This is a genomic window from Streptomyces sp. NPDC126497, from assembly GCF_040302425.1.
GTDB lineage: Bacteria > Actinomycetota > Actinomycetes > Streptomycetales > Streptomycetaceae > Streptomyces.
This window is the reverse complement of record NZ_JBEORT010000004.1, coordinates 67,468-122,225: the sequence shown is the minus strand read 5'-3', so window position 1 is coordinate 122,225 and position 54,758 is coordinate 67,468. Positions and strand designations below refer to the sequence as shown.

At 70.0% G+C, this 54,758-nt stretch carries 53 protein-coding genes and 8 pseudogenes (1 of these 61 running past the window's edge); 33 read left to right on the top strand and 28 right to left on the bottom strand.

Annotated features, from left to right (window positions below):
* Positions 1-244 carry the 3' portion of a DUF421 domain-containing protein gene (locus ABTY20_RS04165; RefSeq protein ID WP_351995459.1) on the top strand. It extends 38 nt beyond the left edge of the window, so the window shows 244 of its 282 coding nt (coding positions 39-282); the start codon falls outside the window, past its left edge; it ends in the stop codon at positions 242-244.
* A gap of 360 nt (positions 245-604) precedes the next feature.
* Here ABTY20_RS04165 and ABTY20_RS04160 read toward each other — a convergent pair whose 3' ends face one another.
* Together ABTY20_RS04160 and ABTY20_RS04155 are read right to left on the bottom strand one after the other, a co-directional pair.
* Positions 605-874 (bottom strand): hypothetical protein, encoded by a 270-nt coding sequence (locus tag ABTY20_RS04160; RefSeq protein WP_351995458.1) that lies wholly within the window; start codon positions 872-874, stop codon positions 605-607.
* Between the two features lie 598 nt (positions 875-1,472).
* Positions 1,473-2,021, bottom strand: a complete 549-nt coding sequence (locus ABTY20_RS04155) for a rhomboid family intramembrane serine protease (protein ID WP_351995457.1) — start codon at positions 2,019-2,021, stop codon at positions 1,473-1,475.
* A 448-nt stretch (positions 2,022-2,469) separates the two neighbouring features.
* Between ABTY20_RS04155 and ABTY20_RS04150 the strand changes: the two are divergent.
* From ABTY20_RS04150 to ABTY20_RS04125, 6 genes and pseudogenes are all read left to right on the top strand, one after another.
* Positions 2,470-3,169 (top strand): annotated as a pseudogene (locus ABTY20_RS04150) (AI-2E family transporter); the annotation flags it as partial.
* 437 nt (positions 3,170-3,606) lie between these two features.
* Positions 3,607-4,170, top strand: a complete 564-nt coding sequence (locus ABTY20_RS04145; protein WP_351995456.1) for a hemerythrin domain-containing protein — start codon at positions 3,607-3,609, stop codon at positions 4,168-4,170.
* A gap of 1,457 nt (positions 4,171-5,627) precedes the next feature.
* Positions 5,628-6,677: a glucose 1-dehydrogenase gene (locus tag ABTY20_RS04140; RefSeq protein ID WP_351995455.1), complete on the top strand. Its 1,050-nt coding sequence runs from the start codon at positions 5,628-5,630 to the stop codon at positions 6,675-6,677.
* Positions 6,678-6,704: 27 nt separating this feature from the next.
* A complete protein-coding gene (locus ABTY20_RS04135) occupies positions 6,705-7,214 on the top strand; it encodes a gluconokinase (protein WP_351995454.1) in 510 nt (169 codons plus the stop codon).
* 476 nt (positions 7,215-7,690) lie between these two features.
* Entirely contained in the window at positions 7,691-8,143 is a 453-nt protein-coding gene (locus tag ABTY20_RS04130) for a DUF4383 domain-containing protein (RefSeq protein ID WP_351995453.1), read from the top strand.
* Between the two features lie 235 nt (positions 8,144-8,378).
* Positions 8,379-8,504, top strand: coding sequence for a hypothetical protein (locus ABTY20_RS04125; protein ID WP_351995452.1), 126 nt, complete (start codon positions 8,379-8,381; stop codon positions 8,502-8,504).
* A gap of 227 nt (positions 8,505-8,731) precedes the next feature.
* On the opposite strand, the gene ABTY20_RS04120 is transcribed toward ABTY20_RS04125, so the two are convergent.
* Positions 8,732-9,289, bottom strand: coding sequence for a restriction endonuclease (locus tag ABTY20_RS04120; RefSeq protein ID WP_351995451.1), 558 nt, complete (start codon positions 9,287-9,289; stop codon positions 8,732-8,734).
* Positions 9,286-9,426: a hypothetical protein gene (locus tag ABTY20_RS04115; protein WP_351995450.1), complete on the bottom strand. Its 141-nt coding sequence runs from the start codon at positions 9,424-9,426 to the stop codon at positions 9,286-9,288. The genes ABTY20_RS04120 and ABTY20_RS04115 overlap by 4 nt, the downstream gene beginning before the upstream one ends.
* Before the next feature lie 328 nt (positions 9,427-9,754).
* Here ABTY20_RS04115 and ABTY20_RS04110 point away from each other — a divergent pair.
* Together ABTY20_RS04110 and ABTY20_RS35330 are read left to right on the top strand one after the other, a co-directional pair.
* Positions 9,755-9,961 (top strand): annotated as a pseudogene (locus ABTY20_RS04110) (DnaB-like helicase C-terminal domain-containing protein); the annotation flags it as partial.
* 59 nt (positions 9,962-10,020) lie between these two features.
* Positions 10,021-11,098 (top strand): annotated as a pseudogene (locus ABTY20_RS35330) (IS630 family transposase).
* 23 nt (positions 11,099-11,121) lie between these two features.
* On the opposite strand, the gene ABTY20_RS04095 reads toward ABTY20_RS35330, so the two are convergent.
* Positions 11,122-11,499 carry a peptidase inhibitor family I36 protein gene (locus ABTY20_RS04095; protein ID WP_351995448.1) on the bottom strand — a complete coding sequence of 126 codons (378 nt, stop codon included), beginning with the start codon at positions 11,497-11,499 and terminating at the stop codon, positions 11,122-11,124.
* A gap of 142 nt (positions 11,500-11,641) precedes the next feature.
* Here ABTY20_RS04095 and ABTY20_RS04090 point away from each other — a divergent pair.
* Together ABTY20_RS04090 and tpg are read left to right on the top strand one after the other, a co-directional pair.
* Positions 11,642-11,901 (top strand): annotated as a pseudogene (locus tag ABTY20_RS04090) (transposase); the annotation flags it as partial.
* 118 nt (positions 11,902-12,019) lie between these two features.
* The gene (gene tpg, locus ABTY20_RS04085; protein ID WP_351995447.1) at positions 12,020-12,574 is read left to right on the top strand and encodes a telomere-protecting terminal protein Tpg; all 555 of its coding nucleotides are present in this window, start codon (positions 12,020-12,022) and stop codon (positions 12,572-12,574) included.
* A 404-nt stretch (positions 12,575-12,978) separates the two neighbouring features.
* On the opposite strand, the gene ABTY20_RS04080 is transcribed toward tpg, so the two are convergent.
* Entirely contained in the window at positions 12,979-13,431 is a 453-nt protein-coding gene (locus ABTY20_RS04080) for a hypothetical protein (RefSeq protein ID WP_351995446.1), read from the bottom strand.
* A gap of 121 nt (positions 13,432-13,552) precedes the next feature.
* Between ABTY20_RS04080 and ABTY20_RS04075 the strand changes: the two genes are divergently transcribed.
* The 4 genes from ABTY20_RS04075 (at position 13,553) to ABTY20_RS04060 (ending at position 19,180) form a co-directional block, all read left to right on the top strand.
* Positions 13,553-13,885, top strand: a complete 333-nt coding sequence (locus ABTY20_RS04075; protein ID WP_351995445.1) for a hypothetical protein — start codon at positions 13,553-13,555, stop codon at positions 13,883-13,885.
* Between the two features lie 214 nt (positions 13,886-14,099).
* Positions 14,100-14,543 carry a hypothetical protein gene (locus tag ABTY20_RS04070; protein ID WP_351995444.1) on the top strand — a complete coding sequence of 148 codons (444 nt, stop codon included), beginning with the start codon at positions 14,100-14,102 and terminating at the stop codon, positions 14,541-14,543.
* A 90-nt stretch (positions 14,544-14,633) separates the two neighbouring features.
* Entirely contained in the window at positions 14,634-15,128 is a 495-nt protein-coding gene (locus ABTY20_RS04065) for an integrase core domain-containing protein (RefSeq protein ID WP_351995443.1), read from the top strand.
* A 626-nt stretch (positions 15,129-15,754) separates the two neighbouring features.
* The gene (locus tag ABTY20_RS04060) at positions 15,755-19,180 is read left to right on the top strand and encodes a S8 family serine peptidase (RefSeq protein WP_351995442.1); all 3,426 of its coding nucleotides are present in this window, start codon (positions 15,755-15,757) and stop codon (positions 19,178-19,180) included.
* A gap of 211 nt (positions 19,181-19,391) precedes the next feature.
* On the opposite strand, the pseudogene ABTY20_RS35325 reads toward ABTY20_RS04060, so the two are convergent.
* Positions 19,392-19,448, bottom strand: a pseudogene (locus ABTY20_RS35325) (DUF6207 family protein); the annotation flags it as partial.
* Positions 19,449-19,516: 68 nt separating this feature from the next.
* Here ABTY20_RS35325 and ABTY20_RS04050 point away from each other — a divergent pair.
* Entirely contained in the window at positions 19,517-19,729 is a 213-nt protein-coding gene (locus ABTY20_RS04050) for a hypothetical protein (RefSeq protein WP_351995440.1), read from the top strand.
* Positions 19,730-19,749: 20 nt separating this feature from the next.
* Here the strand turns inward: ABTY20_RS04050 and ABTY20_RS04045 are convergent, their stop codons facing one another.
* A complete protein-coding gene (locus ABTY20_RS04045) occupies positions 19,750-20,715 on the bottom strand; it encodes an NAD(P)-dependent alcohol dehydrogenase (RefSeq protein WP_351995439.1) in 966 nt (321 codons plus the stop codon).
* 92 nt (positions 20,716-20,807) lie between these two features.
* Here ABTY20_RS04045 and ABTY20_RS04040 point away from each other — a divergent pair, with 92 nt between their 5' ends.
* From ABTY20_RS04040 to ABTY20_RS04025, 4 genes are all read left to right on the top strand, one after another.
* Complete coding sequence (locus ABTY20_RS04040) at positions 20,808-21,488, top strand: TetR/AcrR family transcriptional regulator (protein WP_351995438.1); 681 nt, start codon at positions 20,808-20,810, stop codon at positions 21,486-21,488.
* Positions 21,489-21,826: 338 nt separating this feature from the next.
* Complete coding sequence (locus tag ABTY20_RS04035) at positions 21,827-22,249, top strand: DUF1622 domain-containing protein (RefSeq protein WP_351995437.1); 423 nt, start codon at positions 21,827-21,829, stop codon at positions 22,247-22,249.
* Positions 22,246-22,491 carry a hypothetical protein gene (locus tag ABTY20_RS04030; RefSeq protein ID WP_351995436.1) on the top strand — a complete coding sequence of 82 codons (246 nt, stop codon included), beginning with the start codon at positions 22,246-22,248 and terminating at the stop codon, positions 22,489-22,491. Before ABTY20_RS04035 ends, ABTY20_RS04030 begins: the two co-directional genes overlap by 4 nt.
* Before the next feature lie 82 nt (positions 22,492-22,573).
* Positions 22,574-22,930, top strand: a complete 357-nt coding sequence (locus tag ABTY20_RS04025) for an oxidoreductase (RefSeq protein ID WP_351995435.1) — start codon at positions 22,574-22,576, stop codon at positions 22,928-22,930.
* Here the strand turns inward: ABTY20_RS04025 and ABTY20_RS04020 are convergent.
* On the bottom strand, positions 22,920-23,294 hold the full coding sequence (locus tag ABTY20_RS04020) for an STAS domain-containing protein (protein WP_351995434.1): 375 nt from the start codon (positions 23,292-23,294) through the stop codon (positions 22,920-22,922). The genes ABTY20_RS04025 and ABTY20_RS04020 overlap by 11 nt on opposite strands.
* 179 nt (positions 23,295-23,473) lie before the next feature.
* On the opposite strand from ABTY20_RS04020, the gene ABTY20_RS04015 reads away from it, so the two are divergent.
* Complete coding sequence (locus ABTY20_RS04015) at positions 23,474-23,953, top strand: ATP-binding protein (RefSeq protein WP_351995433.1); 480 nt, start codon at positions 23,474-23,476, stop codon at positions 23,951-23,953.
* Between the two features lie 187 nt (positions 23,954-24,140).
* On the opposite strand, the gene ABTY20_RS04010 is transcribed toward ABTY20_RS04015, so the two are convergent.
* Positions 24,141-24,290, bottom strand: a complete 150-nt coding sequence (locus tag ABTY20_RS04010; RefSeq protein ID WP_351995520.1) for a DUF6207 family protein — start codon at positions 24,288-24,290, stop codon at positions 24,141-24,143.
* Positions 24,291-24,746: 456 nt separating this feature from the next.
* On the opposite strand from ABTY20_RS04010, the gene ABTY20_RS04005 reads away from it, so the two are divergent.
* The 3 genes from ABTY20_RS04005 (at position 24,747) to ABTY20_RS03995 (ending at position 27,478) form a co-directional block, all read left to right on the top strand.
* Positions 24,747-25,028, top strand: coding sequence for a metal-sensitive transcriptional regulator (locus tag ABTY20_RS04005; protein ID WP_215209530.1), 282 nt, complete (start codon positions 24,747-24,749; stop codon positions 25,026-25,028).
* A 651-nt stretch (positions 25,029-25,679) separates the two neighbouring features.
* Positions 25,680-26,174 carry a hypothetical protein gene (locus ABTY20_RS04000; RefSeq protein WP_351995432.1) on the top strand — a complete coding sequence of 165 codons (495 nt, stop codon included), beginning with the start codon at positions 25,680-25,682 and terminating at the stop codon, positions 26,172-26,174.
* Between the two features lie 158 nt (positions 26,175-26,332).
* Positions 26,333-27,478, top strand: coding sequence for an MFS transporter (locus ABTY20_RS03995; protein WP_351995431.1), 1,146 nt, complete (start codon positions 26,333-26,335; stop codon positions 27,476-27,478).
* A gap of 461 nt (positions 27,479-27,939) precedes the next feature.
* Here the strand turns inward: ABTY20_RS03995 and ABTY20_RS03990 are convergent, their stop codons facing one another.
* From ABTY20_RS03990 to ABTY20_RS03970, 5 genes are all read right to left on the bottom strand, one after another.
* Positions 27,940-28,515: a rhodanese-like domain-containing protein gene (locus ABTY20_RS03990; RefSeq protein ID WP_351995430.1), complete on the bottom strand. Its 576-nt coding sequence runs from the start codon at positions 28,513-28,515 to the stop codon at positions 27,940-27,942.
* 188 nt (positions 28,516-28,703) lie between these two features.
* Positions 28,704-29,447: a sulfite exporter TauE/SafE family protein gene (locus ABTY20_RS03985; protein WP_351995429.1), complete on the bottom strand. Its 744-nt coding sequence runs from the start codon at positions 29,445-29,447 to the stop codon at positions 28,704-28,706.
* A complete protein-coding gene (locus ABTY20_RS03980; RefSeq protein WP_351995428.1) occupies positions 29,444-29,809 on the bottom strand; it encodes a rhodanese-like domain-containing protein in 366 nt (121 codons plus the stop codon). Before ABTY20_RS03980 ends, ABTY20_RS03985 begins: the two co-directional genes overlap by 4 nt.
* Positions 29,810-29,845: 36 nt before the next feature.
* Entirely contained in the window at positions 29,846-31,207 is a 1,362-nt protein-coding gene (locus ABTY20_RS03975) for an MBL fold metallo-hydrolase (RefSeq protein WP_351995427.1), read from the bottom strand.
* A gap of 547 nt (positions 31,208-31,754) precedes the next feature.
* Positions 31,755-32,030 carry a cysteine hydrolase family protein gene (locus ABTY20_RS03970; protein ID WP_351995426.1) on the bottom strand — a complete coding sequence of 92 codons (276 nt, stop codon included), beginning with the start codon at positions 32,028-32,030 and terminating at the stop codon, positions 31,755-31,757.
* Here ABTY20_RS03970 and ABTY20_RS03965 point away from each other — a divergent pair.
* On the top strand, positions 32,029-32,211 hold the full coding sequence (locus tag ABTY20_RS03965; RefSeq protein WP_351995425.1) for an STAS domain-containing protein: 183 nt from the start codon (positions 32,029-32,031) through the stop codon (positions 32,209-32,211). The two genes, ABTY20_RS03970 and ABTY20_RS03965, sit on opposite strands and share 2 nt — an antisense overlap.
* Before the next feature lie 514 nt (positions 32,212-32,725).
* Here ABTY20_RS03965 and ABTY20_RS03960 read toward each other — a convergent pair.
* The 3 genes and pseudogenes from ABTY20_RS03960 to ABTY20_RS03950 all read right to left on the bottom strand — a co-directional run.
* On the bottom strand, positions 32,726-32,992 hold the full coding sequence (locus tag ABTY20_RS03960) for a metal-sensitive transcriptional regulator (RefSeq protein WP_351995424.1): 267 nt from the start codon (positions 32,990-32,992) through the stop codon (positions 32,726-32,728).
* Positions 32,993-33,033: 41 nt separating this feature from the next.
* Positions 33,034-33,402, bottom strand: a complete 369-nt coding sequence (gene trxA / locus ABTY20_RS03955; RefSeq protein ID WP_351995423.1) for a thioredoxin — start codon at positions 33,400-33,402, stop codon at positions 33,034-33,036.
* A gap of 180 nt (positions 33,403-33,582) precedes the next feature.
* Positions 33,583-33,676: pseudogene (locus ABTY20_RS03950) on the bottom strand (IS6 family transposase); the annotation flags it as partial.
* A 72-nt stretch (positions 33,677-33,748) separates the two neighbouring features.
* Between ABTY20_RS03950 and ABTY20_RS03945 the strand changes: the two are divergent.
* Positions 33,749-33,961, top strand: a complete 213-nt coding sequence (locus ABTY20_RS03945; protein WP_351995422.1) for a hypothetical protein — start codon at positions 33,749-33,751, stop codon at positions 33,959-33,961.
* 12 nt (positions 33,962-33,973) lie between these two features.
* On the opposite strand, the gene ABTY20_RS03940 is transcribed toward ABTY20_RS03945, so the two are convergent.
* The gene (locus ABTY20_RS03940) at positions 33,974-34,975 is read right to left on the bottom strand and encodes a sensor histidine kinase (protein WP_351995421.1); all 1,002 of its coding nucleotides are present in this window, start codon (positions 34,973-34,975) and stop codon (positions 33,974-33,976) included.
* Between the two features lie 128 nt (positions 34,976-35,103).
* A complete protein-coding gene (locus ABTY20_RS03935; RefSeq protein WP_351995420.1) occupies positions 35,104-35,835 on the bottom strand; it encodes a response regulator transcription factor in 732 nt (243 codons plus the stop codon).
* 236 nt (positions 35,836-36,071) lie between these two features.
* Between ABTY20_RS03935 and ABTY20_RS03930 the strand changes: the two genes are divergently transcribed.
* Positions 36,072-38,321 (top strand): MMPL family transporter, encoded by a 2,250-nt coding sequence (locus tag ABTY20_RS03930; protein ID WP_351995419.1) that lies wholly within the window; start codon positions 36,072-36,074, stop codon positions 38,319-38,321.
* Between the two features lie 190 nt (positions 38,322-38,511).
* On the opposite strand, the pseudogene ABTY20_RS03925 reads toward ABTY20_RS03930, so the two are convergent.
* Together ABTY20_RS03925 and ABTY20_RS03920 are read right to left on the bottom strand one after the other, a co-directional pair.
* Positions 38,512-38,958, bottom strand: a pseudogene (locus ABTY20_RS03925) (IS6 family transposase); the annotation flags it as partial.
* A 161-nt stretch (positions 38,959-39,119) separates the two neighbouring features.
* Entirely contained in the window at positions 39,120-40,151 is a 1,032-nt protein-coding gene (locus ABTY20_RS03920) for a MerR family transcriptional regulator (protein ID WP_351995418.1), read from the bottom strand.
* Between ABTY20_RS03920 and ABTY20_RS03915 the strand changes: the two genes are divergently transcribed.
* The gene (locus tag ABTY20_RS03915) at positions 40,141-40,599 is read left to right on the top strand and encodes a hypothetical protein (RefSeq protein WP_351995417.1); all 459 of its coding nucleotides are present in this window, start codon (positions 40,141-40,143) and stop codon (positions 40,597-40,599) included. The two genes, ABTY20_RS03920 and ABTY20_RS03915, sit on opposite strands and share 11 nt — an antisense overlap.
* Before the next feature lie 216 nt (positions 40,600-40,815).
* Here the strand turns inward: ABTY20_RS03915 and ABTY20_RS03910 are convergent.
* The 3 genes and pseudogenes from ABTY20_RS03910 to ABTY20_RS03900 form a co-directional block, all read right to left on the bottom strand.
* Positions 40,816-41,102: pseudogene (locus ABTY20_RS03910) on the bottom strand (transposase); the annotation flags it as partial.
* Positions 41,103-41,801, bottom strand: a complete 699-nt coding sequence (locus ABTY20_RS03905) for an IS630 family transposase (protein ID WP_351995416.1) — start codon at positions 41,799-41,801, stop codon at positions 41,103-41,105.
* Between the two features lie 100 nt (positions 41,802-41,901).
* Positions 41,902-42,345: an Rrf2 family transcriptional regulator gene (locus ABTY20_RS03900; RefSeq protein ID WP_351995415.1), complete on the bottom strand. Its 444-nt coding sequence runs from the start codon at positions 42,343-42,345 to the stop codon at positions 41,902-41,904.
* A gap of 161 nt (positions 42,346-42,506) precedes the next feature.
* On the opposite strand from ABTY20_RS03900, the gene ABTY20_RS03895 reads away from it, so the two are divergent.
* From ABTY20_RS03895 to ABTY20_RS03885, 3 genes are all read left to right on the top strand, one after another.
* Entirely contained in the window at positions 42,507-42,977 is a 471-nt protein-coding gene (locus ABTY20_RS03895) for a nuclear transport factor 2 family protein (RefSeq protein WP_351995414.1), read from the top strand.
* 541 nt (positions 42,978-43,518) lie between these two features.
* Entirely contained in the window at positions 43,519-43,674 is a 156-nt protein-coding gene (locus tag ABTY20_RS03890; protein WP_351995413.1) for a hypothetical protein, read from the top strand.
* A gap of 92 nt (positions 43,675-43,766) precedes the next feature.
* The gene (locus ABTY20_RS03885; protein WP_351995412.1) at positions 43,767-45,056 is read left to right on the top strand and encodes a hypothetical protein; all 1,290 of its coding nucleotides are present in this window, start codon (positions 43,767-43,769) and stop codon (positions 45,054-45,056) included.
* A gap of 955 nt (positions 45,057-46,011) precedes the next feature.
* On the opposite strand, the gene ABTY20_RS03875 is transcribed toward ABTY20_RS03885, so the two are convergent.
* Positions 46,012-46,593 carry a sigma-70 family RNA polymerase sigma factor gene (locus ABTY20_RS03875; RefSeq protein ID WP_351995411.1) on the bottom strand — a complete coding sequence of 194 codons (582 nt, stop codon included), beginning with the start codon at positions 46,591-46,593 and terminating at the stop codon, positions 46,012-46,014.
* Positions 46,594-47,925: 1,332 nt separating this feature from the next.
* On the opposite strand from ABTY20_RS03875, the gene ABTY20_RS03870 reads away from it, so the two are divergent.
* Positions 47,926-48,765 carry an alpha/beta fold hydrolase gene (locus tag ABTY20_RS03870; protein WP_351995410.1) on the top strand — a complete coding sequence of 280 codons (840 nt, stop codon included), beginning with the start codon at positions 47,926-47,928 and terminating at the stop codon, positions 48,763-48,765.
* Positions 48,766-48,858: 93 nt separating this feature from the next.
* Positions 48,859-49,692 carry an alpha/beta fold hydrolase gene (locus ABTY20_RS03865; protein ID WP_351995519.1) on the top strand — a complete coding sequence of 278 codons (834 nt, stop codon included), beginning with the start codon at positions 48,859-48,861 and terminating at the stop codon, positions 49,690-49,692.
* A 169-nt stretch (positions 49,693-49,861) separates the two neighbouring features.
* Here the strand turns inward: ABTY20_RS03865 and ABTY20_RS03860 are convergent, their stop codons facing one another.
* Positions 49,862-53,062 (bottom strand): AfsR/SARP family transcriptional regulator, encoded by a 3,201-nt coding sequence (locus tag ABTY20_RS03860; protein ID WP_351995409.1) that lies wholly within the window; start codon positions 53,060-53,062, stop codon positions 49,862-49,864.
* Positions 53,063-53,824: 762 nt separating this feature from the next.
* Positions 53,825-54,274: a DUF5707 domain-containing protein gene (locus ABTY20_RS03855; RefSeq protein WP_351995408.1), complete on the bottom strand. Its 450-nt coding sequence runs from the start codon at positions 54,272-54,274 to the stop codon at positions 53,825-53,827.
* Between the last annotated feature and the right edge of the window lie 484 nt (positions 54,275-54,758).

The window sequence follows — 54,758 nt, the reverse complement described above, 5'->3', positions numbered from 1 at the left end:
CTTCCGAGGCGTTCACCGGCTGGTGAAGGCCGAGCCGACCCTGCTGCTGCACGAGGGCCGTTTACTCCATGAGGCGATGCGACGCCAACGGGTCACACCGGACGAGGTGCGTCAGGCGATCCGTGCCCAGGGAACCGGGGCACTGGAACTGGTACACGCGGTGGTCCTGGAGACAGACGGCAGCTTCAGCGTGGTCTCCCGCTCGCAATACGGCTCGGGAAGCGCCATGGATGGCGTGCCGTAGCGGCAAAAGCGCCACTGCAACGTCGGACGACAGCCCCTCGGTGAGCGCGGTAACCGGCATGGACCTGTCTGAACAGGCTCACTCTGAACGCTGCCACCGTGAGCAGCAGCTCTCCGGAGAGGCCCGCGATGGGCACTCCTGACGAGCGGCTCGCGAACCAGATCCTGTGGGGCGGAGCCCGCCGCGCTCCCGTACGGGCGATCGCCCCGCGAGGGGCGAAACCGTCACCTCAGCTGTTCCCCGACCCGTCGGTGGCTGCAAACGGTGAAGGCTTCAACTGTCTTGCGTTCCCTTCGCCTCCTCGGCTCTTGCCGTCCCGCCTGGCCCGCGAGTGTCCTCGAACCGGGTATCGAGCCCGCTTCATCGGCCGGGGCCACCAGAGCGGGGCGCGTACGTGCGAGGGCGCTCGCGGCGATGGTGGACCGCTGTGTTCGCCACCGCACTCAGGCCCGCGCAGAAGATGAGGGCGAGGGCCAAGCCAGAACAGAAGACGGCCAGCATGTTCATGGTGGCGATGTCCTGACCGAGTACGGACACGGTGTACTCGGGGCCACCGGAGAGGTTGTCGGCGATCACCAGGCCGGTGAAGGCTCCTACGGCCGCGAGGAGAAGCAGTCCGAGTATGAGCATCCTGGGTCATCCCCTCAAATGGATCGTTCCACTGGTATAGGACGCGGTTTCGCCTTGGGTACCCATGGTGCTGCGCGGGGCACGCGACAAGCGCGTAAAAGGGCCCGGGGCGTCGTGCCTTCTCGGCCGGCTCTGAGCCTGCGGACCTACCGGAATGTACGTGTTGCTCGGTGTTCGAGCGGTCGACCGCCCGGCGGTACGGAGGTCAGGGGCAACTTCAGGACCGCCGGAACGATGCCACCCGGGGCGAGGTGCTGGGGACGAGCACCGGCCCCGATCCGACGGACTCCGAGCGCCAGGAACTGGTGCGGCTCCTGGGGAGGCCCGGATCCTGCCGGACGAGGCGGCCCGTGAAGCGGCCGAGGCGACGGAGGGTGATGTCGTCACCGCCGTCGAGCCGCAAGAGCGTGACGGCGATCCGGTCTGGCGGGTCAGTACCGTAGCGGTCCCGCGTCACTTCTTGAGCCGGATGGGGGACCTTAGGGGCAGTCGGACGCACATGAACAGGGCGGGACCGTGCCCAGGTCGGTCACATGGAAGATCCGGAACCTGCCGGGTGCGTCCGCCACCGGGGCTGCCGCCGGTCCCGGACGGCCGGTCACGCCCCTTGCCTCTCGCCCTCCGCTCCGGCGCGTGTCCGTCGCAACGCGAAGGCCGCACCCACCCCGCCCAGCAATCCGAAGAGGTGCCCCTGCCAGCTGACCCCGGCGGCCGTCGGCAGGACGCCCCACAGGAGTGACCCGTAGACCACGGCGACGAGAACGCCTATGACGATGTCGCCGGCACGGCGATCCACGAAACCGCGTACCAGCAGGTAGCCGAAGAGACCGAAGACGACGCCGGACGCGCCTCCGGTCGTGGAGTGCGTGGGCGCCGTCAGCCATACTCCCAGACCGCCGACGAGGACGATCACGAGGACGACGGCGAGGGAACGGCGCACGCCGGACAGCGCGGCGAGGAAGCCGAGGACCAGCAGAGGCACGCTGTTCGCGGCGAGATGGTCGAAGCCGAAGTGCACGAAGGCAGCGGGCACGACGTCCCGCAGTTCGCCCACCTGACGCGGGCTGACGCCGAAGGTGTCCAGGGCATGGCCGCTCGCCGTGTCGACGGCCTCGAGCGCCCACAGCACAGCCACCCAGCCGGTCATCAGGACACAGGAGTTCCGGAACCGCTCACGGCGTGACCGGGGCACGGGGCGAACGGCGCCGTGCGATCCGTACGGGGATCCGGGGCTGTGTCGCGATCCGTACATCATGGGACTCTCCGGTTCTCCTCGTGTAACGCTCAACGCCGGGGCAGAAGGTTCGGTTCCCGCCCACCACGCGGTTTGCCTGACCAGTGGACGAGCAGGCCCGTCGGCAGTGGACGCCCGGGACGACGGAGCGAGGCGGGCTCCGCGGCAGGCCCGCGGACCGCGCCTGCCCGACGTCATCCCTCGCCGCTGACGTGCTCGGATGGATCCGCCTTCCGGATCAACGGATCCGGGAGGCGACAGCGCGGCCGGTGCGTACGGTGGTCGGGTGCAGCTACTCCCGGAACCCGTTCGCCGGCTCGCCGCCTGGTGCGCCGTGATCCTGCCGGCCGCCGGGGTCGTTGGGGCGGACGGCGCATCGCTGGGGGATCTCGCCGACGACGCCCTGGACCTGTTGGCAGGCTCGGGGGGACCGCCGCCTCCAGCGTTGTGACGGGTGTCGGTTACGTCGCCCAGGTCTTCGGTATGGCGGTGCTCGCGCTGCTGCTGGTCTTCTTCTTCCTGCGCGACTCCCACCGGGCCGCCAGCGCGCTGCGCTCGCTCGCTGCGCGCGACACGACCGATGTCGTCGAGGCGATGGCGCGGCGGGCTTTCGAGGGCGTGGAGGGGTTTTGCGGGGCACGACCGTGGTCGCGCTCATCGACGCCGTCTGCATGACCGCCGGTCTGCTCCTGCTGCGGGTCCCCGGTGCCCTCGGGCTCGGGGCGATCGTTCTCATCGGCGCCTACGTGCCCTATGTCGGCGCCTTCGTCTCCGGGGCCGCGGCCGTACTGGTGGCGCTCGCCGACCGCGGGTTCGTCGTCGCACTGTGGGCGTTCGCAGTGGTGCTCGTGGTGCAACTGCTGGAGGGGAGCGTCTTCCAGCCGATGGTCCAGAGCCGGACCGTGCGGATCCACCCGGCGCTGGTCCTCGTGGCGCTCACCGCGGGCACCTCCGTGGCCGGAATCGGCGGAGTGCTCCTCGCGGTGCCGGTCACCGCCGCCGCCCACGAGCTACGTGCGCGTTACGCACCTTCTGCCGCAGGCCCGTCCGCGCGCTCGTAGGCTCCACACCGATGCCGGCCGGATATCCCCTCGCCTGCCGCGGTCGTATCCGATGCCACGGCGGTCATGCTCTTTTCCGACGCGCGAACTGCTCTGTCCGTCATTGGCCCCATCGAACACCTTCGGCAGATCACGCGCCGTCGGGATCCGAGCGGTCGTGACCACGGCAACCTCAGGCTCCGGCCATGGACCGTGGCCTGGATATCGGCCACAGGAGTGAAACGGCGGGTTGTGCGACGTCACCGGTGTGCCACGTGGCATTCATCCTCTGTCGGGCGCCGAAGAAGCGCCTTCCCGCTCGTTCCGGTCGGCGGTGGTGCGTTGTGGGCGTGACGTCGCGGTGACCGGACGTCGTACGAGAGGCGGACGGCTTCGCCGTGAGGAGACGAGGGCAGAAATCCACGCCGCGCCCGGGGACCGAGAAGGAGAGGCCGATCATGGGACATGGCGGAAACATCATTCAGGAACTGACCACGGACCACCGAGAGGTGGACTCGCTCTTCGAACAGATCGAGGCGCTGCCCGCAGGCGAGCAGGGACGGCGCGATCTGGCGGACGAGTTGACGATGGAGCTGGTGCGCCACTCGGTGGCGGAAGAGGAACACCTGTATCCGACGGTGCGCCGTTACGTCGACGGGGGCGACGATCTGGCCGACAAGGAGATCGCCGATCACAGCGAAGTCGAGCGCATGCTCAAGGAACTCGAAGGCTGCGAGCCCGGTGACGGCCGGTTCGACACCTTGATCACGCAGCTGAGGACGTCCGTCACCGAACACATTGCCGACGAGGAGAACCGGCTGTTCCCCCTGCTGGCCGACGCCTGTTCCGCCGAAGCCCTGCAGGAACTGGGCGAGAAGGTGCGGATGGCCAAGGAGACCGCGCCCACCCGCCCGCACCCTGCCGCGCCCGACACCCCGCCCGCCGACAAACTCCTCGCCCCGGGCGCCGGCATGGTCGACCGGCTGCGCGACATGCTCACCGGCCGCGGCCGACAGGGCTGACAGCCCACCGGACCGCCTCCGCCGCACCTGTCGCATGAAGGGAACGCGGCATGCCGGGAACGCGCTCAGCCCCTGGCCGCAGCAGCGCACGGTGCGCCGGAGCGTCGGCTCACACAGGTGGGACGTCCTTGGCCTGTGACTCCTTCGAGCTCGCCCACAGCCGGAGCGGAGCGTCTGTTCCGCATCGAGTCCGCGGCCTCCGGTACCGGTGCCCTCCCGCGCGATGAAGCCGCAGTCCGCCACGTCCACCGGGCGGCCCGCGCCGGAAACCGGAGCCCGTCCGTGTCACGGGAAGGTGGCCGCCGCTGTGTCATCGGCGGCCCGCCCCGGGAACGGCTGCTGCTCAGAGCGCTTCAGCCAGCCCGCCGTCCCTGCGGTGTGTCCCGGGGGGTACCGAATGAGCCTTCACGCCGTGGCCCATCGGCGGTTCGTCTCGAGGTACGGCGATCAGTTCGGCGCCGGTGCTCACTGCTACGCGGATCAGGACGGACCCGGCCGGCCCCTCTCGGATGGAGTTCGCGCCGAAAAGTCACAGCTCCTCTTTCGGCCGGGAGACCCCCGTGGGTCTGCTGATGCTGTGGAAGGTCCTGTGAGGTGCGCGGGACGGTCGACACGTGGTGCTTGCGCCTGGTCGCGCCGCAGTGCGGCCACCGCGGCGGCCATGCCCCCGGGCAGAGGGGAGCCGCGTTCGTTGAGCCCGTGCATACGGCGTGCATCCGGCCCCTCGAGCCGAGGCGTCCGCTCAGTACCTTGTCCACCCCTTCTCCGGCAGGGCCTGCCGGGTCTCGACCGCTGGCCGTCTGCCACCGGTCTCGACGGTGATGTCGCGCTCGCGCAGCGTCCCGGAAAGGCGGTGGACTCCGGTGCTGCGCGCCCACGGGTCCTCCTCACCCGGAGCCAATCAGTCCGGCGCCGCCGCGGTGGAGCCAGGTCTTCCAACCCCGCCGCGACGCCTGCCGTACCCCCCTTGCCGGCCATCCCCCGGGAACCGCTGGTGCAGGAGGGACCGTGGTGCGACGCGGCTGACCGGCCACCGCCCGGCCCGGGACATGACCACCACGTCAAGGACGTCGTCCTGTCGTTCTGGTCGCTCGCCGGGCTTCGGGGTGCCATGGCGCCTCGCACAGCTGGCGTGGGTGGCGCGGACGGTCTCGTCGGAGCCGTCGGGCCGCTGCCCCTCTCGGCAGACGGACCCGGCTCCGCGCCGGCCGGGCCCACAGCCGCCGCTGGACCGTTGAGGACGACGGTTCGGAGCGGGCACCCCGAGGTGGATCTTGGTAGTGGGGAAGACGTCCAGGTGGGACGCGAATTTCCGTATACGGAGGAGTTCAGGAGGAACGCGGCCGCGTGGCTGGCGCTGAAAAGGCCTGGGCGGGACACACGTAAAGCCGGGACGAACGGCAGGCAGCGGCGCGCACGCCATGAGGCGCCGCGTGGCGAGAGGGACGAGGTGGGCGATGCGTGCACTGACCGTGCGGCCCGGCGAGAAGGACTCCCTGGAGGTACGGGAGGTGCCTGACCCCGCCCCCGCCGACGGCGAACTGCTGGTGCGGGGCCTGGCGGTGGGGGTGTGCGGAACGGACAGGGAGATCGCCCGGGGCGAATACGGCTGGGCCCCGCCGGGCGGTGAGCGGCTGGTGCTGGGGCACGAGTCCCTCGGGCGGGTGCGGCAGGCGCCGCCCGGCAGCGGCTTCTCGGCCGGTGACCTGGTCGCGGGGGTGGTGCGCCGGCCGGACCCCGAACCGTGCGGGGCCTGTGCCCGCGGGGAGTTCGACATGTGCCGCAACGGCCGCTACACCGAACGCGGCATCAAGGAGATCGACGGTTACGGCGCACAGGTGTGGTGCGTGGAAGCCGACTACGCGGTGAAGCTGGATCCGCGTCTGGAACGCGTCGGTGTGCTCATGGAACCGGCCACCGTGGTGGCGAAGGCGTGGGAGCAGGTCGAGCGTGTCGGTGACCGCTCGTGGTTCGAGCCGCGTCACGCCCTGGTGACGGGAGCGGGGCCCATCGGGCTGCTCGCCGCCCTGCTGGGGGCACAGCGCGGGCTGGAGGTGCATGTCCTCGACCGGGTGGCCGAAGGACTCAAGCCCGCCTTGGTACAGGAACTGGGCGCCATCTACCACGCGGCGGAGGACGCCGAGCGGGTGGTCTCCGCCGTGCGCCCGGACGTCGTCATCGAAGCCACGGGCGCGAACGAGCCCGTCCTCGCCTCGCTGACGGGCACCGCACCCTACGGGGTGGTGTGCCTGACCGGTGTGTCACCCGCCGGCCGCAGGATGACCGTGGACGCGGGCGCCCTCAACCGGGAGATCGTCCTGCAGAACGACGCGGTGGTGGGCTCGGTCAACGCCAACCTGCGTCACTACCGCCAGGCCGCCGAGGCGCTGGCACGGGCCGACAGATCGTGGCTCGAGCGCCTGATCACCCGGCGGGTGCCGCTGGAGCGCGCGAAGGAGGCGTTCACGCCGCGACCTGACGACGTCAAGGTGGTCATCGAGCTGTAGGCGACACGGTACGAAGGAAGGCTCCGGATGTCTCATCACACTGCTCCACTGGTCGTCGTCATAGGCGTGTCGGATTCGAGGAAGACCACGGTGGGCCGACTGCTGGCACGGCACCTCGGCGTTCCTTGCGCCGGGGGAGACGACTTCCACCCCGCACCCAACGTGGCGAAGATGCGGGCGGGCCACCCGCTCGATGACGAGGACCGTCGCCCCTGGCTGGACGAGATCGCACGATGGCCGGCCGGCCATGCGGACGGCGGAGGCGTGGTGACGTGCTCGGCGCTCAAGCGCCGCTACCGCGCCCGGCTGGCCTCCGCCGCGCCACGCGTCTTCCTCCTCCACCGCGACGGCTCGCCCGAGCTGAGCGCCGCACGGATCACCGCACGACGGGGCCGCTTCATGCCGCCCGAGCTGCTCCGTACACAGTTCGCCGACTTCGAACCACTGGGCGACGACGAAGCGGGCTCGGCCATCCCGATCGACGGTACGCCGCAGGTGACGGCGGCTCTCGCCCGCGCCGCCGTCACCTCGACCTGACCCGCATGCCGCAGCCCGCGGCGATTTCGCCGTCAGGTACGACTACCTCTGGGCTCTAGCGGAAGACGGCTCCACCGCTGTCTTCCCCAGCCAGCGCCGTCGTACCCGGTCGGGTTCAACGCGGTATCCGGCCTGGACCGCCCACTCATGCACGGCTCCCCTGCCATGCCAGGCGAGCCACCCGTCGGCATCGAGAGCTCTGCGGTCGTCCAACAGCCTGGCCGTCCGCCACCCGACTGGCCCGGGCGAGTGCAGCTGTTTTCTGCCGGTCCAGGGACGGGGAGTGATGGCTGCAGGCGCTTCTCCGCTGCCGGAAGACCGGCTTCCCCGCCTCGGGAGGCAGGTGTGGCGCGGGAAGCCGAGAAGCAAGGGCGCGCTGAAAGACGGAAGGTGGGGTAAGCGGGCGGCAAAGAGGCAGCCCGGGATCACGCTGTGTGGCTCCGGCCATCCGCACCGTCGCAAGGAGCATCACCATCATGTCCACCCACCACGTCACCCCCGCAGCCGGCCGGACCAGGGTCCAGCAGGCCGCGCTCGCCGTCGGAGCAGTATTCCTCCTGGTGGGCCTTCTCGGCTTCATCCCCGGTGTCACGACCGACTACGGCACCATGGAATTCGCCGAGCACCACTCCGAAGCCAAGCTCCTGGGAATTTTCCAAGTGTCGATCCTGCACAACATCGTCCACCTGCTGTTCGGCCTCGCCGGAATCGCCATGGCCCGTGCGGCTTCCACTGCCCGCACCTTCCTCATCGGCGGCGGTGTGATCTACCTGGTCCTGTGGATCTACGGCCTGATCATCGACCACGACAGCGCGGCGAACTTCGTGCCGGTCAACACGGCGGACAACTGGCTGCACTTCGTCCTGGGGCTCGGCATGATCGCCCTGGGCGTCCTTCTCACCCGCCGGATCGCGCCGACAGCCCGCTGAAGCACAGCGGCTTGAGCCGGACGGCGAGGGGTGTCCGCAGGTGGTGGCGGAGCCGTTCCACCGTCCTGCCCACACCGCACGAATCTCGACGTTGCAGTTGGCAAATACCTGACCCATGCTGGTCAGGCCGCATGGGTGTACCCGTGGAGGGTGCCGCCGAGTCGTGTGCGTCTGCGCATGTCGAGACGCGCGATCGTTGCCCTTGCCGAAATCCTCGTCCGGGAGGTCAGGCGGCATGCTCGTACTCGTGGAGAAGGCCGCCGAGGCGATCGCGTCGTCGTGCCTCGAGGCAGGCGATCTGGTCCGGATCGGCGATCTGCGGGGCAACGGGTTCAACGGGCGGGCGTTCGCGATGTCCTGAGGGGCCCGGTGCACAGTGTGGAATGCTCGAACCCTGCAGGGCGTGGGACAGATGCCGCTGATCCCGGATCAAGGTCCGGTCCAGCAGCTCGCGCCTACAGGTCTGGACCCGGCATTCCATGACCGCGTTCGTCCGCGGCATCCGGACACCGCCGAGCACGACCTCGGTCCCCGCATCGGCGAGGACTGCGTCGAGCAGGGCGGGGGACTCCCCGTCCCGGTCCCGCATCAGGAGCCGTGAGAGGTGTCCGTGGCTCGGCCTGCTTGCTTGTCGGCTGTTTCCAGCAGGCGGAGGGCGGGCGGGTTGACGGGTTGTGGTGTTCCTTGCAGGTCGTATGGGAACAGTGCGATGTCCTGATGAGATGCCCACGTGATGGCCGGCGGGGTGTAACCGGCCATCGAGAAGAACGGTGCGGCGCGCTGCTTGGCGGTCGCCGCACCGTGCAGTTGCTGGACGGTGGGACGGGTGGTGCGGCTCCCTTCCTTCTTCACCTGGGCCACGGCGCGCTCGGCGAGGACGTCGATGCCTTCGTCCGCACCGACGGGGGTGGCCACGGCATCGGTGAAGCCCAGGGAGCGCATCCAGTCGACGGCAACGAGGTCCGCGTCCCGGGCGTCGCGGATCAGCCGTTGTGCGGGGCGATGGGGTGTGGCAGCGGGCGAACCGGCTGCAGCGGCCTCTTCGCGGGCTGCCAGGGCGACCCGCAGGCGCGAGTACGGGAAGAAATGGAAAGCCAGATCCCCGACCGTCAGATGTCCTGGGCCCCATTCGGTGGCTTCACTCACGTCCTCGGGCTGGGGCCGAACCGGTGGGAGACGCCCTTGTCCGATACGGCCGCTCCGCGGTCGGTGAGGATCAGCAAGGCGGGGCGTGCGTTGCCCTCGGTCACCGACTGCGCGATGTACAGGATGCGTTCGTCCACGGCGATGTGCCGGCGGGCCAGTCGCTCCGCCTCGGCCTGGAGGCGCGGATTGCATGCCCCGAGCGACTTTCCAGGCAGTGGGCGATCGCCTCGTCCTGCGGTGTTCCCCGCGCAGGGAGGTCATCGAGCAGTTTCTGCACCTCGCGTCGCAGCGTTCGCGCCGCTTCACGCGCGCGGCGCTTCTCGTCAGCGGTGGCAGCCGTCTGCCGCTTTTGCTCTTCGCGTGCGGCTTTACGAGCTCTTATTTCGGCCTGCCGGGCCGTCTCACGGTTTTGGTGAGCGGTGATGCGCCGGCCGGCTGGGGGTCTTGCTGAGCAGCCATTGCATCTCCGGCGCGCTGGAGCAGGACGCCGACGCGATCATCCTGCTGCACCGTGAGGACTACTACGAGCCCGAGTCCGAGCGCGCCGGGGAGACCGACCTGATCGTGGCCAAGCACCGCAACGGACCCACCGCCACCGTGACCGTGGCCCACCAGTTCCACTGCAGTCGCCTGCGCGACATGTCCGGCGCGGAAGAACCGACCCTCTACTGAACTTGTCGACGTGATGTCGCGAGGCTGACAAGTGATGGTTGTCGCGGTATGCCGGAACTGTGAGGTATCCGCAAGGTGGCGGCCTGACCGCCGAGCGGCGGGCGTTTCGCGAACGCATCCGCATGGAGGCGGCCGAGATGTTCGCTGAAGGACAGGACAATGCGGCGGTGGCGAAGAAGCTGCGGGTCAGTGTGCGCTCGGTGCAGCGCTGGCGCCGTTCCTGGCAGGAAGGCGGCCGGCAGACGCTGCATTCCAAGGGGTCGGCCGCCCGTCCCAAGTTGAACGAGGCCCTGTTCGCGGTTCTGGAGCAGGAGCTGGCCAAGGGGCCGGTTGCGCACGGCTGGCCGGATCAGACCTGGACCCTGGCCAGGATCAAGACGCTGATCGGACGCCGGTTCCACCGGACCCTCACGCTCTCGGCCATCGCGCGGATGCTCCGGCGTCACGGGTGGAGCCACCAGGTTCCGGCCCGACGGGCGATCGAGCGTGGCGAGGGCGCGGTCGCCGGCTGGGCGAAGGAGACCTGGCCTCAGGTAAAAGGGCCGCGGCGGCGCTCGGCGGCTGGATCGTCTTCGAGGACGAAGCCGGCTTCTCGATGACGCCGCCCACCTCCCGCACCTGGGCAGGGCGCGGGCACACGCCCGTGATCCGAGTACGGGGACGTTCCCAGCGCCGGTTTTCGAGCGCCGCCCTGGCCTGTTGCAAGCAGGGCGAACGCTCACGCCTGGTCTTCCGGCCCAAGCGGCACGTCGACCACAAGCGCGGTGGCCGGCGCAGCTTCACCTGGACCGACTACCGCGACCTGCTGACCGCTGCCCACCAGCAACTCAGCGCCCCCTTCGTGCTCGTCAGGGACAGCCTCAACGTGCACCTGGACGCCCGGCTGCGGGCCTTCATCCACGCCCGCGACTGGATCACCGCCTACCGGCTTACGCACCCGACCTGAACCCGGTCGAAGGCATCTGGTCACTGGTCCGACGCGCGGGCCAGAACAACACCGCCTTCACCGGCCCCGACCACCTGATGCACATCCTGCGCCGCACCCTCCGCGAACTCCAGTACCGTAGCGAAACCATCGACGGATGCCTCGCCGCAACCGGACTCACCCTGACGACATCACGCCGACAAACTCAGTAGCGGGTTCGGGTCGGTCAGCCGGCTCAGGGGGCCCCGCAGCCGCCGTACTCGAGGGAGCTCACTGCGTTGTCGAAGAGGAACAGAAGTTCCTGCTTCTCACCCGGCATTATGGTGTAGTGGTAGCCGCGGTAGTCGGCATCAGTGTAGATGCAGACGGCCCCCCTGCCACGGTTCCACACCGAGCTGGCCCGGTCGTTCCACGCCCAGCCGAGGTTGGGGATGTCCACCCCGTACTGGAGCTGCAGGTTGCTCCCGGTGAGGTTGTGGCCGTCGTAGAGACAGATCTGGCCTTCTTCGCAGCGGGTCACGGGTTCATCAGCCGATGCGGTTCCCGGAGCCGCCAGTACGGCGGTGGAGGCGAGGACTGCTCCTACTACCGAGGTCTTGAATGTCAGTTTCATGAGTACTTCTTCCCGTCGTTGCCCGTGGAAGCGCGGCCATGGTGCAGCCGCCTACGGCCCCTCTTCTTCAAGGGCATGCAGTCATAAACGCTTCTTCAAGGGCATGCAGTCATAAACGGCTTGCGCACGCATACGGTTCAACCATAAAGCTGCCGGCCTGCGCAAGTTCGCCGAAACCCGGGACTGGCTGACCATCTACTAACTGCCGCCCTACGCACCCGGCCTCAACCCCGTCGAGGGGATCTGGTCGCTCCTGCGACGCGGCTGATTCTCGAACGTCGCCTTCAGCACCCCTGAACACCTCGTCCAGACCGTCCGACGCGGACTGCGGCACATCCAGTACCGCAGCCACCTATCGACGGCTGCCTCGCGGAGACCGGTCTGACCATCCGACCCACCTGACACGAGGCGACATCACGAGTTCAACCTCAGTAACCGCCCCGGGCAAATTTTTTTCCCCGGCCCGCCCGTGATTGCCCCACAGCGGCCCACACGCCCGATCATGAACGGAGAGCCCCCGATGTGCGTCATCGGAGACGGCCTCAACCGCGCCGCCCAGCAGGCGTTCACCCGCCCGATTCCCAAGTCGGCCGGCGCGCAGATGCGCTACCTCGTGAAGCAGCTCAAGGACACCCGCGCGGTGGCCGACGCGCTCGGCGTCTCGCAGCGCACCGTGGAGCGGTACGTGAAGGACCAGATCCGCCGACCCCGCGCCGACCTCGCCCAGCGCCTGCAGGACGCGGTGCGCGAGCGCTGGCAGCCCCGGGGCCGCGAGCGCGCCCGCCGTCAGGCCACCACGAGCACGGGCCTGGTCGTCGACACCCGGGCTCGGTTTGGTTTCACTGCCGCGTCCGGTACTACCGACGACGCCCGCATCCGCCACTTCACCCTCGCCCTGCCGCCCCAGTACGCGGCCCGCCTCTTCGACGCGAAGGATGCCGGCGCCAGCGAACAGCGGCTGCGCGGCATCGCCGCCGAAGGGCTGGGGGAGGTGTGTTTCCGCGACGGAGGCCGCCACGCCCACGGCCTGGAGGTGGAGTTCACCGATGTCGAGCACCTTGCGTCCGAGCTATAGCCGGCCGGGGTGAGGGCCGCTGCCCTGGGCTCGGCGGCTGGCCGTGTGGACCTCGGCGTGGTCCTCTGCGCCGGCCAGTCGCGGGGACATCGTCGGCGCCATCGGCTCCGCCGCCGTGGTCATCACTGGCTCGGTCCTGTTGCTTGGAGGGGGCAGCAAGACCATCGCAGAGAGCGAGAGCCCTGCTCCGGCGTTCAGTCCCAGCGCGGTGAGGGAAGTAAGCACACTCACCTCCCGCGTCCGTGCCCCGCCCGAACTCCTCCTGGGCGGGACGCGCCTTGTTCGGCCGCCGGAGCGCCTTACAGCGCCTGGGCTGAAGACGCCACAGCTTTGGTGCCGTGGGGCCGGCGTCCAGGCCTGGCATCTGGCCGGACACGGGGATGAGGGCCCCGGCGAAGGCTGTGTCAGGGCTGGTGGTTCCCGGAGACCACCGCGATTTTCCAGACGGGGGTTCCGCCGGTCACCTGGATGGTGAGGTGCTGGGGCTTTTTGTCTTCGTAGACGACGCCCACGGTGTGGACCCCGTTGCATGTGACCGGGTGGGGGTTGTTGCTGTCCCGGTCCACGATCGAGACCTTGCCCTTGCCCTCGCATGCCGCGTGGAGGGTGTAGGCGCCTTCCTGCGGGGTGAATGCGGGCAGTTCCTGGTCCTTGTTGCCGGTGGTCTCGGGCACCAGGGTCTGCGCGTTCTTGGGCAGGTCCAGGCCGAGCGGCTGTGTGGCAGGGGCCTGGGTGGGCTTGCCGGAGGAAGCGGTCGCAGTGGTGGGGCTCGGACGCTTCGCCTCGGGCTCGTAGGAGCAGCCTGCGGTGAGGAACAGTGCGGCCAGGGCGGCAGCGGTGAGTGTGGAGCGATGCAACGGGGTCTCCCGGGAGCGAGGGCGGGGCGTCCGTCCTGGTGTCAGAGCCGGACGCGAGGGCTGGGATCTGTCTGTCAAATGATCTCTGTCAAGCTTCAACGGCCGTCGTTGAAGGAGGAGCATGGGGATCGAACTGGAACTGCACTCGGGGCGGTCCGTGCGAAAGAGAGCGTCTCGTGAGACCCTCCTGCGAGGGTCCTATCAGCACGGTGCAGCGCTGGCGCGTGCATTGAGCTCTCTCGACCGGCACAGCTCGGGCAAGCTTGGCTGGATCGATCCGTATGGCGACACGCTGTTCAACGAACAGGAAGCTCATGTTGCCCAGCAGGAAGTTACTGCCCTGATCCACGGGTGCACGGATGAAGAGCAGAAGGCAGCCCTACGTGACCTCGCTGACCTTCTGCGAGCGTGTGCGACGACGCCGGGCAGCTATCTGTGGTTCATGGGCGACTGACCGTAGATGACTACGGTCTTGTGGTGGGTCGTGGTGAGCTGACGGATGCGGCGTGGGAGCGGATAGCGCCGCTGCTGCCGGGTGTGGACGTGTGCCGCTTGAAAGGTCATCGGGACAGGTGGGGGAGTGGTGGGGTTCGGTCCTGGGGTCATGTCCGTGTGATCGTGTCTCTGCCGTGCAGGGTGGTCCGGAGGCTGTTGTACCGTTCCCGTCGGTGCTGCTGCGCTGTGACACCGTGAATGGTGCCGAGTTGCTCGTGTTGCGGTATGAGAACGCAGTCCTGCGCCGGCGGATTGCCGGCCCGGTCCGCTATGAGCCGGCCGACCGGTTCTGGTTCGCTGCCCTCTTCGGGCTGGTACCCCGGCGACGTTGGCGCGAGGTCTTCCCGGTCATCCCGGGCACCTTGCTCGCCTGGCACCGCGGGTTCGTCGCCGCCCAGTGGGATCACACCGCACGCCGACGCACCGGACGCCCGCCCACCCCAGGGGCGGTCAAGACGCTTGTTCTGCGGCCGGCCCGGGAGAACCCGCGGTGGGGGCACCGGCGGATCCCAGAAGAGTCGACCCGACTCGGGCATCGGATCGCTGCCTCGACGGTCTGGGGGATCCTCGACGCCGCGGGCGTCGACCCGGCGCCGCGTCGTGCCGGTCCACCCTGACGCGAGTTCCTGGCCGCCCGGGCCGAGGGGATCATCGCGGCAGACTTCTTCCACCTCGACACCGCGCTCGGCACGAGGCCGTACGCACTGGTGCTCCTCGAGCACGGCACGAGGCGCCTGCACATCACCAAAGTCACCGCCCGGCCCACCCGGGAGTGGGCCGGGCAACAGGCGCGGAATCCCGCCGACCTGGGCATGCGCATCGAGTCTCTGCGGTTCCTGCTGCGTGACCGCGATGGCAAGTACGGTGAGGCGTTCGACACGGTCTTCAAGGCCGAGGAGCTGGAGGTGATCCTGAGTGCCCCGCGGGTTCCTCGGATGAGCACCCGCTGCGAGAGGATCACCGGCAGCGTCCGGCGCGAGATGCCCGACCACGTCCTGATCGTGAACGAGGCCCACGCCCGCCAGATCCTGGCCGTCTACCGACGGCACTACAACGCCCACCGACCTCACCAGGCCCGACAGCAACCACCGCCTGATGCCAAGGAACGGCCCGATGCCACCGTGCACGACCTCAACGCTCGCCGAGCGCTGCGGACCCAGATCCTCGGCGGCGTGATCAGCGAGTACCGGTATATCGCTTGACCGGCAACGATGACTTTTCGAGCGGCACAGGCGGCACCGGGCCGCCGCCCATCTGGTTACCCTCGTCGACCAGGACAACCGCGCCCACGGCCAACGGCTTTCGCGTGGAGAACGGCGGTGACTGGGCCGACGTGGCCCGCGCACGTCGCGGGCCGTCGCCAGCCGGGTGCGGCGGTGACGGCAGGACCACACGGCGCGCGCCGGGGGCCTGCTCACGCCGACCACCACCACGGTGTGCAGTGGGTACGACGGACGGGAATGTGCGGTCGGTGAGACCGTCCGTCGGCGCGGCAGGCGCAGCTTTGGCTGACGTGGCCGCGGTCGCCTGCCGTCGGCCACGTGGCGGTCCCCGGGCACATCCTCGGATCGACCGATGCGGTTCCGTTATCGTCCGAGCCAGGTCCGGTCGCACGGCGGACCTAGCCTCAACGACCGTGATCGCTCAGCACGCGAGGTATTCGGCATCCCGGTCCCGCGGCCCGGGCGGTCTGCCTCCGGCGGCGGACCCACTGCCGACCTGTCCTGGCCGACGTGGGACGGCGTGACATTCCGACCTCGGAGTCATCGCGGGGCGGGCCTGTGTGCTCCAGCCCTCCGTTCCTTCATCCCCCGACGAAAGAGAAGGCATGAGCATGTCCTTATCTCCCGGCAGACGAATACGTGCGGCCGCCCCGCTGGGGGCTCTCGCCATGGCCGCCGTAGTCACCGCGACCGGGATGCCGGGGGTGAGCCAGGCCGTCGCCCTGGCCCCTGGCGCTCCGGCAGGCTCAGGGAGGGACCTGTCCGTTCCGGGCGCGAAGAGCGCCAAAACGGTGACGCTGATCACCGGCGACAAGGTGTCGATCGCCGCGGACGGCTCTGTCGCCGCGATCGAGAGGGCCAAGGGGCGCGAAGGCGCGTCGTTCTCGGTCCGGAAGGTCGACGGGCACAGCTTCGTCATACCGGGCGACGCGGCGTCGGCTGTCGCCCAGGGAAAGCTCGACCGGCGGCTGTTCGACGTGACGCAACTCGTCGCGTACGGGTACGACGACGCGAGCCGGTCCGACCTGCCGCTGATCGTCACCTACGCCGGGGACGAGACACCCCCCGCGAGCGCCTTCCGCGACGCACGGGCCAAGGCCGGCCAGGAACTGACCAGCGTCAACGGCGTGGCGCTACGGGCCGACAAGCACGGCCACTCCGCGTTCTGGGACACCTTCACCGACGGCGGGGACGGTGGACAGGGCACGGCGCGGCTGTCCGGCGCACCGGCGGCGAAGAAGGTGGTGAAAGTCTGGCTGGACGGCAAGCGCCAAGCCAGCCTGGACAAGAGCGTGGCCCAGACGGGCGCGCCGACGGCCTGGGGCGCCGGGTTCGACGGCACGGGCGTCAAGGTCGCCGTGCTGGACACCGGCGTCGACCAGACGCACCCCGACCTGGCGGGCCAGGAGATCGCCGAACGGAACTTCTCCGACGCCGAGGACAGCGTCGACCGAGTCGGCCACGGCACCCACGTAGCCTCGACGGTGGCCGGTACGGGTGCCAGGTCGCAGGGCAGGTACAAGGGCGTCGCGCCGGGCGCGCGCATCCTGGACGGCAAGGTCCTGGACGACAGTGGCGGCGGCTGGGATTCCAGCATCATCGCGGGCATGGAGTGGGCGGTCGCCGAGGGCGCCCAGGTCGTCAACCTCAGTCTGGGCGGCACCGACACCCAGGGCATCGACCCGCTGGAGGAGACGGTCAACCGTCTCTCCGCCGAGACGGACACGCTGTTCGTCATCGCCGCGGGCAACGCGGGCGAGGACGGCGAGAGCACCGTCGAATCGCCCGGCAGCGCCGAGTCCGCGCTGACGGTCGGCGCGGTCGACAAGGCCGACAAGCTCGCCGACTTCTCCAGCCGCGGCCCGCGCGTCGGTGACGGAGGAGTCAAGCCGGACCTGACCGCGCCGGGCGTCGACATCACGGCTGCCGCCTCCACCGCGAGCGGCATGGAGCAGGTGTTCCCCTCGGGGACGCCCGGTTACGCCACCCAGAGCGGCACGTCGATGGCCACTCCCCATGTCGCGGGCGCCGCCGCCATCCTGGCGCAGCAGCACCCGGACTGGAGCGGCGAGCGGATCAAGGCGGCGCTCACCGCTTCCGCTGAGCCCGGCCCGTACAGCGCGTACCAGCAGGGCACCGGCCGCACCGATGTGGCCCGGGCGATCGGGCAGACCGTCATCGCCGAGCAGGGGCCGCTCGGCTTCGGCCGCCCGAAGTGGCCTCACAGCGATGACGAGCCGGTGACGAAGGAAATCACGTACCGCAATCTCGGCACCGAGCCGGTCGTCCTGGACCTGGCGATCGAGGCGCTCGGGATGGACGGAGGGCCCGCCCCCGAGGGCATGTTCGAGATGTCGTCGCGGCAGCTCACCATTGCGGCGGGCGGTGCGGCGAGCACCACGGTGACCGCCGATACGCGCGTCGGCGGCGAGGCCTACGGCTCGTACGGCGGCTCGGTGACCGCAGCCTCGGCCAACGGCCGGATTCGGGTGCGCACCGCCTTCGGCGTGGAGCGCGAGATCGAGTCGTACGACCTGACCATCAAGCATCTGGACGACGACGGCAAGCCGACCGGCAAGGGTTTCACGGCGATCGATGGCCGGGACCGCGACTACTACCAGGAGTTCGCCGACGCGACGGACGGCGAGATCACGGTGCGCCTGCCCAAGGGCGGTTATGCGCTCACCGGGGTCCTCAACGCCAGTGGCGAGTCCGCCGCTCCGGACTCCCTCCTCCTGGCCCCGGCCCTGCAGCTGACCAAGGACACCACGGTCGTCATGGACGCCCGGGAGGCCAAGCCCACGCGCATCACCGTCCCCGACGCGGGAGCCGAGAACCACCACGCCCAGCTCATCCCGGGCTACACCCGCTCCGACGGGCAGCCCCTGGGCTTTATGCCGTCCATCTTCGACTTCCCCGATTTCCAGAGCTTCAAGGTCGGTCACATCGGCCCGAAGGCACCGAAGGACGCGGCATACGCCCAGTACAGCGGTTTCTGGACACGCCAGTCGGCCGACGGGCACGCAGTGAACTACCGTCTCGCGTGGAACCGCACGGGTTCGCTCGGCGGCTTCACCGCCGACGTCCGGCGCGAGCAGCTGGCCGAGATCGACTTCACGGCCGGCAGGCCCGGCCCTGAGTCAACCGCTCAGGTCGCGGTGACGCCCCTGACACCCATCGGCGAGTTCGCTGCCGACTTCAGCACCCCCACCCAGCGTCAACTGCCGCTGCGGACCTCTGAATACGTCCTCGGCAACGGCGTCAAGTGGTCCTACTCCGTACACCAGTGGGAGTCGGGGAACGCGCAGCTGGGAAGGTTCACGGCGTACCAGCCGAAGAAGAGCTACACCGCGCGGTTCAACGTCGGTGTCTTCGGTCCGCTCCTGCCCCCGGGCGAGGGCGAACCGCGGTGGGGGCGTCCCGGGATCGCGCGGAGCGGGAACACGATCAAGGCGCATCTGCCCATGTTCGGCGACAGTGACGGGCATGAGAGCAGCAACGGCTACACGGAGCTGGAGAGTTCGCTCCGCGCCGACGGCGAGGAGATCCCCGCCGAGGGCGATCCGCTGAACATCGCCGAGTACACCGTCCCCGCCGGGGACGGCCGGTACGAACTGAGTGTCGACGCCTCCCGGGACCCCGAGCTACTCCTGGTAAGCACCCGCGTGCGGGCGCAGTGGACGTTCAGGTCGGCCGGCGTGTCCGGGGACAGTTGGGCCCGGCTGCCGCTGTCCGTGGTCCGCTTCTCCCCCGAGCTGTCACCGACCAGTACGGCGAAGGCCGGTGAGAGGTTCCAGGTGCCCTTCACCGTGGAGGGCGCGGCCACCGCTCGGACGGCCAAGAAGCTGGAGTTCGAGGTGTCCTATGACGACGGCAGGACCTGGACCACGGCCAGAGCCGTCAACGGCACCCACCTGTCGCTGAACCACCCCGCGCAGCCGGGCACCGTCTCGCTGCGTGCCGAGCTGACCGACCGTGACGGCAACACCCTGGTCCAGACGATCGACCGCGCCTACCTCACGGTCCGGTAGGGCGAGGGCAGCAGAGCGAGGGCCGAAGGGCCCGTTCACCGACAGGGCCCGGGTCGAAGGCGAATTCCAGGGGTCATTGCAACACGTGATCACTGACGTGTGGTGGCGAGCAGTTTGGACGGACGCTCGGCTGGGGTTTCCCAGCCGAGCGCCTTGCGTGGGTGGGCAGCAGCTCCTGGAAGGCGAACGCGGTCTCGTCATCGGCGGCCGCGACCTCCACTACCGCGAGCCCCGGCTCCGCCACATGCGCGTCGTTGAGCGGCCTCATACCCGGCACAACGTTCCGCCGAAATCCTCCAGCCCGAGCAGTGTCACCCGGACCGGGTACGACGGGGCATGCGTGCTGACTTACCGCAGCCTGACCGCCTGACCGTGCAGACGCGCTCGATGGTGCTTCCGGCCTTCCCCGAGGACGTGGTGCCGCCCCTGTACGACGAGGGATGCGGGCGGCGTTCTCAAGAGGCATCGCGCGTCGCCACGCGCTACGGCAAGCCGGCGGTCCACTACGGGACGACCGATCTCATCACTGCCGTTGACGAACGGCTGTGATCAGCGCCTTCGCAGGAGTCCTACGCGACCTTGACCACGTACTTGCCCTGGACGCCGCCCGCCTCCAGCGCCCGGTGTGCCGCTGCTGTCTCCTCCAGGGGGAAGACCGTGTCCACCGCGGGGCTCAGCTTGTCCTCGACCACATGGCGGGCGAGGTCGTCGAAGTCCGCCCGCGTGGGGTTGCCGCTGAAGAAGCGCACCCGGCCGTGTCCGTGGACCGTGCTGGCCGCGAGGTAGCCGAGCGACGCCACGGGCCGTTTCAGATCAAAGGCGATGGTGACCATGCGTCCGCCGGGATTCAGCAGGCGCCTGAAGGCCCGCAGGTCGGTGCCCACGGTGTCCAGGACCACGTCGAAGCGGCCCAGCTCCGCCGGCCGCACGGTCCGGTGGTCGACGGCCCTGTGCGCGCCGAGCCCGCGGACGAAGTCGAGGTTGGCTGCGCGGGCGAGGGCCGTGACCTCGGCGCCGTACGCCCGTCCGAGCTGGACGGCGGCGTTGCCGACACCTCCCGCCGCACCCCGCACGAGGAGTCGTTCGCCCGGGCGCAGCCCGGCTTTGTCCCGCAGAGCGGTGATGGCTGTGGTGGCCACCGGCAGCGCGGCGGCGTCCACCGGATCCAGTCCGTCGGGGAGCCGGCCGACCCGCTCGGCGGGCACGGTCACGTACTCGGCGGCGCTGCCGAACCCGGAGGTGCGACCCAGGACCCCCCATACGCGGTCGCCGGCCGCGAGCTGTGTGACTCCGGCGCCCGGTGCGGCGACCTCGCCGGTGAAGTCCAGGCCGACGCGTTTGGGGAATCTCCGGCCGGTCAGCAGGCGGAGGCGGCCGGCACGGGCTGCCAGTTCGCCGCCGTTGACGCTGAACGCGCGCACCTGCACAAGGACCTCGCCGGGGGACGGCTCGGGGCGCGGCACGTGGCTCGTGTAGAGCACATCGGGGCCGCCGTAGCGGTCGTAGAGCACTGCCTTCATCATGCGGTCGTTCATCGTTCTGCCTTTGCTGCCGGAGGGGTCCGGCATTGACCGTAAGCTCTCAAGTGGACGCAATCGTCCGCTTAAGCCGGAAGCGAGAGACAGTGATGGCGGAATCCTCTTGGATCACAGCCCGGGACGGGGTGCGGGCGGATGCCCGGCGCAACCGGGAGCGCGTCCTCGTCGCCGCCCGTGCGGTCTTCGCGGAGCACGGGATCGATGCCCCGATGGCGACCGTGGCCCGTCGGGCCGGGGTCGGTGTGGCGACGCTGTACCGGCATTTCCCGACCCGGGACGCCCTGATGCGGGGTGCGTTCGCGCAGCAGATGGAGACCTGCGTGCGGGCGCTCACCGAGGCTCTGGCCGCCCCCGACCCGTGGCAGGGCTTCCAGCAGCTGGTCGAGGCGGTCTGCGCGCTGCAACGGGAGGAACGCGGGTTCCCGGCCGCGTTCGTCGCGGCCTTCCCGGACAGCACCTCGGAACACGCGCAGACCCGGCAACGGGCCGAGCGGGACTTCACGACCCTGGTGCGCAGGGCACAGGCGTCGGGCGCGCTGCGGGCCGACTTTCATCCTTCCGACCTCGCCGTGGCCCTGTTGGCACACTGCGCTCTGGTGACCGCCCTACCGGATGATGGTGCGGCGTCCCGGCGCCTGGTGGCCTATCTGCTCCAGTCGTTCCGCGCCGACACCGCCAACGAACCGCTGCCCCCGCCGGCTGCGCTGACACTGCGCAGCCTCCCGATTACGACTGACAATCCCCAGAGGCGGCGGCCCCCCAGAGCCTGACATGAACCGGTACCTACCGCAGGGCACATCCAGATTCATATAGGCCCTCCGGTGCCCGCGCGGACGTGCACGCCTACACCAAGACGGCTACATCACCCACCACGGCTGACCGGCAGCCGTGGTGGGACGCAGCGGCGCCCGCCCCGTTTCACGGGCAGGGCGCCGTCTGCCGCCTCCGGCTTTCGTGGAAAGTGATCACCGGCCGCAGTCCTGACCGTGCAGGCGTCGGCGGACGAGTACCGGCCGCGCCGGCTGAGCGTGCAGGTCTCTGACGTGCGGCGCGACTCCTCGGCCCGCTCGCCGTGCCGGCCAGGCCGGGTGGGGGTACCCGGCCGCTCATGAACATCTTCCTGTCGGTGGAAGTACTGCCCGAGTCCACGCTCCGGGACGTGGTGGACCTGCTGGTGAGACTGGTGGAAGCGGCCGGGGCCCTGATCATCTTCGTGGGGGCCGCCTGGGCGTTCGGCCGCTTCCTCCTGGCAGGAGTCCGCGGCGGCGGAGTGGACCGCCAGTTCAACCGGATCCGGCTCTCCCTGGGCCGGTTCTTGGCGCTGGGCCTGGAGTTCCAGCTCGCCGGGGATGTGCTGCGCACCGCCATCGCGCCGAGCTTCACGGAGATCGGGCAGCTCGCCGCGATCGCCGCGATCCGGACCGCCCTGAACTACTTCCTCAGCCGGGAGATCGCCAACGAGCGCGCCGAGATCGAGCGCGAGCGCCGCAAGGAGGCGGACGGCTCCCGTGCCCCGGCGGGGCCGGCGTGACCGCCCTCCTGAACCTGTCCGCCCTCGCCGCCACCGCCTTCGGGCTCATCGCCGCCGCGGTGGTGTTCGCGGCGGCGAGGCGGCTGATGCCCGCACTGGCCGTTCTGCTGGACTTCCTCACCGTGGCAGGGCTGCTGCGGCTGGCGGGTGAGCCGAGCTGGGACGCCATCGTGACGGCCGCCGCCGTGATCGCCGTCCGCAAGCTCGTCACCGCAGGCCTGCGCTTTTCCCCGCCGCGCTGACCGAGCGGGTCAACAGGCTGCGCCGGTGTCAGATATCCGTTCTCCAGCGGGGTGTGGCCTGGCCCGTGCTGCCGGGGCAGAAATGCCACCAGCGCAGTGCGGCCTGTGCGGGCCGCTTGACCGGCTCGTAGCGGACCGGGCCTTCTGGTTGCAGGCGCAGGGCCGCCATGCCGGCTGGCAGGTCGTCGTCGATCTCATCACGTCCGTGGCCCTTTCGGCGATCCTGTTCGGTCTCGACTCGCGGGTTCCGGAGGAGCTCACGACCGAAGGCATCAAGGGCGTCGTCGAAGCCTTCCGCAAGGCCGCGGTCCGTGCGAAGGCGGCCGGATTCGACGTGATCGAGGTGCACGGTTGCCTGCTCCATCAGTTCCTCTCCCCTCTGGCCGGCCAACGGACGGACGAGTATGGCGACAGCCACGCGGCGTCGGTCAGCTGCTGAGGGCGTCCTGCAGGGTGGGGTGGCAGTCGATGATCTCGTCGATGCCGACGATCTGCAGGGTGCGCAGTACGGCGGGGGTGGGCGCGGCCAGCCGGAGCCAGCCTCCCGCTGCGGTGGCGGTGTGGTGGGCGGTGAGGAAGATGTTGATGCCGCTGGAGTCCATGAAGGTGACCTGCCGCAGGTCGGCCACGATGCGTGACGGGTCGGTGGGGGAGAGGTCCAGGGCGTGACGGAGCGTCTTACCGGTGTCGTGGTCGATCTCGCCGACCAGCGTCAGGACGCGTAGGCCGTCGGTGGTGGCGGCGGTGACGGACAGCCCGCTGCCGGGGCGTGGCGCCTGCTCGGCGAATTGTGCGTCTGTCATATGCCTCTCGGTCATATGAGTGATACTGGCACACCGAGACCTTGCCCTGCGGCGCCGCCCTGCACGATGCGGGCGATGCCCTCGATGATGCAGGAAGCCGGGGGAGGAGTGCAGGGTGTGCGCTGCGCAAGGGCGGGTATGCGCGCTGGGTGGTGAACGGGGTAGTGAAGGCGGCGGGGATGGAAGCAGTGCCCGTGGGCGGGGACGGCACTACGCCGGGGGGAGAGGCCATACAGACCACGGTCGCGTTGGACGGGGACGGCGCCGATATCGCCCAGGCCCGTCACCTGGCCGTCGGCTTCCTCACACGGGTGCAGGCCGAATACGGCCTGCCCGTCTCCCAGCGCACGATGGATGTGACGCAGCTGGTGGTCAGCGAACTGGTCACCAACGCACGCAAGTACGCTCCCGGCCCGGCCCTGCTGGACCTGCGCATCGCCGGCGACATGGTGGTGGTGTCGGTGTGGGACTCCGATCCGGTGCTGCCGGTCGCCCGGGCCGCGGACGCCGGCCGGGTCGGCCAGCACGGTCTGGAGATCGTCATGGCCGTCGCCCAGGGTTTCGAAGCACGGCGCGAACCGGTGGGCAAACGCATCACCGCCCGCCTCGCTCTGGCCGACGACCCCGGCGGCGCCCTCACCGGACGCCCACCCCTGTAGAAAGGCCTCCGGCCGCCGATCACCGCTGCCAGTACGTCACTGACTGGGTGGCCGACAAGATCCGCCGAAGCCTTGCCGTCGACGCCGCCGGTCATGAGGCCCTGCCCGACCCACTCGGCCAGTGCTCCGACACGCCCGTCACCGTAGCCCCGTTCGCTGGAGCAAGCCGGCCCCCCGACCGGCGAGTTCAGTCCGGTGGCCGGCATTTCGTGCGGTGCGCTCCACCGTGGTGGTCGCCCGCAGTGACGCGAACGCTTCCTGGGGCGAAGGCGGTCTGGTCATCGGCGGCTGCCACGTTCACGACGGTCAGACCGGGGCTCCGACGCGTGCACCTCATCGATCGCATCCACGCCTTCTCCGACGGGCTCTCGTGGTCGGGGCTCTGCTTGTGGCAGGGGTTCGTCCGTCCGGTGCGACAGCTCGCGCTCCGGGGCGCACGATGGGCGCGTGTGTATGCGGAGGCTGCGGGACGTGCGCTGTGCACCACCCGGTGTTGTGGTGAGATCTTGCGTCCTCTGCGGCTCGGGGTCCCTCGGCTCATGACGTCCCGGTTCCGGCTTCTTGGGCTTGTGCTGCTCGGCGAGGCGGCACAAGTATCACATCACGGCTCACCTGATCTGCGAGGTGGGTTCCGGAAGGGCGGCAGCGCCCTGCTCCGGGACGGCGACAACCACATTAAATAGTTGATTTTGCCGTGCTGTTTCCATCTGTGCGAGACCACTGCCGTCTGGCCGAGCTTGGGATTGCCTCTCCGGATGAGATACCCTGCGGGGTATCCGGAAGGGGTGTGGCTGTGGAACTGGCGATGGCTGCTGAGGAACTGAAGACGGTGGTCAACCGGCTGCGCCGGGCGCAGGGCCAGATCGCCGGTGTGATCAAGATGATCGAAGAGGGGCGGGACTGCGAGGAAGTGGTCACGCAACTCGCGGCAGCGTCCCGGGCGCTGGACAAGGCGGGCTTCGCGATCATCGCCACCGGTCTGCAGCACTGCCTGACCGACTCGGACATGGCCGCGTCCGGTGACCGGGAGCAGATGCGGGCCCGGCTGGAGAAGTTGTTCCTGTCCCTGGCCTGAGTGCGCAGCCTCGCCGGATTGTTCGGCATGCCGGGTAAGGGCGTCGCTCAGCACGAAGGCGGCTCCCAGACAACAGGGCAACACCGAAGAGGACCTGCAGCTCGACCGGAGCCATAGTGGCCAGGACCAGGATGACAAGGACACTTCCTTCGCCGGTCTGGACGACCAGGGGCCGGAGCGAATGACCTGGGGTGGCCATGCCCATGAACAGGGCGCAGGAGCGGTGATGAGGCGAGCAGCACACGGGCGGGCGCACGCTCGGTTTCGTGGTGGGCCGGCTCTGCTCGTGGGCGTGGTGGCGCTGTTGTGCGTCTTCGGGCACGTGGAACGTGGGGGGCCGAACGCACCGCCGTCCATCGCGGAGCACGTGCACGTTCCCACCGTTGCTGAACCGTCGGACGGCGCAGCGGCGCCGTGTGGCAAGAAGGTCATTGCTGACCACAGTGCGCAGCGGGCCGAGAATCCTCCGCCGTCTTCTTCGTGCCCTGGTCCCGCATCCCCGCACACCGATCCCGCACCGTCCGTGTCACAGCACTCCGGTGTGCTGTCGGGGGCCAGGCTCCGCCGCCGACGACACTTCACTCCGTTCTACGGATTTGGACCGGCCTGTTGGCCGTGTCCCTGAATCCTCGAAGAACGGAGTTCTTCAGCATGTCCTCCTCCTCACGCTCATGGAGCCGGGCGGGTACGGCACTGCGTGGTTGGCGGTCCCGGCAGTGGGCTGTGGCAGGCGCAGGTGCCCTGGCCACGGCGATCCTGGTCGGCGTGCCCACCGACGTGGTGCCCAATCCGCTGTTCGGCCGGTCGGTCCCGGTGCAGTGGTGGAACTACCCGGCCCTTGCCGTCACGGCCGTCCTGGCCGGCATCGTCCTGAGCACCTACGTGCGCCGGCCCTTGTCCTCCCTGGAACCGAAAGCCGAAGACGGCACCCGTTTGGGAGCGATCGGCGGGGTGCTGTCCTTCTTCGCCGTCGGCTGCCCGGTCTGCAACAAACTCGTCCTTGTGCTCCTCGGAGCTTCCGGCGCCCTGAGCTACTGGGCTCCCCTGCAGCCGCTGCTGGCCTTCCTGTCGGCGGGGCTGCTGGCGGAGGCCGCGCTGCGCCGCCTGTCCTTGCAGACCGCGTGCCCGGTCGCAGCTTCTGCCTGACCTGCGGCCGGTTCTGCATCCTTTTCCTCCTCAACGTCTGAGGTGTCCCATGCCTGGATCCCCCTGTCCTCGTCCCGCCGCAGCCGCAGGCGGACCATCGCTGCTGCCGCGGTTCTCGCCGCCGCCGCGGTGACCGCGGCCTTCGTCAGAACGCCGCGATGCTCATCGTCGCCCGCGCCGTCCAGGGCATCGGGGCGGCGCTGACCGCCCCGAACGCGCTGGCTCTGATCACGACCACCTTCTCCGAGCGCAAGCTGCGCGATGCGGCGCTGTCCCTCTACGGAGCCATGTCCGCCCTGGGGATCGTCGTCGGACTGCTCCTCGGCGGCGTCCTGACCGACCTCCTCGGCTGGCGGTGGGTGTTCTTCATCAACATCCCGATCGGCCTGCTGGTTCTCCTCGGCAGCCGCACCCTGGTCGCCGCCGACCGCCACCACGGCCGGGTCGGCACGCTGGACGCAGTGCTCGGCACCGGCGGGATGGTGGCACTGGTGTATGCGATCACCCGGTTCGGCGAGGACGGCTTCACCGACCCGATCGCCCTGATCCTCCTCGGCGCGGCCGCCGTGCTGCTGGCCGTATTCGTTCTCACCCAGGCCCACAGCTCGAGCTCTCTGGTGCCGTTGAGCCTGTTTTGCGACCGCAACCGCTCCGGCGCCTACCTGGCCATGCTGCTGCTGGCCATCGGCCCGATGGGCACCTTCTACGTCATCACCCTCTACCTCCAGCAGGTCCAGCAGTACAGCCCCCTTCGCACCGGAGTGGCATGGCTGCCGTTCGCCGCCGGCCTCGTCCTCGGCGCCGGTACCGCCCCGAAACTCCTGCTGAAGACCGCTCCCCGCTCCGTCGCCGCGCTCGGCGCACTGCTGAGCGCGCTGGCCGCGTTCTGGTTCTCCGCGATCTCCGTCGACACGGGCTACTGGCTGCACCTGGCGCCGGCGATGTTCGTCCTCGCGCTCGGTTTCGGTCTCGGCGTCCTCGCGCTCACCCAGGCCGCGGTCTACCGCGTCGATGCGGACAAGGCCGGGATCGCCTCGGCCCTGCTCAACTCCGCCCAGCAGATCGGCGTCGCTCTGGGCCTGGCCGTACTCGCCGGGGTCGCCGCCGCCGTCACCGCGCAGCGGGAGAGGGCCGCGCTGGGCACCGGCGAGGCGCTGGTCGCCGGATACGGCACGGCCCTGACTGTCGCCGCAGGTGTTCTTTTCACCGCCGGCGTTCTCGCACTGGCCACCCTCAGCGCCCACCCGGCCACCGAACAGGACACGCCCGAGCCCGTGGAAAGGAACACCGGTGCGGGGAACTGACTGGGCACCGACCACGCGCCGGGCTCGTCCTGAATTCCGCTGGGGTTCGAAGGCGGCGGAGGCGTACGAGGCTGCGGACGAGTTCGAACAGGCCCTGGGACAGATCAGCGCGTCGCTCATACATAACGGGTGTGCAGCAGCTTGAACTGATGCGGCCAGGCGCACGCGCGCTCGCCCTCCAAGCGGACCCTGTGCATGCGCCCCCTGCGGGTGGCGCCTGGTCAGGAGCACGCAGCCGACCCGGCCGACGGAACTCGGGGCGGGCGGCAGCAGTGGAGCCGCCCGCCCCCACAGGGTGCCGGGAACAAGATCAGCACGCACCTTGGCACCCTGTCGACCGGGACCGTCGGGTACAAGACCCGCGACGTCGTTCCTGAACGATCAGTAGGGGGTCTTCGGCCGCACGCTTGACACGCGTGGAGGGAGGGGCCCGGCTTCGGACCCCTCCCTCCACGGGCGGCTCAGAGGCTGCGCAGCATGGCCAGGGTGTGGTCGAGGTCGGCGGTGCGGGGGCGGTTGTGGGGCAGCTTGGCGAGCATGGCGGCCATGCCGCAGGTGTTGGTGAGGGCGGAGAAGACCAGGCCGCCTGCGATGCCGGCGGAGAGGAGCTGGAAGGCGGGGTGGACGGTGAGACCGAGCAGCAGACCGAGCAGCACGATCGTTCCTGCGGTGAGCCTCACCTGCCGCTCCATGCCCCAGGTGGCACGCGAGGTGCCTTGGGGGCGGTGCAGTTCGTGGCCGTCGGCCGCCCAGGCGCCGGTGCCTCCCGACAGGGTGGCGGCGGTGACGCCGTTCTCCGCGAGGATCCTGCGGGCGTTCTCGGAGCGGGCGCCCGAGGCGCAGACGACCAGAAGGTCACCGTGGTCGGCGGCGTGCCGGAGGTCGGGCAGCGCGCGCTGGATCTGGTCGAGGGGGATGTTGAGCGCGCCGGGGAGGTGACCGCCGGCGTATTCGCCGGGGGTGCGCACGTCGACGACGGTCAGTTCGTGCAGGCGGGGGCGTGCCTCGCCGGTGGTGAGGGCGGTGGAGGTGGTCATGGCAGAGGTCATCCTTGTGTGTCGACGGTGCCCCCGGCGGGGGACCGTATGGTCGTGCGGAGTCGGAGGGAGGGCTTGAACCGGTGGGAGCCGGACTTGTGGGCTGCAGCAGCGCCCGGTCGGCATCGGGGCGGGCCGCCGGTGCCGTGCTGGCCGGAACGAAACGCGCAGACAGCGAACTGTGTGCTTCAGGCGATCACGTCGACGAGCATGAACGCCGCCACCGCCAGCAGGACACCCGCGAAGATCTTCTGAAGGGTGGTGCCGGAGATCTTCGCCGCGAGCCGCTTGCCGTCCCAGGCACCGAGGATCGCGGCCCCGGTGAAAGGCCCGATGATCTCCCAGTGGAGCCCGCCACCGGTGCTGGTGCGAGCGGCGAGCGCGGCGAGCGAGTTCACGGTGATGACGAGCAGGCTGGTGCCCACCGCCTGCCGCATCCGCAGACCCAGAACCCCTACCAGGGCGGGCACGGCCAGAAATCCTCCGCCGACCCCGAGGAACCCGGTCACGGCGCCCAGCCCGGCGCCGGCACCGGCCGCCTTGCCGGCCCGGATCCGGTGCGGCGGCTCGGCCGCGGACGGACGCAGCATGCGCAGGGCCGCCAGCGCGGCGATGACCGCGAACGCCGCCGTCAGCACCGCCTCGGGCAGGCGTCCGGCGACAGCCCCGGTGAAGAAGGCGGGGACCATGCCCGCCATGGCGAACAGCGCTCCTGTCTTCCAGGCCACGTTCCCGTCGCGGGTGTGGGCGTACAGGGCGGTGAGCGAGGTGGCGGTGACGATGACCAGGCTGGCGGTGGTGGCCGCCGCCGGGGTGAAGCCGAGCAGGTAGATCAGCGCCGGCACGGCAAGAACGCTACCGCCACCGCCGAGGGCTCCAAGGGCCAGACCGACGACGGCCCCGGCGATGAGGGCGAGGACGAGTACGGTCACGCTACCTTGCCGCTGTTCCCGCGTGCGTCGACGACCGGGTGCCCGGCGGCGGCCCACGCGTTCATGCCGCCCTCGACATCCACCGCCTGCGCCCCGCGTTCGGCGAGGAGCTTGGCCGCCTGCTGGGAGCGGTGACCGCTGCGGCAGATCACCACCAGCCGGCGCCCCTGCGCCTCGGCCGGCAGGGCGTTGCCGGCGATCAGTCCTGTCAGCGGTACGTGGACGGCGCCCGGGGCGTGCCCCGCAGTCCATTCGGGCTTCTCACGGACGTCCAGCAGAACAGCCTCGGGCTGATCGCCGCTGGTGCGGCTGTGTGCCTCGTCGACCGGGACGCGGTCCCCGGCTCGGCGAAAGAGGAACATCACAGGCTTCCTTCCTTACAGGCGCAACGGTGGCGATCAGCCGGAGGTCAGGGACAGCCCGGCATCCGTGGCGGCGTCGAAGCCGTCGTCGACGGCGACCACGTCGCGGCCGGCGGCGTCGAGCAGGGAGGCGGCGATCGCCGCGCGCATCCCGCCGGCGCAGTGCACCCACACCGTCCCGTCCGGCACCTCGCCGATGCGGCCGTGCAGCTCGTGGACGGGGATGTGGACCGAGCCGTCGATGTAGCCGCCTGCGCGCTCCGAGTCCCGGCGTACGTCCAGGACGACCACGTCCTCGCCGCGCCCGCGGACAGCGGCGAGGTCGGCGAAGCGGGCGCGGGGGAAGGAGACGAGCTGCTCGCCTTCGCGGACCCAGCCGGCCGGATCACCGGTGGCGGCGGCCGGACGGTCGATGCCCACCCGGGCCAGCTCCCGCTGCGCGTCGGCGATCTGCTGCGGAGTCTCGGCGAGCAGGGTGACGGGCTTGCCCCACGGGATCAGCCAGGCCAGGTAGGTGGCGAGCTTGCCCTCGCCCTCGAAGTTGAGCGACCCGGCCACGTGCCCCTCGGCGAAGGCCACCCGGCTGCGCAGGTCCACCACCCACTCGCCGGCGGCCAGCCGGGAGGCGATCTCTTCGGCGTTCGCGCGCTGGGGCGGGGTGAGGTCGACCGGGGCGGGACCGGCGGCGTTGGCCGGGCCCATATGCGTGTAGTACGCGGGTACGTCGTCCAGCCCCGCCAGCATTTTGGCGACGAAGGTGTCGACGTCCAGGGTCAGCGCGTCGTTGGTCCGGCGCTCCCGGCCGATCGTGGTCGCATCTCCCTCGGCCTGCGAGGAGGAGCAGAAGCTGCCGAAGCCGTGCGTGGGCAGCACCGGCACCTCGTCGTCCAGCTCATCGGCCAGCCGGTGCGCGGAGGCATGCTGGGCGCGCGCCAGCCGCTCGGTCAGCCGCGGCTCGACCAGGTCCGGACGGCCCACCGTGCCGATCAGCAACGACCCACCGGTGAACGCCGCCACACCGTGCCCGTCCTCCTCCAGGACGTAGGAGGTGTGGTGCGGGGTATGCCCGGGAGTGGCGATCGCGCGCAGCACCAGGCCCTCGTCCACCGTCACGGTGTCGCCGTCGGCGACCGGGATGCGGGCGAAGGACACGCGGGCCGCGGCCGGCACCAGGTAGGAGGCGCCGGTCACCCGGGCGAGCTCCGGGCCGCCGGTGACGTAGTCGTTGTGCACATGCGTTTCGGCCACGAAGGCGATGCGCACCCCGCGCCGGGCCGCGGCGGCGATGACCTGGTCGATGTCGCGCGGCGGGTCGATGACCACGGCAGTCCTCGGTCCACCGGCCAGGTAGCTGCGGTTGCCCAGGCCCTCGAGTTCCAGGGTGTCGACGAAGAACACGATCCAAGACTCCTCTCAGGAAGAGATGTACCCCCGGGGGTATCTGATGCTCACATTAACACCTATACCCGGGGGGGTATTCCACCGTGGTTGGGGGGACCTGGCTTCGGGAACCGTGAGGTGCCGTTGTGCCGGGGCCCGGGCCGGCCAGCGCGGCACCTGCGGAGGGCCTCCGGCCCAGGGCAGCACTGACCCGCGCTGCGCTGAGCGTGGCCTCGAAGGAGACCGGCCGTCGGCCGACTCCTGCTCGTCCTGGGCCGAGAGCATCCAGTTGCTGTCGGCGCGGAGCGGAGGGAAGAGGCGCAGCGAAGCGCAAGGGGTCGTTTCAGGGTGGCTTCCGGGGCGGCAGCTCGCGACCCGTCGCTCAGTGGACCTGCGCAGGGCAGCTGATTGCTGCCATGCGGGCGGCGGCCACGCACAGGCCGTACATGGCTCTTCTCCGTCCCGGAATCCGTCGACTGTTTGTGCGCAGGCCCGCCGGGGGTGAGGGCGCCACGGACTCGTCGTCGCGCGAAGCGCTCTCACCTTGCCCAGGGATGGTGTGCCGTCAGTGAGCGGCTCGGCCCTGCGCGGCCGAGGTGACAAGGTCGCTCTTGGGGAGGGGGTTCTCGTCGGCGACGGCTGCTGCCCAGGTGTCGGTGGTGGTGACCGCGGCCCAGTTCGAGTGCGGCAGCGTCATCAGGGTCTCGTGCACCTGCTGTGCGGAGGCGGTGCCGGCCTCGTTGGCGATGTGAATGGCGCCGGTCGCGTCGGAGAGGACCTCGACCGTGAAACCGAGGGGCTCGGCCGCGGCGGAGGTGGACAGGAGACAGTTGTTCGTCATGCAGCCGACCAGGGTCAGCGTGTCGATCGCCCTGGTCGACCTCCATCTGGCGGCCGAGGAGGGGCCCGGACGGGTCCGCCTGGCCGACATCCCGCCTGCCGTCCAGGACGTCCTCCGCTTCAGCGGCCTCGACACCTTCTTCAACTGCTGCTCCACCGTGGAGCACGCGCTGACCGTATGAGCCCGTCCGGTCACCTCGACAAAGTTCACCGTGGTGCGCCTCAGCAACGACCAGATCGCCGAGAGCGCCACCGGCGTCGGTGCCACGCCACCCACCTGGCCCCGTGAGGAACTCGTCGTCGACGTGCTGCACAGGGCCGTCTACGCCTTCACCATCGGAGCCAACGCCCTCGCCGCATGGGGCGACCCCGGACCCGGCCAACGCCACGCAGCCTCCGCCCCGGCCGACCGTCTGGTGTCAGCCCCCTGCCGCACAGCGCGGCTCACGGCCGGTGATCCGAAAGCGGCTTCGGTGACGGACTCACGACAGCAGTTGTTCACGACTGAGGAGGCCTCCGAAGTGCCTCCCAAAGCGCTGTGGAAGCGCTGCTGTCCGACGCGTCGAGAGCGACGCGGCGAAGGCGCGAACGCTCCCGGTGGGCAGTGGCAGCCCACCGGCCACGGAAGCGGTGAGGGCGGCAGGGCTACAGGGAGGTGCTCCACGGGTGCCCTCGCCTGGTCGACGCGGGAGCGTCTCAGGAGAGGGAGAGGAAGAGCTTCTCCATCTTCTGGGTGTCGAGGCTCTTGGCTCCGCCCTCCTGGGTCAGGCACTGCTTGAGTCCGCTGGCGACGATGGCGAAGCCGGCCCGGTCCAGTGCGCGGTTGACCGCGGCGAGCTGGGTGATGACGTCCTCGCAGTCGCGTCCTTCTTCCAGCATGCGCACGACGCCGGCGAGCTGGCCCTGGGCGCGCTTGAGCCGGTTGGCGGCCGACCGCACCTGGTCGGCGGGGAGCTGGACCATGGGGTGTTCCTCTCGAAGGGCCGGCCGGGGACCGGCTATGGTCACTGGCCGGGGCTCTGGGGGGTGAGGGAGGCGCGTACCTCGTCCATGTCGAGCTCGCGAACGGCGGTGATCAGCTGGTCCAGGGCCTGCGGCGGCAGGGCGCCGGGCTGGGAGAAGACCAGGATGCCTTTGCGGAAGGCCATCAGGGTGGGGATCGAGGTGATGTCCGCGGCGGCGGCGAGGGCCTGCTCGGCCTCGGTGTCGACCTTGCCGAAGACGATGTCGGAGTGGGCCTCGGAGGCCTTCTCGTAGACGGGAGCGAACACCCGGCACGGTCCGCACCAGGCGGCCCAGAAGTCGACGAGGACGATGTCGTTGCCGGTGACGGTGTTCTCGAAATCCGCAGCGGTGAGGGCGATGGTGCTCACGGGCGACTCCTTCCGTTTCGCCGGAGCGGGGGCGATTTATACCCCCTGGGGTAAGGAACACGGTGAGGGAGCGGCGCATTCCCTGGACGGCACGGCATGCCGCTGCCCCGGCGCGCCGAGAGGACGGCATGTCGGGGCAGGGCTGGGCAGGGTCGGGAAGTGTCAGGTCCGGTGCACGGCGCATCGCATGGGAGTTCCCGGCCCGGTTGTTCAGGCCCTTGTGACAGCGGTGCTCCACCGACGGCATCGCCTCGCGGTGGGCGGCGCCGCAGGACGGCCCAGACCTGCCTCAGCGAGCCCCCCGCACCTCAACGCCCCCTGGTTCGGCTCCGCTCCGTTCGAGGTCATGCCGGGCAGGGCGCTTCCCCACCTCACCGTGCACGAGATCACCGACCGCTGGCGGCCCGCGTTCCCCCTCCTCCTGCAGGTCTACGGTCGTCCCCGGGCAGCGCGGCACGCCGCCGTGGCGGTCGAGCGGTCGTTCCCCGCCGCCGGGACCGCCGTCCCCTTCCTCACCGCAGGACTGACCGCGCCCTCGGGCGAGGGCAAAGAGGGCTGAACCGCACCGGGGTCACAGGCCCGCGGTGTTACTGCGCGGGAACACGATCTCCACACGGGTCCCCCGGCCGGGCGTGCTGTCGAGGTGGATCCGGGCGTGGTGGAGTTCCGCGACCGCGGCGACGATGGACATGCCCAGGCCGCTGCCGCCGTGGGCGCGGCTGCGCCCCTTGTCGGCCCGGTAGAAGCGGTCGAAGACGTGGGGGAGGGCGTGTTCGGGGATGCCCGGCCCGTCGTCCCGGACCACGAGCACCGGGTGACCGTCGGCTATGCGCAGCCGGACGGCGTACGACGCCTCGGGGGGACAGTGCATGCGGATGTTGCCCAACAGGTTGGCCAGCAATCCGCGCAGTTGCGCCTCGTCGCCGAGCACCGTCACCCCGGACCGGACGTCGACCGTGTGCGGCCGGAGGGGCTCGACCGCCGCGGCGTCGCGGCAGGAGTCGGTGACGACGCGGCTGAGGTCGACCGGCTCCGGTTCCGCATCGGCGTACTCGTCGAAGCGGGCCAGCATGAGCAGCGACTCCACCAGTCCGCCCATTCGGTGCACCTCCGACAGCATCCGTTCCATCGCCTCGTCGACCGCGGCCCTGTCGGGTAGTGCCCCGTGCCGGTGGAGCTCGGCGTACCCGCGCAGGGACTGCAACGGTGTGCGCAGTTCGTGCGAGGCGTCGGCCACGAACTGACGCATGCGCTCCTCGGACGCCTTGCGGGCGTCGAGGGCTTCCTGCACCTCGTCCAGCATCCTGTCCAGGGCGTGGGCGAGGCGGCCGACTTCCGTGGTCGGTGCCGTGACGGCCGCGCCGACGCGCTGGCTCAGCTCTCCCGCGGTGATCGCGTCCGCCACGTGGGCGGCGTCCTTGAGCGGGCCCAGCTCACGTCGTACCACGAGGGTGCTGACCGTGGCGATCGTGAAGAGACCGGCCAGTTCGGTGGTCACGATCACCACGGGATCCTGGGTGAGGGCCCAAGCGGCCGCCGTGGCCGCCATGGCCAGCGCGCACAGGACGGTCACCAGGACGCTGACCCTCGTACGCAGCGGCCAGTGCCGGGGACGTTTCCACGTACCGCTCCCCGGGGACGCGAGACCTACCGAGCCCCTCACCACGCGCCTGGGACCCGGCGGCCGCGAGCGGCGGCCGTTCAACGGGATTCCCTGATGCTGTAGCCGATCCCGCGCTGAGTGTGGATCAGCGGAGGTCCGAGACGGTCGATCTTCCGGCGCAGGTAACTGATGTAGGTGGCGACGACGGTGTCGTCTCCGTTGAAGTCGTAGGACCACACGTGGGCCAGGAGCTGGGCGCGGGACACCACTCGGCCGCGGTGCAGCATGAGGTAGCGCAGGAGGCGGAACTCGGTCGGGGACAGCTCCACGGGCGTGCCGCCCCGGTGGACGGAGTAGGCCATGGGATCGAGTTCCAGGTCGGCCACGCGCAGTACCGGATCGGCGAGCGGCCGGGGCCTCGTGCGGCGCAGCACGGCCTGGACCCGGGCGGCGACCTCGTCCAGTCCGAACGGCTTGGTGATGTAGTCGTCGCCTCCGGCGGTGAGTCCCCTGACCAGGTCCTTTCTGGTGTCGCGTGCGGTGAGGAAGACCACGGCGTGCGGCAGCCCGTCCTGGCGCAACCGGCGCATGACCTCGAATCCGTCCCCGTCCGGGAGCATCACGTCCAGCAGGACGAGCTCCGGGAGGAAGTCCCGCGCCGCGGCGACCGCCTCGTGGACCGTCGCCGCGGTGCGGACCTCGTAACCGAGGAACCGCAGGAACCTGCTGACGGTGTCCAGGATCGCCGGTTCGTCGTCGACCACCAGGAGGCGGCCCTGCGCTGCCGGACCGGTCCCCGTGTCCGGGGAGGCCTCTGAGGCGCCTGTCATCGGAGTCCTCGCCCTCTTTCTCTTCTGTTCCCGTCTTCGATCATGACCGAACGACGGGTGGGGTTCCATGGGAGTTCCATGTGAACAAGGCCCGCCGGAGGCATCGAACGACGGGTCCGCCCCGATGGCCGGTCTAGCGTGGATCGCGCCTCTCATCAGGCACGACGTCCGGTTCGCACGGAGCAGGCCGACCGGACGCCCTCGTCCTTCACGTTCGTCCCCCGGGGAGCTTCCGCGTGTCCACATTCCTCTACCGGCTCGGCCGGTTCTGCTACCGGCGAAGGGGCGCCGTCATCGGTGCCTGGCTCGGTGTCCTGGTGCTCGTGGGGGTGTCGGCGTTCGCCCTGATGAAGCCGTTCGCCTCGGCCACCACCATTCCGGGCACCGAGGCGCAGCGCACCCTGGACGTGATGGAGACGGAGTTCCCCTCCGCTCACGAGGGGCACGTGACCGGCACGATGGTCCTCCGGGCGCCGGAGGGCCGGAAGATCACTTCCGGCCAGGCGGCGCAGGACGTCGCCAGGGCCGTCCAGGAGGCCGGCCGCACCCCTGGCGTGGCGTCGGCCACCGCCCCCGCGGCCGAGGCCGGCAGCGTCTCCGCCGACGGCCGGACGGGCATCGCCGAGATCGTCTTCGTCGCCGAGAAGGCCGACGGCATTCCCGCCGAGACGAAGCAGAGCCTCGAGAAGGCCGCCACCGAGGCCCGCTCGGCGGGACTTGCCGTCGAACTCGGGGGAGCGGCCTTCGACACCCTGCCCCCCATCATGGGCCCGGCCGAGGCCATCGGTGTCCTGATCGCCCTGGCCGTCCTGGTCCTCGTGTTCCGCACCCTGCGCGGCGCCGTCATCCCGGTGGCCACGGCCCTGGTCGGTGTGGGCATCGGTGTGCTGTCCCTGCTGGCCCTGACCAGCGTGATCACGATGGACAGCACGTCGATCATCCTTGCCGTGATGCTCGGCCTGGCCGTCGGCATCGACTACGCCCTGTTCATCGTCTCCCGCCACCAGACGCAGGTACGTCAGGGCATGGACCCGGAGGAGTCCGCCGGTCTCGCCACCGGAACCGCCGGTGGTGCCGTCGTCTTCGCCGGTGCCACGGTCGTCGTCGCCCTCGCCGCCCTGGCGATCGTCGACATCCCCTTCCTGACCGTCATGGGCCTCGGTGCCGCCGCCACCGTGGTCGTGTCGGTCCTGATCGCCGTCACGCTCCTGCCCGCGGTGCTCGGGCTGATGGGCGGCCGCATCGCCACGAGCACGGTGCCCGTGCTGGTCCGGCGGCCCCGGCGCGGTGACCGACGCACGGACGGCAGCCGCACCCCGGGGGAGCGGTGGGCGGCCGGAGCGGCTCGCCACCCTCGGCTGGTGCTGGTCGCCTGTGTGCTGGGTCTGGGTGTCCTGGCCGCTCCCGCTGCCGATCTGCGCCTGGGACTGAGCGGGACGAACGACCCCCACAGCTCCGCCGCGCGGGCTCAGAGGATGATCAATGAAGGATTCGGGCCCGGCTACAGCGGCGGCCTCGTCGTTCTCACCCAGGGTGAGAACAAGACCATCGTGACGTCCGCGGCACGGGAACTGGCGGACCGGATCGAAGGACTGCCGGACGTGGCGGCGGTCTCCCCGGTGGTACCGGCGGCTTCCGGGAAGGCCGCGCTGGTGAACGTCACACCGTCCGGCAGCCCCGGGTCCGAGGAGACCACACAGCTGCTCGAGGAGATCCGCGAGGTCCGCAGCGGCGTCGAGACGAGCACCGGCACGGAGGTGAACGTCACCGGTACGACCGCGGTGAACATCGACGTCGCCGACAAGCTCTCCGCGGCGCTCCCCGTGTACTGCCTGGTGGTGATGGGCCTCGCCCTGATCCTGCTGACCCTGGTCTTCCGGGCCGTCGCGGTGCCGCTGAAGGCCGCGCTGGGCTTCCTCTTCTCCCTGGGTGCCTCCCTGGGCGTGCTGGTGGCGGTCTTCCAGTGGGGCTGGCTCGGCGACCTGCTGGGCATCGCGGAGACCGGGCCCGTCCTGAGCTTCCTGCCGATGCTGCTGGTCGGCATCCTGTTCGGCCTCGCCATGGACTACGAGGTCTTCCTCGTCTCCCGCATGCGCGAGGAGTACGCGCACGGAACGCCACCCACCGAGGCGATGATCCGCGGCTTCGGCCACAGCGTCAAGGTCGTCACCGCCGCAGCCGTGATCATGATCGCTGTCTTCGGCGGGTTCGTCCTCGCCGAGATGCAGGTCATCAAGGGCATGGGACTCGCCCTCGCGGTCGGCGTGCTCATGGACGCCTTCGTCGTCCGGATGACCCTCGTCCCCGCTGTGATGGCGGTGCTCGGGCACAGGGCGTGGTGGCTGCCGCGCTTCCTCGGCCGCGTCCTGCCCGACGTGGACATCGAGGGCGAGCGGCTCATGAAGCAGAGGGCCGCGCAGCCCGAACCGAAGGCCGGGGAGGCCGAGCCGGTCGGCGCGGTGAGTGGCGGAACCCGCCGGATCTAGGAGAACCCGGTTCTCCGCTTCGGACGAACGTCCCGGTGCTCCGTCGCGCATGCGGCGCGAGTACCGGGACGCTCGTCCGGCGCTGCCCACTCACCGGAACCGCACATGGCCTTCGAGGGCACTGTCACGTTGTTGGGCGGGCGGTCTCTGACGATGCGCACGGCCTGGTGGGGCCCGTTCCGGGCTGCGCTCAGGCCGCGGTGGCGAGGCCGGCGACGCCGGTGATCTGCTCCCAGCTTGCGAAGCGGACGGTCATCTCGGCTCGGTGGGCAGCAGCGGTCATCGGATGACGGCGGGGCCGGAAGCGGGGTGAGATGCCGCTGAACGCGGAGAGGAACCGCTGTGCTCCGCCCACCGAGCGGAAGCCTTTCATCGCCCGCTCGCGTTGCCCGGTGGGCTGGTGGCTGTTCTCCGCCCGGTTGTCCGGGTACTTCGACTGCCGGTGCTCGACGCAGGGCATGACCCCTCGGTGGGCGGCGCCGTAGGAGCGGAGCTTTTCGGTGACGATCACCCGCGGCACCGCGCCGGTCTTCTTCAGAAGTCCGCGGAAGAAGCGCCTGGCCGCGGCCTTGTCCCGGCGTTTCCGCACCAGGATGTCCAGGACGCTGCCGTCCTGGTCGGTCGCCCGCCACAGGTAGAAGGACCCTTTGCGAGCCGGGCCCGCTGCGCGGGCTCGGCTCTGATGCTCGTCACGAAGCCGATCCGGGCGCCCGGGTTCGGGTGAGCGGGTGTTGCGACCGGCCGTCCCGCGTCACCGGACGCGTGGGACGGTCGCCGATGTGGGTGAACCGGCGGCTCTCATCGCTGCGAGCCGGGAGCTGTGAGCGCGGCTACGCACCAGGTGTGCATGCTGCCCTCGGTCGGCCGAGCAGTACCAGTCACAGTGGCGACAAGCCGCCAGTAGTGGCCGAAGAGGGGAACGGTCCAGCGCAGGGCGTCAGCCAGGAAGTCCCGGAAACCAGGGCCGTCCGTCTCACCCCGGCCGCGTGCGCACGCGCCTGCGAATGCGTCCAGCGCTGCGCCTGGCTGGGGGGCTTGTCCTTCTGCCACGGCGTCATGGGCCAATGCGCAGGCGTCGATCAACTCCGCATACAGTGACGCCTTGTCCCGTGCGTGGGAAGCGGCGTAGTACTTCGGGAAGCCCGGGTGCGCGGCGAGTGCGTGCATCTCCGCGTACGCGAGCGCCGTTTCGGGTGTCGGCTCGCGCGGCGGATCGGGAACCGCCTGTGCAATGACCGCAGCGGCCAGGCTGCCAGGAAGCGATCGGGGAAGCATGCCCTCCCAGCTGCGTAACAGGTCGCTGTGGGCGTGCGGCAATCTCTGTACTCGCGCCAGCACTTCCAGGCGGCGCAACCGCTCCGTGTCGGAGCAGTCGTCCAGCGCTTGCAAGGTGGCCTGCTGCCAGCGCAGCCGATCCAGTCTCGACTGCACCTGCTCCAGTTCGCCCGTCACCAACTCAGCCAGCTGTGACTCCCCGTTCACCACCCGCCTGATGGTGGCGACCGGCAGGTCAAGTGCCCGTAGCCGCCGAATCAGTTGCAGTCGCTCCAGGGCGTCCGCCCCGTACCGGCGATGGCCGCCCGCACTGCGGCCGCCCTCCGGGAGGAGCCCGCTGTCCGAGTAATAACGGACCGTCTTCACCGGTAGATCCGCCGACGAAGCCAGTTCCCCGATGCTCCATGTGTTCTGCGTCACAACCGCTTGAACCTCCAGCGCACAGGAGGTTCTAACGTACAACCCGTCGGCCGGATGGGCGGAGATGCGAATTGGCCTTCCGGTGGAACGCAAGGCAGAGGCAGTAAACAAAAGGAGGATTGCGGTGAAGAACACCTGGAGTTGGATCGGCGTTTCAGTGGCCGCTCTCGGACTGGCGGCCGCCACGTCCACGCAGGCCAACGCCGACGCGCCCGCGACGTCTGCCGCCCCCGGCATCCTGGCCACCCACAGCATGGAAACGGATGACGGCAACCCCGGCGGACGTCTCGAATTCCGCACCCTCGGGGACATCGTCACGGTAAATGACCAGCAGGCGAACGACGGTCACGCGGCCATCGGATACGTGTACGAGTACGTCAACTCGACCACGCGCGGGGAACTGCTCTACTCCCTGCGCGACAACGGCTCCGACGGTGTACCGGCTGTCGCGCGGGCGTCGGACGGTGGCAGCCACAACCTCAGGGAGGGCAGGTCGTACTGGTTCCGGATCTGCCTGGTCGGCCCCGAGGACGGTCTCTCCGGCTGTGACTGGGCAGCATGGTCCAACCAGGAAGAGGCGTAGGAACAGCGTTCCCCTTTCGCCGATGTCCACCGGCGAAAGGGGAATCGCGCACTAGCCTCGATCTTTCGTGACGGTCCGTCGGTTCTTTCGGCGGGCCGCTTCGGCTGTTCGGGCTGGTGACAGCAGGGCTGATGGCCCGGCTGTCGCGTCGGGTGGGCGCCGGGTTCCACGGCTCCGGTCGGGGTAATGCTGCTCGCAGGGACGGGCACGTGCTGCTCAGCCGGGGTTCGGGAGAGCTTCGAGCCGTGCCAGGGCGTCGGTGATCACGCCGGTCCGGAGCCAGTGGCGGGCGAACCTCGGATGCCGGCGGCGGGCGGTCGTGACGATCTGGGCGGCGGAGAGAAGGCGGAACCGGAGACGGCGGGGCTCCCACGTGCGGATTTCGCCGGTCAGAGCGAGCTGGACGATCTCCAGCCAGATCCGGTTCTGCGCGGTGTCGTGCAGGGGCAGGTTGCGCAGGCGGTGGTCCGCGCGGCCCGGATGCGGTCCTCGGCCCGCGCCCGCTAGTCTTCTGAGTCAGGAATTCTGTTCAGATAGCTGGCGAGGCGTTCAGGGATCTCGTCCGCGGTCTTGGTCCACAGGTAGGGCTTGGGGCCGGTGTTCCATGTGGCGATCCAGGCGCGGAGGTCCTTCTCCAGGGCCTGGACGCTTTTGCGGACGCCGCGCCGTATCTGTTTGTTGGCCGGCTCGGCGAACCACCGCTCGACCAGGTTCAGCCAGGACGATCCGGTGGGCGTGAAGTGCGGGTGGAAGCGGGGACGGGCGACCAGCCAGGTCTTGGTCGCCGGAGTCTTGTGGGTGGCGTGGTCGTCCCGCACCAGGTGCACGTCCAGGCCCTGCGGGACCTCCCGGTCGAGTTTGATCAGGAACTTCTTGAACTCCTCGGCCCGGTGCCGGCGATGCAGGGAGCCGATCACCTTCCCGGTGGCGACCTCAAGTGCGGCGAACGGGGTGGTGGTGCCGGCGCGCACGTAGTCGTGGGTGATCCGCTGCGGGACCCCGGGCATCGTCGGCAGCACCGGCTGGGAGCGGTCCAGCGCCCGGAGCTGGCTCTTCTCGTCCACGCAGAACACCAGGGCCCGCTCGGGCGGATCTGCTGGACGGTCTTCTCCCGCTCGTCGTCGTAGAGCCGCTGGACGAGCACGGCCTGGTCCGCGGTGAGCTCGGCCTGCGCCCGCCGTCTGTTCCGGCGGCGGATCCAACGCGTTCGGCGCGGGATCCCATCTTCACGCTCACGTCACTCCGCCCCGGTGGGCGGAACCCACGCCGAACCCTACGGTTCGCACGGGGTCGCCCAGCTGATCAGAGAGGCTGGCGAGGTGCCGCGAGTACGTCCCTGAGTACCTTCTCGAGCGTGACGCGGGCCAGTTCGTGTCTCAGGGTCTCCTCGATGTCCTGGTAGATGCCCCGCATTGCCGGCTGGATGCCGTGACCCACCACGCATCCCCGGTCCGGGGTGGTGCGGTGCATCGCGAACAGTGGGCCGGGTTCCACTGCCTCGTACACGTCGAGCAGGGTGATCGAACCCAGCTCGCGCGCCAGCGACCAGCCCGCGCCCGCGCCCCGCCGGGACTCCACGAGCCCGGCCCTGCGCAGCTCGCCGAGCAGCCGCCTGATCACCACGGGGTTGGTGTTCGCGCTGGCTGCGATCTGCTCGGAGGTGGCGACCTCGTGGCCCTGGCGCTGGTAGAGACCGATCCAGGCCAGCGCATGGGCGGCAATGGTCAGCCTGCTGTTGGCGCTCATGATCCCTCCTCCGGTCGCAACGCTCCATGTTACGACAGTAGAGTCGTAACAGTGAAAGTTGCGACAATCCGCCGTAACGATTATTGTTACGACAGCCGGGAAGAGTCGATCAAAGGCAAGCGCGGATCGTGAGCGTGTTGCGAACTCGAAGGAGAACAGGAATGGAAAGTAACGAAAAGACCATCCGCGAGGCCTACCGGCTCGCGGAAGGGAACGTTCTCGACGGTGACGGTTTCCTGGCCTTGTTCACCGAGGACGGGTCGTTCAACGACATGTCGACCTCGCAGAGTTTCCGCGGAGAGCAGATTCCTCAGGTGATCGCGGGCCTCGCCCGCTCGTTCCCCGATGTACACCGTGAGCTGCTCGAGGTACATGTGTTCGGTGATGTCGTCGCCGTCGAGTTGCGAATCCAGGGCACGCATCTCGGAGGTTTTCCGACTCCGGTCGGCGAGATCCCACCGACCGGGAACCGGATCGACGTGCCGGCGGCGGACCTCTGGTACCTCCGTGACGGAAAGATCGAAAGGTTCAATTGTTACAACTCGATGAGCGTGTGGCTTGATCAAATCGGGGTCCACCCCGACTTCAAGTCCGCAGTCGAAGCCGCCGAGACAGCAGCCACGACGGCGTAACTCTGCCGGTCAGCGCCGAGTATGCGACAAGACACTCCCTTCTTCGGGCCGCATACCCGGCGCTGCTTCTTGAACAAAGTTGTTGTTCGCACCCAACCGCCGACACGACCCGGCAGGCCGACTCATCGAGTATCAGCAGCCCTGGCCGGCTGGCAGGGTCTTTGAGAAGTGCCGAGGTGGGCGGTTCGCCTGTTGAGTGCCGGTTGTGGTGGCGTGTCGACTTCTGTCGACGTCCGCCCCGGACGCAGAACAGGCATGGCCGCTGGTGATCATATGGGTGTCCAGTCCGTATGAGCACCGAGCGAGTCCATGCCTGCGCACCCATCTTCCCGCATGCCCTCATGCCTTCGGCAGTTGGGGACGCCTCCGGCCCAGCCCCGCTGGAGGCAGCTGTTGACCTGCGGAAGCATCTGGCCACGGTGCCTGATCCACGGGCCCGTCGCGGCATCCGGTATCCGTGGACGGCCCTGCTCACCGCTGCCGTGGCGCGTATCCGGATGCCTACGCCCGGTCCCTGCGGGAGGAGCTCCAGGACCGGGGTGTGCCGGAGGGTACGCCCCAGGCACCGGAGAGTGATCTCGTCCGATGGGCGTGGGAGCAGGAACCGGCGGGTGAGGAACTGCCGGCATCGGTGCGCGCACTGCTCGACTGCCCCGACGACGCCTTCGTCCAGGTCCCGGGTGTGACGGGGGCGTGAGGTGGTGATGCTGATTCGTTTGCCCGAAATGCGGTGAGGGCCAGGCCTACAATCGGCCGGGAAGTCGAGTCAGGTCGAGGGGGCTGCGCGAAGTGTCGCTGAGGGATGAGTCCGAAGAGATCGTCGTCTGTGTGGCGGAGGACCGGGCCGTCGTGATCGACGCCCCCTCCGAGGCGCGACGTTCACGTTGGGGACGCCGGATTGCTGACCTCACCTCCAGCGAATGGGCGGCGCTCCTACGGACACTGGAACCTGCGACCCGGTCCTTCATCGAGTCTCGGCGTCTGACCGGCTGTCTGGTCGAACTCGACCAGACCTCCCGCGAGATGATGAACACCGCCAAGGTGATCACCGAGGAAGGAGGATGGATCCAGAGCGCTCTGCGTGGCGACCGAGGCCGAGTGACACGTCTGATGCGTATCCGTCCCGCCACGGGTGTCGCCGCCATGTCCGGTGCGGCAGCCGTCCTGGGTGCCATCGCGGCCCAGGCACAGACCGCCGAGATGGCCCGGGACATCAAGGCCATCCGGCAGCGGATGGACGAGCTCTACAAGCACCTGCAGTCCGACCAGGTCGGCGAGGTCGAGAACGCCGTCGAGCAGGTCGGGAATCTGGTCGAGCTGCTCCGTGCTCACTGCGAGCACGGCGTCGAGGCGAGCGACTTCTCGGTCATCAGGAACGCCCTGGGCGGTGCGAGGCACAAGTGCCTTCGCCATCTCCAGGATGCGGTCAAGAAGCTGGAGGACGCCGAGTACAGGTCCCCGCGTCAGGCGGAGAAGAACCTGAGCAAGGAGGCTGTGGAGGAGGCGATGCTGTACCTCGACCTGCTGGCGAAGTGCTACGCAGCAACCGTCCAGTTTGGGCTTGCCGAGCTCGCCTTCGCGTACCACCAGGACAAGCATGACGTCGCCAGGACCCTGGCCGAACGCATCACCCGGTCCACAGACGAACTCCGTGCTGAGATCGAAGACGCCCACAGCCGGCTTGACCGGCTTGACGGCAGCGTCCATGTCCAGCGCCGGCCCGCGTCAAGGAATTCGAAACTGCCGTCTGCAGTGGTGGACGCAGTGACCACGTCAACCATGTCCAATGCCGCGAAAAAACTGGCAGCAAAGTCTGTGACCCTGGGTTCACTTCGCGGAACCGCGATCTCGCTGCCCGCGACTTCCGTCGTCGTCGGCGGCAGCGCACTGGCCCTCATCGCCGGGAGCGTCAACGCCAAGGTCCAGTCCCGTGCGAAGAAGACGCTGGATGAACGCCTGGGGCAGCTCACGGAAGTCATCGACAGAAGCTCCCACACCCTCGAGCAGGCGGCATCGAGTCTTGAAGCGCTCAAAACCCTGACCGAAGGGCCGCCCGGAATCGGGAAGCGAGTGCACTGACCTTGAGCCTTCCCCAACCTGACGGCTGTAGTCAGGTGTTGAAGGTTGTCAGCTGTGCTGAACAACGAGGTTCCTGGTAGACGGATTCTTGAACGAGATCATCCGTGCCCGCCAGGAGCTCCGCATGCTCGTCCACTCTTCGTCGATCGATCTGTCCGGCCGCACCCTACGCTTCCTGACCACACGACTGCCTGCCCGGCAGCAAGAGATCAGGACCCGGTGGCGACAGCTGTCTGCCGGTCGTCAGACCCCTACTTGTCCTCGCTCATCTGCGGTGCGAAGACACCTGCTCCACGACCAACATGCCGCCTGACCTCCGTGAACGGGGTTTTCGGCAGGCACACGGACATGGCCGGGCAGGCCGGCGTCCGCCGTGTGCCGCGTGAGCGGCTCGGCCGCCGGCCGACGTTGTGCGCGTGCGACCACGCCGGGCCCTGACCACACGGGTCCAAACCGCATGCGGGGCCCTGGCGGCAATCCACGGCCCCCGGCCGACCGTGCCGGGTGTGTCACGTCCGCGGGCACGTACAGTCCCGGGCGTCAGGGGCCGCCGCACGCGGCTCCGGTGCTCTTCGCGGGGCGGCCCGGACATCGGCCGGCCGGAGCCCTTCGAACGCGGGCGGACCGATGCCCGAGAGCACCAGGGTCACATCGGCGAGCCGCCGCCGTTCGTCCAAGCAATCCGGGCAGCGGCCCAGGTGTTCGGCGCTCTCGGCGTCCAGCCCGCCGTGCCGGCCTCCGGTCAGGGCTTGGACGGCCAACTCTTCCTTGGTCTGCTCGCAGTTCACCACGTCTCCCTCGGCTCCTCGGGCCGGCTCCGGCTGTCACGACTAAAACGTCCCCGCTTCTTGACCGGTTCACCAACCCTGCGGAAGGCACGAGCCGGTCGGGGTGCGGCGTGGGCGGCGGGGGTCCGGACCGGTCTTCGGCGGTCCGTGTTCCGGTCGTGCGGGGGTTACTCGCCGAGTACGCCCCGTTCCTCCAGTGCCTTGCGCAGTGCCCGCATGGCGTAGAAGGCGCGGCTCTTGACGGTGCCGGGTGGAATGCCGAGGTGCTCGGCGGCCTGGGCCACGCTGCATTCCAGGTAGTACATGAGCTGGATGACGGTCCGTTGCTGCTCGTTCAGTTCCCGGAGTGCTTCGAGCACCACGTGGGAGGTGAGGGTGGAGTCCGTGCCGTCCCAGACGGCGTCCAGTTCCTCGGCGAGCATCAGTTCCAGGGGGCGGATCTGGCGGGCCCGGTGGTGGTCGATGACCAGGTTCTTGACCACGGTGAACAACCACGGCCGGATGTGTTCGCTACGAGTGCCCAGAAACTGGGCGTGCTTCCAGGCGCGGGCCGCCGTCTCCTGGAGGATGTCCTCGGCCTTGTGCCAGTCACCGTCCAACAGTCGTGCGGCGTACCGGAGGAGCAGGGATCCGTACTGGTCGTAGAGGTGTTTGATGAAGGCGTCGCAGTCGGCGTCCGACGCGGCGTGCCGGGCATGCACCCGGGCTGGAGCGGGGGTGGCGATCCCCGCCTCCAAGGTCCCGTTCATAGGTGGCGCTCGATCCTGTTCAGGTGTTCCGTGGCGTGTCCCCCGCACGGGCGGGAGCGTGGGGCCAACACTGTTCGGATTGCCTTGGCCAAACCTTGTCGTCTCCTTGTCGCGCCGGGCCGGTGCTTCTTGTCGCGTCGTCGTGGTGCTCGTGGTGCCGTCGTGCCCGGTGCTTCGAGCCGCCTCCCGGGCAGATCCGGAAAGGGGTCGGCCAGTCACGTCGCACGGGCGTGCGGTTGGCGCCTCCGCCAGACAGGGGTGTCAGGTATCCACTGACCGGCGAGGGAGGGAGTGTGGGCTCCCGGTGGTGGAGGCTCCGACACGACCGGGCGGGGCGAATTGTCGCTGCGAGGGCCGGTTGTGGGCTGTAACGCGTCGGGAGGGTGAACGGTTCACCGCGGGCCCGTGCCCGCGGATGCGGGGGAACTCCTGTGAGGGGTGAACCGGTCACCGTCCGGCGTCGTTCTCGGTGGTGGGTGCTCCGCTTCGTACACGGGGTGCTTCGTTGCGGTCGGCCCGACTCCCCCCGGATGGGCCGGACGCATGGCCCGTGCCTCCACCCACCCCGCGGCGGCACGGGATTTTCGCATGCCCGGAAATTGGTGAGGCAAGCCTTCGGGAAAGCTGGTGCGTTGACCGTACGAAAAAATTTACGCCTGACGGTGAGTATTTGGATTATGACGGGCCGTCACCTCGGGGATCCTTTCTCTGAAGGAAATCCACCGGTGCGTTCGGTGATTGCTTAGGTGAGCAATTCAAAAGAATTTGTCGCGCACGTTCGAACGGGACCCCGCGGCTTCGGTCTCGGGCCGGAGCCGCACCGTCCCGAGCTCCGCCGGGCGGCGCACCCCGTGCCCACTGGCCGGCGCGGCGTCGCCGCCCCGGTGCGCCGGGCTGCAGTACCCGCGCCGCCTTCCGTCTCCACCACGCCGGTCCGGAGGTGCTCGCCGACGGCGTCCGTACCGGCGTCGTCCGCAACCCGCGGACGCTCTGTATGTCCGGCGCGGCGCCCCGGCCGCGACCGGATCTCACCGGCCCCGGCACACCGCTGGTCGCGGAACGTGATCCGGACAGCGCGGGTGAACCGGACCTGGCTTCCGGACGTAGGACACGACGAAGGCACCGTCACCGCGGCCGGCCCGGATCGGTCCTCTGTCCGCCAGGCGTCAACCGCGATACATGGCAGGCCTCTTACCCGCTCACGAAACGACATGACGGCCGAAGATGTTATTTGTGTGCAATTAAGTTGCGTGCATTTCCTTCTCGGTGGCGCCCCACCCGCCCCGTCAGTCCCCCACCAGGACCAACATCTAAGAAAAAAGGACGTTCACGATGCGCATCGCCCGCCCGCCCCGCCCGAGCCGCCGGCTCACCCTGCTCGGTGTCACCGCGGCCGCAGGCCTGTCCGTCACGGCCCTCACCCTTCCCGGCGTGGCGGGAGCCGCAGCCCCTCACCGGGAGCGACCGACGATCGTGCTGGAGCACGGGGCGTTCGCCGACGCCGCGAGCTGGGACGGCGTCGTCAAGCGACTGCAGCGCGCCGGCTATCCGGTGGTGGCCGCCGCCAACCCGCTGCGCGGCCCGGCGAACGACGCCGCCTACCTGCGCAGCGTCGTCGACCACATCGACGGCCCCGTGGTCCTGGTCGGTCACTCCTACGGCGGCACCGTCATCAGCCAGGCCGCCGCGGGACTGGAGGACAAGGTCAAGGCGCTCGTCTACATCGCGGCGTTCCTGCCCGACACCGGCGAGAGCTCGCTCGGGCTGACGAACAAGTTCCCCGGCAGCACCCTCGGCCAGGCGATCGAACCGGTGAACTACACCCTGCCCGACGGCAGCCAGGGCGCCGACATCCACATCAAGTCGGACAAGTTCCATCGGCAGTTCGCCGCGGACGTGCCGACGGACGAGGCTCGTCTCATGGCCGCAGGGCAGCGTCCGATCGCCGCCGCCGCGCTGGAGGAGAAGTCCACGAAGGCTGCCTGGAAGACGATCCCCTCCTGGTCGCTGGTTACCACCGGTGACCGCAACATCCCCGTGGCCGCCCAGCACTTCATGTCGCAGCGGGCGCATGCGCACACGACCGAGATCGACGCGTCGCACGCGGTGTCCGTCTCGCGCCCCGACGCCGTCGCCCACATCGTGGAAAAGGCCGCCCGCACGGTCCGCTGACCAGCGGTCCCGTCGCGGCGCGGGCATCATCCATCCCGCACCACCACTTCGAGTATCCCGAGCATTCCGAACACACGAGAGGCAGTGACCACCATGGCGTTCATCACCGTCGGCCAGGAGAACAGCACCGACATCGAGCTCTACTACGAGGACCACGGCACCGGGCAGCCGGTCGTGCTGATCCACGGCTACCCGCTCGACGGCCACTCCTGGGAGAAGCAGTCCGCCGCGCTGCTGAAGGCCGGCTACCGCGTCATCACCTACGACCGGCGCGGCTTCGGCCGCTCCAGCCAGCCCACCACCGGCTACGACTACGACACCTTCGCCGCCGACCTGCACACCGTCCTGGAGACCCTCGACCTGCGGGACGCCGTCCTGGTCGGCTTCTCCATGGGCACCGGCGAGGTCGGCCGCTACCTGGGCACCCACGGCTCCGCACGCGTCGCCAAGGCCGCCTTCCTCGCCTCCCTGGAACCCTTCCTGCTCAAGACCGACGACAACCCCACGGGCGTCGACGGCAGCGTCTTCGAAGGCATCGAGCAGGCCGTCACCGCCGACCGCTACGCCTACTTCACCGCCTTCTACCAGGACTTCTACAACCTGGACGAGAACCTCGGCACCCGCATCAGCGAGGAGGCGCTGCGCAACAGCTGGAACGTGGCCGCCGGGGCCTCCTGGTACGCCTCCCTGGCCTGCGTGGCCACCTGGACCACCGACTTCCGCGCCGACATCGCCAAGATCGACGTCCCGGCGCTGATCCTGCACGGCACCGCCGACCGCATCCTGCCGATCGAGGCCACCGGCGAGCCCTTCCACCGGGCGCTGCCGCAGGCCGAGTACGTCGTCATCGAGGGCGCCCCGCACGGCCTGCTGTGGACCCACGCCCAGGAGGTCACCGACGCCCTGCTCGCCTTCCTGGCCGAGTGACCACCCCGTGCGCCCGCCCGCCGCGACCTGGCGGACGGGCGCACGGTCGGTTCAGGACCGTGCCCGGGTCCGGGGCCGCGTCCCCGTCACGCGCGTCGGGAACGGAGAAGACGGAGAAGGCCGTCGGCGGTGACGCCCGGGCGGTGCCCCGGCACAGCCCGAGGAGGCGCTATCCCCGCCCGGAGGTATGGAGCTCGCGCGCAGGATCACCGCTCGCCGGAGTGGGGAGCCGATGGTTGCCGATGGCCCTCTCCGGCGTGACGGGCGCGGGGTCCGCTTCGGCGTTCAGTGCGGCGAGCCGGTCCCGGGCCTCCTGGGCGCTGCGGGCCAGCGCCCGTTTTTCGGCGTAGGCGAGCGCGCGGGCCCAGTCGGCCCGGGCGGCCTCCCGGTCGCCCATGGCCAGGCGGGTGTCGCCCAGGCGCATCAGCGCGCCGACGGCGTTCCTGTGGTCCCCCAGTTCCCCGAACGCGTGCATCGCCCGCCGGTAGGTGGCCACCGACTCCTCATACCGGCCGAGCATACGGAGGGTGTAGCCCAGGGCGTCCCGGCCCTGAGCCTGCTGCCACGGGGCGTTCAGACGCTGGAACAGGGTGAGGGCCTCCTCGCTGTACACGAGGCTCCTCTCCAGCTGCCCCAGGTTGGAATGGAACCAGGCGAGCTCGACGAGGCACTCGGCCGTCCACAGCTCGTCCCCCGTCGCCCGGCACAGCGCGAGCCCCCGCTCGGAGAATGCCACGGCCTCCTGGATCCGGCCGAACAAATACAGCGCGCACGCCGTGCCGTAGTGGGCGCGGGCCTGCTCACCGATCGCGTCGAGTTCCTCGAAGAGCGTGGCGGCGCGCTGCAGGTGGTCCAGGGCCTGTTCCTGATGGCCGAGGTAGCCGTAGACGCTGCCGATGTGGCGTAGGCAGCGGCCTTCTTCCAGGCGGTCGCCTCGGCGCCGGGCCGCTTCCAGGGCGGGGGTCAGCGCGGTGATCGCCTCGGGCCAGTACTCCCGGCGGTTCAGGTGCTCCTTCAGCGCCCAGGACAGTCCGGTGATGTGGCGGTCCAGCTTCTGGTCGACGGCGGTATGCAGCAGGCCGCCGAGCACCCGGTGTTCGGCGGTGAGCCAGCGGTCGGCCTGTTCCACGGTGGTGAGGTCCTCCGGGGTGACGCCCGCACTCGGGGAGCCGAGGTCGCGCTCCGGCTCCGAGTCCTGTTTGAGCAGGCGGTTGGCGGCGTGGGCGGTGAACATGTAGTGGTCCAGGACGCGCAGGGTGGCGTGGTGGCGTTGGCCGGTGTGGTCGTGGGTGTGGGTGAGTTCGGTGGCGTAGCCGCGCAGCAGGTCGTGCAGGGCGAAGCGGCCGGGCAGGGGTTGTTCGAGGAGGCAGGAGCGGGTGAGTTCGGTGAGCAGGCGGCGGGTGTGGGGGAGGGGGAGTGCGGCGAGGTTGGCGGCGGCGGGGGCGGTGATGTCGGGGCCGGGGTGGAGGGCCAGGAGGCGGAAGAGGCGGGCGGCGGGTTCCTGCAGGGAGTTGTAGGACCAGGAGAAGACGGCGCGGACGTCGGTGGTGGTGTCGGAGCTGGTGAAGGCTTCCAGGCTGCCGGGGGTGTGGCGCAGGTCGTCGGCGAGGGCGTGCAGGGGGAAGGCGGGATCGAGTTCGGCGCGGGCGGCGACCACGGCCAGTGCCAGGGGCAGGCGTCCGCACAGGCGGACGATGTCGGCGGTGGCGTCCGGTTCGGCGGCCAGGCGTTCGGCTCCCAGGCGTCGGGCGAGTGTTTCGTGGGCCTCGGTCTGGGAGGGCAGGGCGAGGGTGAGGGGTTTGGCGGCGTCGGTGGCGATCAGGCCGGGGAGTTGGTTGCGGCTGGTGATGAGGGTGAGGCAGCCGTCTCCGGCGGGAAGCAGGGGGCGGACTTGTTGTTCGTCGCGGGCGTTGTCCAGGAAGAGCAGGATGCGTCGACCGGCCAGGAGGCTGCGGAAGAGGGTGCTGCGGGCGGTGGTGTCCTCGGGGATGCGGGGGGCGGGGATTCCGAGGGCGGTGAGGAAGCCGTGGAGGGCGTCGCCGGGTTGTACGGCGGGCGCGTGGGGATGGAAGCCGCACAGGTTGACGAAGAGTTGTCCGTCGGGGAAGGCGGAGGCGATGCGGTGGGCGTGGTGGACGGCGAAGGTGGTCTTGCCGACACCGGGAGCACCACCGATCACCACGACGGCAGCACCTGCCGACCCCGATGCTCCGCTCATGGCGCAGAGCTGTGCGCCTTCGGCCGTCCGCCCCGCGAACACCGGCAGATCACGTGGCAGTTGCGCCGGGCGCGCCAGGGACGACGGCTCGCTTCCACCGTCGTCCCCGACCGGGCGGTCGTTCGCACCGGATAGGGCCGCCGAACCGGCGGATGCCCCGGCGGTCGTGCCGGACGGCGTCGTCTCGGCAGCCGGCCCACAGGACGTGGCACCGCAGGCCGCGGCGACAGGCCGCGCGTCGAGGAGTGCGGTTCCGCCTTGCTCCTCCGCTGTCTTGGCCCCTGCTGGTCCGTGCGCACCGCTGCCGGACCAGGTGCTCGCGCCGGGTGCGGTTGCCGGGCCTGCTGTCCTGGCCGTTCCCGGCAGGGACATTGGTGGCAGGTCGTGGCGGAGGATGCCGTCGTGCAGGGCGCGCAGTTGGGGGCCGGGGTCGAGGCCGAGTTCGTCGGCGAGGAGGCGGCGCAGGTCGGTGTAGCGCTGCAGTGCTTCGGGGTGGCGGCCGGCCGTGTACAGGGCGCGCAGCAGCAGGGCCCAGCCGGTCTCGCGCAGTGGGTGCTCCACCGTCAGCTCCCGGGCTGCGTCCACGGCCTCCAGGGTGCGTCCGTCCAGGAGCAGGGCGGTGGTGCGCACCTCGCGCACGCTCTGCCGCAGTTCCTCCAGGCGCGCGGCTTCCTGGGCGGCGAACAGGTGGTGGGCGGCGTCGGCGAGCGCGGTACCGCGCCACATGGCCAGAGCCCGGTCGGCCTCCTGCACGACGTGTCCGCTGCGGCCTTGTTCCAGCAGCCGGTGGGCCTGGGCGGCGGCCCGTTCGAAGCGCACGGTGTCCCGGCTGCCGGGCGCCACGCGCAGGGCGTAGCCGGCCGGTTCGGTGACCAGGACCTCGAATGTTCCCCGGCGCAGGTGCGGGGGTTCCAGGACCGCGCGGACCTTGCTGACGTGGGCGTGCAGGGAGGCCATCGCTCCGCCCGGGGTGCGTCCCGGTTCCGGGGACCACAGCTCCTCGCACAGCGTCTCGGCGGCGACCGCACGGCCGTCGGCGAGCAGCAGCCGGATCAGCAGCAGCCGCTGCTTGCGCCGCCCCGGATCCAGCACCACACCCGCCCGCCGCACCACCAGCGGACCCAGCAACCCGAAATCAAGTCCATGTTCCACAACCGTCACCGTCCCCACCCGGTATCCCACTCAACAGTGCTACCACCCGTACACGCGCGTCCCCTCGGCACGTGGGCGAACCGCTCCAGCCGTGGGTCGCCGACCTGCCAGGACCGGGACGGTCGCGTCATGGGTGTTGCGGCGAACGCCGGACACCGCCCCGCCCGGACCTCCGCGTGACCTCCGCGACCCCTGTCGCGATGACCTGTCCGCCCCGGACGGACAGCGGAGCAGGTGGATCGGAGCGGTGAGGACCCCTTCGTCCGCTTCCCGCACACCAGGGGGACACTAGCAGGGCGTCACCCAGCGTGAGGATCGCGCGGGCGGCGTGAGCCGCCGCGGCGGCGGGGGTGCCTCCCCGGCCGGCTGCAGCGCCTGCGGGTCCACCGGGTCCCACTCATCCCGGAAGCAGTGCGCCTGCCGGCGCCGGGTGCGGGACGGCCCCTCGTCCGGTTCGGCGGCTCGTTCACGGGAATGCTCGTGCCGCTCCCGCGGCCGGGCGGGGATCCCGCCGTGCGCCCGCACCGGTCCGGCGCATCCGGTCCGGGCGTCTCCTTCGTGTGTCCGGCGTGGGCGTACGCCCACGTGACCGGGCTCGCACCCTGCCTTCCCCGAACCGGGCCGGGGTGTCGGCCGCATGGGGGATCCTCGCTTCAGGACTTGTGGAGCGCTGCTCGGCCGGCTACGCCTGCAGGGCTCCGGGGGTTTCGTCGGCGCTGCGCCGGCCGGGTGCCTCGGCGCCGCCCGGCCGGCGGCGGTGGATCAGCCCTTGACGTCCAAGGTGACGGCGCGGGGAACGAACACCGTGTCCCCGTCCTTAGCCGTAGCCAGTGCCGAGACGTACCAGGTGCCCCGGTCCAGCTCGGCCGCCTGCTTCTTCGTGACCTTCAGCTTGTAGGCGCAGCGGGAGGTGTCGTCCGCGGTGCTGCGGCACGTGGCGCTGTCCACGTGCCGCAGCTCCGCCTCGGTCGGGTCGAGCTTCGAGCTCGCGGGCCACGCGACGACCTTGAGGCCTCGGATGCCCGAGTCGTCCCGTACGTCCGCGGTGAAGACGAGCGAGCCGGCGCTGCCACCGGACGGCGCGGTGTAACGGGCCGAGGCGTTCTTCAGGGTCGGCTCCGTGGCGGTCGAGGCCATGGCGAGCCCGCCGGCGGCCACTCCGCCGAGGACGGCGACACCGACGAGCGACGAGACGAGAACACGCTTGGACATGGGAGATCCCCCGGATTCTTGTGGGAGCAGGCGTGGTGCGCCCGCGGACTGGAGTGGAAGGGCGAAGCACGGCCCGGAGCGGAGGAACCGCTGGTGGAACCGTCGGTCGGTCGCCTTCCCGATGTGTTCGAGACTAGGGGCCGGGGTGTGCCCCGGTCCTCGGGCGGCCGGATGATTGCCACGTCTAACCAGAGATGGAGAACGTCTGCGGGCGTCCGTGCCGCATCTTCGGCACGGCCCTCGCCCTCGTCCGCCTCGTCCCCTGTGCCGCCCCGTTCGTGCGGGCGGTCGTGGTGGGCGTCGGCGACGACTCGGGGGGAGTCCACGGCGATCGTCTTCCCGCTGCTTGCCACTGCCCCGTCCGGCCCCGCCCCGTTCGTCCTGCCAGGGGCCTCGCGACGGTCGTCCTCGGGGCGCCGGTCGACGCCGGACCACTTGCCGGCGCGCCCCTTCCGGCCGGAGCGTGACCGCAGGCCGTCCGGGG

Coding starts and splice junctions, on each gene's coding strand:
- ABTY20_RS04050 (WP_351995440.1), top strand. CDS start 19,517: ATGCGTGCTGACTTACCGCAGCCTGACCGCCTGACCGTGCAGACGCGC.
- ABTY20_RS04025 (WP_351995435.1), top strand. CDS start 22,574: ATGCCACCAGCGCAGTGCGGCCTGTGCGGGCCGCTTGACCGGCTCGTA.
- ABTY20_RS04125 (WP_351995452.1), top strand. CDS start 8,379: ATGCTCGTACTCGTGGAGAAGGCCGCCGAGGCGATCGCGTCGTCGTGC.
- ABTY20_RS03970 (WP_351995426.1), bottom strand. CDS start 32,030: ATGACGAACAACTGTCTCCTGTCCACCTCCGCCGCGGCCGAGCCCCTC.
- ABTY20_RS04045 (WP_351995439.1), bottom strand. CDS start 20,715: ATGAACGACCGCATGATGAAGGCAGTGCTCTACGACCGCTACGGCGGC.
- ABTY20_RS03870 (WP_351995410.1), top strand. CDS start 47,926: ATGCGCATCGCCCGCCCGCCCCGCCCGAGCCGCCGGCTCACCCTGCTC.
- ABTY20_RS03980 (WP_351995428.1), bottom strand. CDS start 29,809: ATGTTCCTCTTTCGCCGAGCCGGGGACCGCGTCCCGGTCGACGAGGCA.
- ABTY20_RS04010 (WP_351995520.1), bottom strand. CDS start 24,290: ATGAGGTGCACGCGTCGGAGCCCCGGTCTGACCGTCGTGAACGTGGCA.
- ABTY20_RS03875 (WP_351995411.1), bottom strand. CDS start 46,593: ATGAACGGGACCTTGGAGGCGGGGATCGCCACCCCCGCTCCAGCCCGG.
- ABTY20_RS03945 (WP_351995422.1), top strand. CDS start 33,749: ATGCCGGGCAGGGCGCTTCCCCACCTCACCGTGCACGAGATCACCGAC.
- ABTY20_RS04015 (WP_351995433.1), top strand. CDS start 23,474: ATGGAAGCAGTGCCCGTGGGCGGGGACGGCACTACGCCGGGGGGAGAG.
- ABTY20_RS04060 (WP_351995442.1), top strand. CDS start 15,755: ATGAGCATGTCCTTATCTCCCGGCAGACGAATACGTGCGGCCGCCCCG.
- ABTY20_RS03990 (WP_351995430.1), bottom strand. CDS start 28,515: ATGACCACCTCCACCGCCCTCACCACCGGCGAGGCACGCCCCCGCCTG.
- ABTY20_RS03995 (WP_351995431.1), top strand. CDS start 26,333: ATGCTCATCGTCGCCCGCGCCGTCCAGGGCATCGGGGCGGCGCTGACC.
- ABTY20_RS03900 (WP_351995415.1), bottom strand. CDS start 42,345: ATGAGCGCCAACAGCAGGCTGACCATTGCCGCCCATGCGCTGGCCTGG.
- ABTY20_RS04130 (WP_351995453.1), top strand. CDS start 7,691: ATGTCCACCCACCACGTCACCCCCGCAGCCGGCCGGACCAGGGTCCAG.
- ABTY20_RS04160 (WP_351995458.1), bottom strand. CDS start 874: ATGCTCATACTCGGACTGCTTCTCCTCGCGGCCGTAGGAGCCTTCACC.
- ABTY20_RS03865 (WP_351995519.1), top strand. CDS start 48,859: ATGGCGTTCATCACCGTCGGCCAGGAGAACAGCACCGACATCGAGCTC.
- ABTY20_RS04020 (WP_351995434.1), bottom strand. CDS start 23,294: ATGACAGACGCACAATTCGCCGAGCAGGCGCCACGCCCCGGCAGCGGG.
- ABTY20_RS03855 (WP_351995408.1), bottom strand. CDS start 54,274: ATGTCCAAGCGTGTTCTCGTCTCGTCGCTCGTCGGTGTCGCCGTCCTC.
- ABTY20_RS04040 (WP_351995438.1), top strand. CDS start 20,808: ATGGCGGAATCCTCTTGGATCACAGCCCGGGACGGGGTGCGGGCGGAT.
- ABTY20_RS04155 (WP_351995457.1), bottom strand. CDS start 2,021: ATGACCGGCTGGGTGGCTGTGCTGTGGGCGCTCGAGGCCGTCGACACG.
- ABTY20_RS04140 (WP_351995455.1), top strand. CDS start 5,628: ATGCGTGCACTGACCGTGCGGCCCGGCGAGAAGGACTCCCTGGAGGTA.
- ABTY20_RS04135 (WP_351995454.1), top strand. CDS start 6,705: ATGTCTCATCACACTGCTCCACTGGTCGTCGTCATAGGCGTGTCGGAT.
- ABTY20_RS04095 (WP_351995448.1), bottom strand. CDS start 11,499: ATGAAACTGACATTCAAGACCTCGGTAGTAGGAGCAGTCCTCGCCTCC.
- ABTY20_RS04000 (WP_351995432.1), top strand. CDS start 25,680: ATGTCCTCCTCCTCACGCTCATGGAGCCGGGCGGGTACGGCACTGCGT.
- ABTY20_RS04145 (WP_351995456.1), top strand. CDS start 3,607: ATGGGACATGGCGGAAACATCATTCAGGAACTGACCACGGACCACCGA.
- ABTY20_RS03965 (WP_351995425.1), top strand. CDS start 32,029: ATGCAGCCGACCAGGGTCAGCGTGTCGATCGCCCTGGTCGACCTCCAT.
- tpg (WP_351995447.1), top strand. CDS start 12,020: ATGTGCGTCATCGGAGACGGCCTCAACCGCGCCGCCCAGCAGGCGTTC.
- ABTY20_RS03895 (WP_351995414.1), top strand. CDS start 42,507: ATGGAAAGTAACGAAAAGACCATCCGCGAGGCCTACCGGCTCGCGGAA.
- ABTY20_RS03960 (WP_351995424.1), bottom strand. CDS start 32,992: ATGGTCCAGCTCCCCGCCGACCAGGTGCGGTCGGCCGCCAACCGGCTC.
- ABTY20_RS03935 (WP_351995420.1), bottom strand. CDS start 35,835: ATGACAGGCGCCTCAGAGGCCTCCCCGGACACGGGGACCGGTCCGGCA.
- ABTY20_RS04075 (WP_351995445.1), top strand. CDS start 13,553: ATGGGGATCGAACTGGAACTGCACTCGGGGCGGTCCGTGCGAAAGAGA.
- ABTY20_RS04035 (WP_351995437.1), top strand. CDS start 21,827: ATGAACATCTTCCTGTCGGTGGAAGTACTGCCCGAGTCCACGCTCCGG.